Source organism: Geodermatophilus sp. SYSU D01045 (assembly GCF_054050295.1).
The window spans coordinates 1-56,797 of record NZ_JBJGZB010000007.1 but is presented as its reverse complement, the minus strand read 5'-3'; the positions used below and the strand labels follow the sequence as shown (position 1 = coordinate 56,797).

General features: G+C 75.6%; 55 protein-coding genes and 1 pseudogene (1 of these 56 cut by a window edge). 28 read left to right on the top strand and 28 right to left on the bottom strand.

The genetic code is table 11. From position 1 onward, the window contains the following. A protein-coding gene (locus tag ACI798_RS07685) for an alpha/beta fold hydrolase (protein WP_457047616.1) crosses the window boundary here: on the bottom strand, window positions 1-421 show its 5' portion. The gene continues 503 nt to the left of window position 1, outside the view; only the first 421 of its 924 coding nucleotides appear in the window; it begins with the start codon at window positions 419-421; its stop codon lies beyond the left edge, outside the window. A gap of 17 nt (window positions 422-438) precedes the next feature. Continuing rightward, window positions 439-1,206, bottom strand: coding sequence for a ZIP family metal transporter (locus ACI798_RS07680; protein ID WP_456942028.1), 768 nt, complete (start codon window positions 1,204-1,206; stop codon window positions 439-441). A gap of 140 nt (window positions 1,207-1,346) precedes the next feature. Between ACI798_RS07680 and ACI798_RS07675 the strand changes: the two genes are divergently transcribed. Continuing rightward, complete coding sequence (locus ACI798_RS07675; protein WP_457047615.1) at window positions 1,347-2,159, top strand: alpha/beta fold hydrolase; 813 nt, start codon at window positions 1,347-1,349, stop codon at window positions 2,157-2,159. A gap of 68 nt (window positions 2,160-2,227) precedes the next feature. Here the strand turns inward: ACI798_RS07675 and ACI798_RS07670 are convergent, their stop codons facing one another. Next, window positions 2,228-3,415 (bottom strand): AAA family ATPase, encoded by a 1,188-nt coding sequence (locus ACI798_RS07670; protein WP_456942030.1) that lies wholly within the window; start codon window positions 3,413-3,415, stop codon window positions 2,228-2,230. A gap of 110 nt (window positions 3,416-3,525) precedes the next feature. On the opposite strand from ACI798_RS07670, the gene ACI798_RS07665 reads away from it, so the two are divergent. Next, window positions 3,526-3,921 (top strand): nuclear transport factor 2 family protein, encoded by a 396-nt coding sequence (locus ACI798_RS07665; RefSeq protein ID WP_456942031.1) that lies wholly within the window; start codon window positions 3,526-3,528, stop codon window positions 3,919-3,921. A gap of 7 nt (window positions 3,922-3,928) precedes the next feature. On the opposite strand, the gene ACI798_RS07660 is transcribed toward ACI798_RS07665, so the two are convergent. Continuing rightward, a complete protein-coding gene (locus tag ACI798_RS07660) occupies window positions 3,929-4,882 on the bottom strand; it encodes a chemotaxis protein CheB (protein ID WP_456942032.1) in 954 nt (317 codons plus the stop codon). 148 nt (window positions 4,883-5,030) lie between these two features. Between ACI798_RS07660 and ACI798_RS07655 the strand changes: the two genes are divergently transcribed. From ACI798_RS07655 to ppk2, 4 genes are all read left to right on the top strand, one after another. After that, complete coding sequence (locus tag ACI798_RS07655) at window positions 5,031-5,396, top strand: phage holin family protein (protein WP_456942033.1); 366 nt, start codon at window positions 5,031-5,033, stop codon at window positions 5,394-5,396. Between the two features lie 135 nt (window positions 5,397-5,531). Further along, window positions 5,532-10,421: an NAD-glutamate dehydrogenase gene (locus ACI798_RS07650; RefSeq protein WP_457047614.1), complete on the top strand. Its 4,890-nt coding sequence runs from the start codon at window positions 5,532-5,534 to the stop codon at window positions 10,419-10,421. 163 nt (window positions 10,422-10,584) lie between these two features. Next, complete coding sequence (locus tag ACI798_RS07645) at window positions 10,585-11,283, top strand: hypothetical protein (RefSeq protein WP_456942035.1); 699 nt, start codon at window positions 10,585-10,587, stop codon at window positions 11,281-11,283. 21 nt (window positions 11,284-11,304) lie between these two features. Beyond that, a complete protein-coding gene (ppk2, locus tag ACI798_RS07640; RefSeq protein ID WP_457047613.1) occupies window positions 11,305-12,372 on the top strand; it encodes a polyphosphate kinase 2 in 1,068 nt (355 codons plus the stop codon). Window positions 12,373-12,432: 60 nt separating this feature from the next. On the opposite strand, the gene ACI798_RS07635 is transcribed toward ppk2, so the two are convergent. Then, entirely contained in the window at window positions 12,433-13,860 is a 1,428-nt protein-coding gene (locus ACI798_RS07635; RefSeq protein WP_457047612.1) for an amidase, read from the bottom strand. A gap of 64 nt (window positions 13,861-13,924) precedes the next feature. Here ACI798_RS07635 and ACI798_RS07630 point away from each other — a divergent pair, with 64 nt between their 5' ends. Next, the gene (locus ACI798_RS07630) at window positions 13,925-15,634 is read left to right on the top strand and encodes a DEAD/DEAH box helicase (RefSeq protein WP_456942038.1); all 1,710 of its coding nucleotides are present in this window, start codon (window positions 13,925-13,927) and stop codon (window positions 15,632-15,634) included. Between the two features lie 6 nt (window positions 15,635-15,640). On the opposite strand, the gene ACI798_RS07625 is transcribed toward ACI798_RS07630, so the two are convergent. From ACI798_RS07625 to yaaA, 3 genes are all read right to left on the bottom strand, one after another. Further along, window positions 15,641-16,090 carry an iron chaperone gene (locus tag ACI798_RS07625; protein ID WP_456942039.1) on the bottom strand — a complete coding sequence of 150 codons (450 nt, stop codon included), beginning with the start codon at window positions 16,088-16,090 and terminating at the stop codon, window positions 15,641-15,643. Window positions 16,091-16,191: 101 nt separating this feature from the next. After that, window positions 16,192-18,804 (bottom strand): SpoIIE family protein phosphatase, encoded by a 2,613-nt coding sequence (locus ACI798_RS07620; RefSeq protein WP_457047611.1) that lies wholly within the window; start codon window positions 18,802-18,804, stop codon window positions 16,192-16,194. A 155-nt stretch (window positions 18,805-18,959) separates the two neighbouring features. Next, window positions 18,960-19,709, bottom strand: coding sequence for a peroxide stress protein YaaA (gene yaaA, locus ACI798_RS07615; RefSeq protein WP_457047610.1), 750 nt, complete (start codon window positions 19,707-19,709; stop codon window positions 18,960-18,962). Window positions 19,710-19,928: 219 nt separating this feature from the next. Between yaaA and fdhA the strand changes: the two genes are divergently transcribed. Beyond that, window positions 19,929-21,146 carry a formaldehyde dehydrogenase, glutathione-independent gene (gene fdhA, locus ACI798_RS07610; RefSeq protein ID WP_456942042.1) on the top strand — a complete coding sequence of 406 codons (1,218 nt, stop codon included), beginning with the start codon at window positions 19,929-19,931 and terminating at the stop codon, window positions 21,144-21,146. Window positions 21,147-21,234: 88 nt separating this feature from the next. On the opposite strand, the gene ACI798_RS07605 is transcribed toward fdhA, so the two are convergent. The 3 genes from ACI798_RS07605 to ACI798_RS07595 form a co-directional block, all read right to left on the bottom strand. Then, a complete protein-coding gene (locus ACI798_RS07605; protein WP_457047609.1) occupies window positions 21,235-22,332 on the bottom strand; it encodes a spore photoproduct lyase family protein in 1,098 nt (365 codons plus the stop codon). 87 nt (window positions 22,333-22,419) lie between these two features. Further along, window positions 22,420-22,800, bottom strand: a complete 381-nt coding sequence (locus tag ACI798_RS07600; RefSeq protein WP_456942044.1) for a nuclear transport factor 2 family protein — start codon at window positions 22,798-22,800, stop codon at window positions 22,420-22,422. A 54-nt stretch (window positions 22,801-22,854) separates the two neighbouring features. Continuing rightward, window positions 22,855-23,208 carry an ArsR/SmtB family transcription factor gene (locus ACI798_RS07595; RefSeq protein WP_456937117.1) on the bottom strand — a complete coding sequence of 118 codons (354 nt, stop codon included), beginning with the start codon at window positions 23,206-23,208 and terminating at the stop codon, window positions 22,855-22,857. Window positions 23,209-23,310: 102 nt separating this feature from the next. Here ACI798_RS07595 and arsM point away from each other — a divergent pair, with 102 nt between their 5' ends. Genes arsM through ACI798_RS07580 form a run of 3 tightly spaced genes read left to right on the top strand, consistent with a single transcriptional unit; the run spans window position 23,311 to window position 25,588 of the window. After that, window positions 23,311-24,054, top strand: a complete 744-nt coding sequence (arsM, locus tag ACI798_RS07590) for an arsenite methyltransferase (RefSeq protein ID WP_456942045.1) — start codon at window positions 23,311-23,313, stop codon at window positions 24,052-24,054. Beyond that, window positions 24,051-25,184 (top strand): ACR3 family arsenite efflux transporter, encoded by a 1,134-nt coding sequence (arsB, locus tag ACI798_RS07585; RefSeq protein ID WP_457047608.1) that lies wholly within the window; start codon window positions 24,051-24,053, stop codon window positions 25,182-25,184. The genes arsM and arsB overlap by 4 nt, the downstream gene beginning before the upstream one ends. Continuing rightward, the gene (locus tag ACI798_RS07580) at window positions 25,181-25,588 is read left to right on the top strand and encodes an arsenate reductase ArsC (protein ID WP_456942047.1); all 408 of its coding nucleotides are present in this window, start codon (window positions 25,181-25,183) and stop codon (window positions 25,586-25,588) included. Before arsB ends, ACI798_RS07580 begins: the two co-directional genes overlap by 4 nt. A 25-nt stretch (window positions 25,589-25,613) precedes the next feature. Here the strand turns inward: ACI798_RS07580 and ACI798_RS07575 are convergent, their stop codons facing one another. Beyond that, complete coding sequence (locus ACI798_RS07575; RefSeq protein WP_457047607.1) at window positions 25,614-27,083, bottom strand: aldehyde dehydrogenase family protein; 1,470 nt, start codon at window positions 27,081-27,083, stop codon at window positions 25,614-25,616. 193 nt (window positions 27,084-27,276) lie between these two features. Here ACI798_RS07575 and ACI798_RS07570 point away from each other — a divergent pair, with 193 nt between their 5' ends. From ACI798_RS07570 to ACI798_RS07555, 4 genes are all read left to right on the top strand, one after another. Continuing rightward, entirely contained in the window at window positions 27,277-28,167 is an 891-nt protein-coding gene (locus ACI798_RS07570) for a TauD/TfdA dioxygenase family protein (protein ID WP_457047606.1), read from the top strand. Between the two features lie 127 nt (window positions 28,168-28,294). Further along, window positions 28,295-29,257, top strand: coding sequence for a glycine betaine ABC transporter substrate-binding protein (locus tag ACI798_RS07565; protein WP_457047605.1), 963 nt, complete (start codon window positions 28,295-28,297; stop codon window positions 29,255-29,257). 1 nt (window position 29,258) lies between these two features. Further along, window positions 29,259-30,467: a quaternary amine ABC transporter ATP-binding protein gene (locus ACI798_RS07560; RefSeq protein WP_456942051.1), complete on the top strand. Its 1,209-nt coding sequence runs from the start codon at window positions 29,259-29,261 to the stop codon at window positions 30,465-30,467. After that, window positions 30,464-31,399 (top strand): ABC transporter permease, encoded by a 936-nt coding sequence (locus tag ACI798_RS07555; protein WP_456942052.1) that lies wholly within the window; start codon window positions 30,464-30,466, stop codon window positions 31,397-31,399. The genes ACI798_RS07560 and ACI798_RS07555 overlap by 4 nt, the downstream gene beginning before the upstream one ends. A 21-nt stretch (window positions 31,400-31,420) precedes the next feature. Here ACI798_RS07555 and ACI798_RS07550 read toward each other — a convergent pair whose 3' ends face one another. After that, window positions 31,421-32,224: an exodeoxyribonuclease III gene (locus tag ACI798_RS07550; protein ID WP_457047604.1), complete on the bottom strand. Its 804-nt coding sequence runs from the start codon at window positions 32,222-32,224 to the stop codon at window positions 31,421-31,423. Window positions 32,225-32,439: 215 nt separating this feature from the next. Here ACI798_RS07550 and ACI798_RS07545 point away from each other — a divergent pair, with 215 nt between their 5' ends. Beyond that, window positions 32,440-34,026, top strand: coding sequence for an LCP family protein (locus tag ACI798_RS07545; protein ID WP_457047603.1), 1,587 nt, complete (start codon window positions 32,440-32,442; stop codon window positions 34,024-34,026). A gap of 68 nt (window positions 34,027-34,094) precedes the next feature. Here the strand turns inward: ACI798_RS07545 and ACI798_RS07540 are convergent, their stop codons facing one another. Together ACI798_RS07540 and ACI798_RS07535 are read right to left on the bottom strand one after the other, a co-directional pair. Next, a complete protein-coding gene (locus ACI798_RS07540; protein WP_456942055.1) occupies window positions 34,095-34,484 on the bottom strand; it encodes a VOC family protein in 390 nt (129 codons plus the stop codon). Continuing rightward, window positions 34,469-34,765: an ArsR/SmtB family transcription factor gene (locus ACI798_RS07535; protein ID WP_457047602.1), complete on the bottom strand. Its 297-nt coding sequence runs from the start codon at window positions 34,763-34,765 to the stop codon at window positions 34,469-34,471. The genes ACI798_RS07540 and ACI798_RS07535 overlap by 16 nt, the downstream gene beginning before the upstream one ends. Window positions 34,766-34,865: 100 nt before the next feature. On the opposite strand from ACI798_RS07535, the gene ACI798_RS07530 reads away from it, so the two are divergent. Further along, window positions 34,866-35,087: a hypothetical protein gene (locus ACI798_RS07530; protein WP_456942057.1), complete on the top strand. Its 222-nt coding sequence runs from the start codon at window positions 34,866-34,868 to the stop codon at window positions 35,085-35,087. 69 nt (window positions 35,088-35,156) lie between these two features. Beyond that, window positions 35,157-35,357: a hypothetical protein gene (locus ACI798_RS07525; RefSeq protein WP_456942058.1), complete on the top strand. Its 201-nt coding sequence runs from the start codon at window positions 35,157-35,159 to the stop codon at window positions 35,355-35,357. 70 nt (window positions 35,358-35,427) lie between these two features. On the opposite strand, the gene ACI798_RS07520 is transcribed toward ACI798_RS07525, so the two are convergent. The 6 genes from ACI798_RS07520 to ACI798_RS07495 form a co-directional block, all read right to left on the bottom strand. After that, on the bottom strand, window positions 35,428-36,639 hold the full coding sequence (locus ACI798_RS07520) for an acyl-CoA dehydrogenase family protein (RefSeq protein ID WP_456942059.1): 1,212 nt from the start codon (window positions 36,637-36,639) through the stop codon (window positions 35,428-35,430). Window positions 36,640-36,762: 123 nt separating this feature from the next. Beyond that, entirely contained in the window at window positions 36,763-37,200 is a 438-nt protein-coding gene (locus ACI798_RS07515; RefSeq protein WP_457047601.1) for a DUF4383 domain-containing protein, read from the bottom strand. A 154-nt stretch (window positions 37,201-37,354) separates the two neighbouring features. Next, window positions 37,355-39,001 (bottom strand): carbamoyltransferase family protein, encoded by a 1,647-nt coding sequence (locus ACI798_RS07510; RefSeq protein WP_456942061.1) that lies wholly within the window; start codon window positions 38,999-39,001, stop codon window positions 37,355-37,357. A 120-nt stretch (window positions 39,002-39,121) separates the two neighbouring features. Further along, window positions 39,122-40,513, bottom strand: coding sequence for an amidase (locus ACI798_RS07505; RefSeq protein WP_457047600.1), 1,392 nt, complete (start codon window positions 40,511-40,513; stop codon window positions 39,122-39,124). Between the two features lie 4 nt (window positions 40,514-40,517). Further along, entirely contained in the window at window positions 40,518-40,718 is a 201-nt protein-coding gene (locus ACI798_RS07500) for a hypothetical protein (protein WP_456942062.1), read from the bottom strand. Between the two features lie 58 nt (window positions 40,719-40,776). Continuing rightward, window positions 40,777-42,489, bottom strand: coding sequence for a RecQ family ATP-dependent DNA helicase (locus tag ACI798_RS07495; RefSeq protein WP_456942063.1), 1,713 nt, complete (start codon window positions 42,487-42,489; stop codon window positions 40,777-40,779). 145 nt (window positions 42,490-42,634) lie between these two features. Between ACI798_RS07495 and ACI798_RS07490 the strand changes: the two genes are divergently transcribed. The 5 genes and pseudogenes from ACI798_RS07490 (at window position 42,635) to ACI798_RS07470 (ending at window position 45,705) form a co-directional block, all read left to right on the top strand. Continuing rightward, entirely contained in the window at window positions 42,635-43,030 is a 396-nt protein-coding gene (locus tag ACI798_RS07490; RefSeq protein ID WP_073422664.1) for a TOBE domain-containing protein, read from the top strand. Between the two features lie 43 nt (window positions 43,031-43,073). Continuing rightward, window positions 43,074-43,862: a molybdate ABC transporter substrate-binding protein gene (modA, locus tag ACI798_RS07485; RefSeq protein ID WP_457047599.1), complete on the top strand. Its 789-nt coding sequence runs from the start codon at window positions 43,074-43,076 to the stop codon at window positions 43,860-43,862. Next, a complete protein-coding gene (locus ACI798_RS07480; RefSeq protein ID WP_456942065.1) occupies window positions 43,859-44,656 on the top strand; it encodes an ABC transporter permease in 798 nt (265 codons plus the stop codon). The genes modA and ACI798_RS07480 overlap by 4 nt, the downstream gene beginning before the upstream one ends. A 29-nt stretch (window positions 44,657-44,685) precedes the next feature. Beyond that, window positions 44,686-45,129: pseudogene (locus ACI798_RS07475) on the top strand (ATP-binding cassette domain-containing protein); the annotation flags it as partial. A gap of 120 nt (window positions 45,130-45,249) precedes the next feature. After that, window positions 45,250-45,705 (top strand): TOBE domain-containing protein, encoded by a 456-nt coding sequence (locus tag ACI798_RS07470; RefSeq protein ID WP_456942079.1) that lies wholly within the window; start codon window positions 45,250-45,252, stop codon window positions 45,703-45,705. A 29-nt stretch (window positions 45,706-45,734) separates the two neighbouring features. Here ACI798_RS07470 and ACI798_RS07465 read toward each other — a convergent pair whose 3' ends face one another. Then, on the bottom strand, window positions 45,735-46,352 hold the full coding sequence (locus ACI798_RS07465) for a maleylpyruvate isomerase family mycothiol-dependent enzyme (RefSeq protein WP_457047598.1): 618 nt from the start codon (window positions 46,350-46,352) through the stop codon (window positions 45,735-45,737). Window positions 46,353-46,456: 104 nt separating this feature from the next. On the opposite strand from ACI798_RS07465, the gene ACI798_RS07460 reads away from it, so the two are divergent. From ACI798_RS07460 to ACI798_RS07450, 3 genes are all read left to right on the top strand, one after another. Continuing rightward, window positions 46,457-47,038: a nucleotidyltransferase family protein gene (locus ACI798_RS07460; RefSeq protein ID WP_457047597.1), complete on the top strand. Its 582-nt coding sequence runs from the start codon at window positions 46,457-46,459 to the stop codon at window positions 47,036-47,038. Further along, window positions 47,035-47,460, top strand: coding sequence for a molybdenum cofactor biosynthesis protein MoaE (locus ACI798_RS07455; RefSeq protein WP_457047596.1), 426 nt, complete (start codon window positions 47,035-47,037; stop codon window positions 47,458-47,460). The genes ACI798_RS07460 and ACI798_RS07455 overlap by 4 nt, the downstream gene beginning before the upstream one ends. 143 nt (window positions 47,461-47,603) lie before the next feature. Next, window positions 47,604-49,193, top strand: coding sequence for a SpoIIE family protein phosphatase (locus ACI798_RS07450; protein ID WP_457047595.1), 1,590 nt, complete (start codon window positions 47,604-47,606; stop codon window positions 49,191-49,193). On the opposite strand, the gene ACI798_RS07445 is transcribed toward ACI798_RS07450, so the two are convergent. The 6 genes from ACI798_RS07445 to ACI798_RS07420 all read right to left on the bottom strand — a co-directional run bounded on the left by ACI798_RS07445 (window position 49,190) and on the right by ACI798_RS07420 (window position 54,249). Next, on the bottom strand, window positions 49,190-49,411 hold the full coding sequence (locus tag ACI798_RS07445; RefSeq protein ID WP_456942070.1) for a hypothetical protein: 222 nt from the start codon (window positions 49,409-49,411) through the stop codon (window positions 49,190-49,192). The genes ACI798_RS07450 and ACI798_RS07445 overlap by 4 nt on opposite strands. Then, window positions 49,408-50,472, bottom strand: coding sequence for a hemolysin family protein (locus ACI798_RS07440; RefSeq protein ID WP_457047594.1), 1,065 nt, complete (start codon window positions 50,470-50,472; stop codon window positions 49,408-49,410). The genes ACI798_RS07445 and ACI798_RS07440 overlap by 4 nt, the downstream gene beginning before the upstream one ends. Then, window positions 50,465-51,853, bottom strand: a complete 1,389-nt coding sequence (locus ACI798_RS07435) for a hemolysin family protein (protein WP_456942072.1) — start codon at window positions 51,851-51,853, stop codon at window positions 50,465-50,467. The genes ACI798_RS07440 and ACI798_RS07435 overlap by 8 nt, the downstream gene beginning before the upstream one ends. Before the next feature lie 69 nt (window positions 51,854-51,922). After that, window positions 51,923-52,171, bottom strand: coding sequence for a MoaD/ThiS family protein (locus ACI798_RS07430; protein ID WP_456942073.1), 249 nt, complete (start codon window positions 52,169-52,171; stop codon window positions 51,923-51,925). 5 nt (window positions 52,172-52,176) lie between these two features. Continuing rightward, window positions 52,177-53,241 (bottom strand): GTP 3',8-cyclase MoaA, encoded by a 1,065-nt coding sequence (gene moaA / locus ACI798_RS07425; RefSeq protein ID WP_456942074.1) that lies wholly within the window; start codon window positions 53,239-53,241, stop codon window positions 52,177-52,179. 147 nt (window positions 53,242-53,388) lie between these two features. After that, the gene (locus tag ACI798_RS07420) at window positions 53,389-54,249 is read right to left on the bottom strand and encodes a hypothetical protein (protein ID WP_457047593.1); all 861 of its coding nucleotides are present in this window, start codon (window positions 54,247-54,249) and stop codon (window positions 53,389-53,391) included. Window positions 54,250-54,442: 193 nt separating this feature from the next. Here ACI798_RS07420 and ACI798_RS07415 point away from each other — a divergent pair, with 193 nt between their 5' ends. Both ACI798_RS07415 and ACI798_RS07410 read left to right on the top strand, forming a co-directional pair. Continuing rightward, on the top strand, window positions 54,443-55,705 hold the full coding sequence (locus ACI798_RS07415; protein ID WP_456942077.1) for an MFS transporter: 1,263 nt from the start codon (window positions 54,443-54,445) through the stop codon (window positions 55,703-55,705). Window positions 55,706-55,778: 73 nt separating this feature from the next. Beyond that, a complete protein-coding gene (locus tag ACI798_RS07410) occupies window positions 55,779-56,618 on the top strand; it encodes an aldo/keto reductase (RefSeq protein ID WP_457047592.1) in 840 nt (279 codons plus the stop codon). The last annotated feature ends 179 nt before the right edge of the window (window positions 56,619-56,797 follow it).

Below are 56,797 nucleotides of genomic sequence, written 5' to 3'. Positions count from 1 at the left end.
GGGCCGGCCCGCCGTCGACCAGGACCAGGCCGTGCACCTCGTCGCGGGCCGGGCCCGCCGCGGCCAGCGCGGCGACGAACGCGCCCATCGAGTGGCCGACGAGCACGGTGGCGTCGGCCCCGGCGTCGTCGTCGGCGCCGAACCGGTCGAGCAGGGTGGCGACGTCCCGGGCGTGCCGCTCGAGGCCGTAGGGGCCGGGCAGCCCGGCCGAGCCGGCCCGCCCGCGCAGGTCGGGGGCGACGACCTCGAACTCGCCGGCCAGCGCGGCCGCCACCCGGGCCCAGGCCATCGCGTTGGCGGTGATGCCGTGGACCAGCACGGCGATGGGGGAGCCCGGGGCGTCGGCGGCCCAGTGCAGGGCCGACAGCTCGCCGCCGTCGACGGGGACGCTGATCTGGACGGGGTCGCGTGCCTCTGCCACGGGCCCACCCTGCCCGCTCACGCGCCGAGCCGCTCGATCGCGAAGGCGACCAGGAACCCGGTGGTGGTGATCAGGCCGGTCCACGTGCGGGTCCGCTCGAAGGCCTCCGGGATCATCGTGTCGGCGATCATCGTGAGGATGGCGCCGGCCGCGACGGCGGTGATGACGGCGATCGCCTCGGGCGGGGCGCCGCCCAGGGCCGCGTAGCCGACCAGCGCGGCCAGGCCGCTGGCCACCGCGATGCCGCCCCAGACCCCGAAGACGTAGCCGGCCGGCCGCCCGCTGGCCTTCATGCCGGCGGCGCTGGACAGGCCCTCGGGGACGTTGGAGATGAAGACCGCGGCCAGCACCGGCGCGCTCACCGCGCCGCCGCCGAGCAGGCCGAGCCCGAGGACCACCGACTCCGGGACGCCGTCGAGCAGCGCGCCGACCGCGATCGCCGCTCCGCTGCCGCCCTGCTCGTCCTCCGACGGCTGCTGCTCGGTGCCCGCCCCGCCCGACCGCTTGCGGTGCCGGGCGCCGCGCCGGGCCAGTGCGGCGTTCGCGGCGAGGTAGGCCACCGCGCCGCCGAGGAAGCCGACCGCGGTGGGGCCCAGCCCGCCGGTGTCGGCGGCCTCCTCCATGAGGTCGAAGGCGACGGCGGAGATGAGCACGCCGGAGCCGAAGGCCATGACCGAGGCGATCACCGTCTGCGGCACGCGCACGAACCAGGCGACCAGCGCCCCGAGGACGAGGGCGGCGCCGCCCAGCAGACCCCACAGACCGGCTTCGACGACGTCGGGCACGGGCTGCTCCCTGCCCGCGGTTGCCGCCCGCAACCGTCCCGGTGCGGCGGACACGGCGATTTCCGCTGCACCGGACCGGCCCGCGGGGAGGGCCCCGCCCCTACCGTGGCGGTGCGGGGGGACGGCTCCGGGGAGGCCCCGTGTCCGGGACGACGCAGACCCTCCGCCCGCGCACCGTGACGCTCCCGGGCGGGCTGCGGCTGGAGACCGTGGAGCAGGGGGACCCCGGCGGGCCGGTCGTCGTCCTCGTCCACGGCTGGCCCGACTCCTGGGTCTCCTGGAGCCGCGTCCTCCCGCACCTGGACCCGCGGCTGCGCGTCCTCGCCTACAGCCAGCGCGGGTTCGGCGGGTCCGACCACCCCCGGGCCGGCTACACGATGGACCGGCTCGCCGAGGACCTGGTGGCGCTGTGCGGCGTGCTGGGGATCGGGCGCGCGCACCTGGTGGGCCACTCCCACGGCAGCTTCGTGGTGCGGCGGGTGGCCGAGGAGCACCCCGGGCTGGTCGACCGGATGGTGCTCGTCGACTCGGCCGACCGGGTGGGCGACCGGCTGGCGGCGGAGGTGCGGACGGCGATCGCCGACCTGCCCGACGACGTCCCCGAGGGCTTCGTGCGGGAGTTCGCCGCGAGCGCGGTGTACCGGCCGGTGGAGCCGGCGTTCTTCGACGCGCTGGTCGCGGAGAGCCGCCGGGCGCCGGGGTACGTCTACCGGGACGCCTGGGAGGAGATGGTCGCCGTCGACGACCGCGACCGGCTCGGGGCGGTCCTCGCGCCGACGCTGCTGGTGTGGGGCGACCGCGACGCGCTGTTCGACCGCGGGCAGCAGGACCGGCTCCTGGCCGCGCTCCCCGACGCCCGGCTGCTGGTCCACGAGGGCACCGGCCACTGCCCGAACTGGGAGTGCCCGCAGGCCCTCGCCGCCGACCTGGACGGCTTCCTGCGGCCCGCTTGACGCAGGCGGCCCCCTCGCAGGGTCCCGGGCCGGGCGGAGCGAGGCGTGGGGGGCGAGGGGGTCCTCCCTCAGTCGGGCTGGCGCAGCAGGTAGCGGCCGAAGTGGGGGACGGTGAAGGCGATCTGCCCGCGCTCGGCGGAGTAGACCAGCCCCTTCTTGATCAGCGAGTCGCGCGCCGGGGACAGCGACGCCGGCTTGCGGCCCAGGGTCGCGGCCACCTCCGACGTCGCCACCGGGGTGCCGGCGGGACCGCCGAGCCCGGCCATCGCGTGCATGTACTCGCGCTCGGCCGGGGTGGCGCGGTCGTAGCGGGAGCCGAAGAACCCGACGGCCAGCTCGGCCTCGGCGACCGGTGCGGCCATCGCGACGTCGTCGGCGGTGATGGGGGAGGCGGCCGCGACGTCCCAGGTGACCTTGCCGTAGGCCTGCACGAAGTACGGGTAGCCGTCGGCGGCCGCGTAGAGGGCGTCGAGGGCGGCCGGCTCGAAGGTGACCTCCTCGCGCTCGGCGGGCGCCAGCAGCGCGCGGTCGGCGGCGGACCGGTCCAGCCGGTCGATGCGCAGGTAGCGGAACAGCCGCTCGGAGTAGCTCTTCGACGCCGACAGCACCGCCGGCAGGTGGGGGAGCCCGGCGCCGACGACGATCAGCGGCGCGCCCTGCTGCGACAGCTCGTGGCAGGCGGCGCAGATGGCCGAGACGTCGGGGGCCTGCACGTCCTGCATCTCGTCGATGAACAGCGCCACGCCCTTGCCGACGTCGGCGGCGAGCCCCGCGGCGTCGCTGAGCAGCTCGACCAGGTCGATCTCCATGTCGCCGGAGTCGGCCCGGCCGGTGGTGGCGGGCACGTCGATGCCCGGCTGCCAGCGGTCGCGCAGCTTGGCGTCGGACGGGGCCAGCCGCTGGGCGAAGGCCTTGAGCGTCCCGAGGACGGCGTCCATCGACTCCTGGTCGGGGTGGCGCAGCTCGCGCAGCGCCATGTGCAGCGCCGAGGAGACCGGCCGGCGCAGCGACTGGTCCGGCCGCGCCTCGATCTTGCCGGTGCCCCAGCCGCGGCCGATCGCCGCCGAGCGGAGCTGGTTGAGCAGCACCGTCTTGCCCACGCCGCGCAGCCCGGTGAGCACCAGCGACCGCTCGGGCCGGCCGCGGGCGATCCGTTCCAGGACGACGTCGAAGGCCGACAGCTCGTCGTCGCGGCCGGCCAGCTCGGGCGGGCGCTGCCCGGCGCCGGGGGCGTAGGGGTTCCGGACGGGGTCCACGTCGAGCACCGTATGGCCTCGTCTAGCCCTCGCCGTAGAGATCGGTAGAACGGTGTAGCGCGTGTCGCGGAGGGTCGACGGCGGACGGCGGCGACGCCAGGGTGGCGCGCATGGACGACCGACTGGACGACCGCGTGCACGACGAGGTGCAGACCGAGCTCCTCACCCTCGAGCGGCGGGGCTGGGACGCCCTGTGCGACGCGACCGGCGGGGACTTCTACGGCGAGGTGATGGCCGACGACGGCCTGATGGTGCTCGCGGACGGGACGGTGATGGACCGCGCCGCCGTCGTCGCCGCGCTGGGTGCCTCCCCGCCGTGGCTGCGCTACGAGCTCGACGACGTCCGGCTGGTGCACGCCGGGGCGGGCGCGGCGGCGCTGGTCTACACCGGCCGGGCCTGGCGGCACGATCAGGAGCCGCCGTTCACGGGGACGATGAGCAGCCTGTACGTCCGCGACGGCGACCGCTGGCGGCTCGCGCTCTACACGCAGACGCCCGCGTCCTGACCGCCGGTCAGCCGCCGTCGGCCTCGCCGCGGACCTGGGCGGCCCGCGCCTCGGCCCGCTCGGCCGCGCGCAGGTGCTCGTCCCGGTCACCGGTCCCGTCGAGCTCGGCCAGCCGGCGGTGCACCGACGCGATCTCCAGCAGCTTCGACGCCGCGTTGTAGACCGCGCCCTCGACGGCCTGGCGCTGCGCCTCGAGCAGGCTCTGCGCCGACCACGCGTGGCCGACGTGGCAGGTCCAGTTCACCGACCCGTCGGCGGTGCTCTCGAACATGCCGCCCTGGCACTCGGGGCAGCCGAGGGCAGCGGGGACCCCCAGGGCGGTGACGGCTGTCGGTCCGCCGGCCATCTGCGGACTCCTCTCGTCGGACGGGGCGCCGGCGGCGGGCGCGAGGGGAAGGGGGGTGCCGACCAGCTCGGCGACCAGCGGCCCCAGCTCGGCGGCGGGGGCCGCGCGGGCGCGGCGCACGACGGCCAGCGTCGCCCGGGGCATGGCGGACACGCGGGCCTCGGCGGGGTCCTGCACCAGCACCCGGCCGTCCTGCGCGGCGACCGCGGCCGCACCGAGTGCGCCGTCGTCGAGCGCGCCGGACAGGACGACGGCGACCACGCCCGCGCCGCGGGAGACGGCGGCGCTGCGGAAGAGCACGTCGACCGCCGGCCGCTGCCGGTTGACCCGCGGTCCCCGCGTGAGGTGCACCCGGCCGTCGCGCACGACCAGGTGCCGGTCGGGGGGTGCGACGACGACCTGCCCCGGCACCAGGGCCCCGCCCTCGGTGGGGTGCCGCGCAGGCAGCGGACCGGCCCGGGACAGCAGCTCCGGCAGCCGGCTGTCCCCGGTGGGGGACAGGTGCAGGACGACGGCCACGGCGGCCGGCAGGCCGGCAGGCAGCGCCGCCAGCAGCCGCCGCAGGGGCTCCATGCCTCCCGCGGACGCGCCCACGACCACCAGCCGGTCCACCACGGCACACCACCTCACCGACATGGGTGCCCGCGCGGGCGCGTCCGCACGCACGTCGAGGCCGGTCTACGACTCTCTAGCGTCGACGCCAGAGACCGGTAGAAGGGTGCAGAGCCAGGGGACTGCCAGGTCCGGCCACTAGCGTGGGTGCGTGATCAGGTTCGCGCTCAAGGTCGTCGTCATGGCCCTGGCCTTCTACGGCCTCACGCGGCTGCTGCCGGGCATCCAGATCGACGGCAACGAGAACGGTGCGCTCGGCGTCAGTGGCACCTTCCTCTGGGTGGCGCTGCTGTTCGCCGTCGTCAACGCGGTGGTCGGGCCGCTCCTGCGGCTGCTGTCCCTCCCGGCGATCCTGCTGACCCTCGGGCTGTTCCTGCTGGTCGTGAACGCCGCGCTGCTCGGCCTCACCGCCGCGCTGTCGGACCGGCTGTCGATCGACGGGTTCGGCACCGCGATCCTCGGCGGGCTGGTCCTCGCCGTCGTCAGCTGGGCCGCCGACCAGCTGCTCGACCGCTGACGGAGGACCCCGCTGCCCCCCACCGCTCGCGACCTCGCGGCGGGCCCCTGCAGCGGGGCCGTTCCAGCACGTCGCCCCGCACGGCGGCCGCGTCGCGCTGACGAGGGGGCCCTGAGCGGGTTAGCGTCGCCGGACATGAGCACCACCGGCGTGGACACCGTCGTCCCCGACCGCCCGGAGGACGAGGTCCCGGCGGGACTGGTCGCCCTCGAGGCCGCCAACGAGGAGAAGCGGGCGCTGCTCGCCGAGGCCGCGCGCGCCGCCGCCGACGCCGACGACGGGCCCGGCCTGCCCGCCGGGTGCGGCCCCGGCGACCTCCCGGCCCTGCTGCAGCGCTACTACTGGAGCGAGCCGGCCGCCGAGGTCCTCGGGCACGAACCGGCGGACCTCGCCGGGCTGGCGCTGCGCCACCTCCGGCTGGCCGGTGTCCGGGCGCAGGGCGCGGCCACCGTCGTCGTCGAGCGGCTGGCCGACGGGCGCGGGCTGCTGCTCGTCGTCACCGACGACATGCCGTTCCTCGTCGACTCGGTGACCGCCGAGGTGGTCCGGCAGGGCGTGGGGCTGCAGCACGTCGTGCACCCCGTGGTCGTCGTCCGGCGTGACGTCTCCGGCGTGCTGAAGGCCTTCTGCGACAGCCCGGGCACGGCCGTGGCCCGCTGCGGCCCCGACGCGCTGGCCGAGTCGTGGATGGCCGCCGTCCTGGACGGCCCGCTCGACGACGAGGCCGCCGGTGACCTGGTCGCCGGGCTGCGCACCGTGCTCGCCGACGTCCGCGCCGTCGACGAGGACGCCCCGCGCACCGCCGCCCGCGCGCTGGAGCTGGCCACCCGGCTGGAGGAGCGCGGCGGCGCCGACACCGCCGACCCGGCCGACGACCCCGCCGAGGCCGCGGCCCTGCTGCGCTGGCTGGCCGACGGCAACTTCGTCTTCCTCGGCGCCCGCGAGGTCGAGGTCGGGTCCGCCGTGCGCGCCCTGCCCGGCACCGGCCTGGGCGTCCTGCGCAGCGACACCGCGACGGCGCTGCCGGAGGCGGCCGGCCCGCTGGGTCCCGCGCTGCTCACCGTCACCAAGGCCGACATCCGCTCGACGGTGCACCGGCGCGCCTGGCTGGACCTGGTCGCGGTGACCGAGCCCGCCGACGGCCACCGCCCCGCCCGCCAGCACCGGCTGGTCGGGCTGTTCCCCTCCGCGGCCGCCGCGGCGAACGTGCGCGACGTGCCGCTGGTCCGCCGCCGCGTCGCCGAGGTGGTCGAGGGCTCCGGCGTGCCGGCCGACAGCCACACCGGCAAGACGCTGGTCGACGTCCTGGACACCCTCCCGCGCGACGAGCTGTTCCAGGCACCGGCCGCCGAGCTGCTGCCGGTGGCGCTGGCCGTGCTCTACCTCCAGGAGCGCCGGCAGACCCGGCTGTTCCTGCGCCGTGACCCCTACGGCCGGTTCTGGTCGGCGCTGGTCTACCTGCCGCGCGACCGCTACACGACCGAGGTGCGGCTGGCGATGCAGCAGCTGCTGCTGTCCCGCCTGGGCGGCCGGGACATCGAGTTCACCGCCCGGTCCACCGAGTCGGTGCTGGCCCGGCTGCACTTCGTCGTCCGGCTGCCGGTGGGCCGGGGCGGGACGCCGGCGCTGCCCGACGTCGACGCCGAGGCGCTGCAGCAGGAGCTCGCGGCGGTCGCCCGCAGCTGGACCGACGACCTGTCCGGCGCGCTCGCCGAGCGGTACGGCGCCGACGCCGAGCAGGTGCTGGCCCGCGTGGCCGACGCCTTCCCGGCCGCCTACCAGGAGGACTTCCCGGCGACGGCGGCCGTCGAGGACCTCGCCCGGCTGGACGCGCTGCCGCCCGGCGAGCTCGGCCTGCGGCTGCGCCGCCCCCGCGGGGCCGACGCCACCGAGCCGCGGCTGACCGTCTACCGGGTGGGGGAGCGGCTGCTGCTGTCCGACGTGCTGCCGGTGCTGCAGCACATGGGCGTCGACGTCGTCGACGAGCGGCCCTACGAGATCGACCGGATCGGCGCCCCGCCGGCCTGGATCTACGACTTCGGGCTCACCGCCCCCGGCGGGGAGCTGCCCTTCCCCGGCTCGCTGCCCGAGCGGTTCACCGAGGCGGTCGCCGCGGTGTGGCGCGGCGACGCCGAGGACGACGGCCTCGGCGCGCTGGTGCTGCTGGCCGGGCTCAACTGGCGGCAGGTGACGGTCGTGCGTGCCTACGTGCAGTGGCTGCGCCAGGCCGGGCTGCCCTTCGGCCAGCGCTACGTGGAGACGACGCTGGCCGCCCACCCGGACGTCGTCGCGCGGCTGGTGGCGCTGTTCGAGACGCGGTTCTCGCCCGGTCGCGAGGCCGGCCGGGCCACCCGGCAGGAGGCGCTGGCCGCGTCGCTGCGCGAGGCGATCGGCCGGGTCGACACCCTCGACGCCGACCGCGTGCTCACCAGCCTGCTGGCCGCCGTCCTCGCCACCCAGCGCACCACCTACTACGCGGGCGGGCCGCTGGCGATCAAGCTCGACTGCCGCACGGTCCCCGACCTGCCCGAGCCGCGCCCGGCCCGCGAGGTGTTCGTCAGCTCCCCGCGGGTGATGGGCGTGCACCTGCGCTTCGGCGCGGTGGCCCGCGGCGGGCTGCGCTGGTCCGACCGCCGCGAGGACCTGCGCACCGAGGTCCTCGGCCTGGTCAAGGCCCAGATGGTGAAGAACACCGTCATCGTGCCCACCGGCGCCAAGGGCGGCTTCGTCGTCCGCAACCCGCCGCCGGAGGGCGCCTCCCGCGAGGAGGTCCTGGCCGAGGGCCAGGCCTGCTACCGGCTGTTCATCGGCGCGCTGCTGTCGCTCACCGACGACCTGGTGGGCGGGAAGGTCGTGCCGCCGGAGCGGGTGGTCCGCCACGACGGCGACGACGCCTACCTCGTCGTCGCCGCGGACAAGGGGACGGCGACCTTCTCCGACATCGCCAACGCCGTCGCGCTCGAGCGCGGGTTCTGGCTCGGCGACGCCTTCGCCTCCGGCGGCTCGGTCGGCTACGACCACAAGGCCATGGGCATCACCGCCCGCGGCGCCTGGGAGTCGGTGACCCGCCACTTCCGCGAGCTCGGCGTGGACGTGCAGAGCCAGGAGTTCACCGTCGTCGGCGTCGGCGACATGAGCGGCGACGTCTTCGGCAACGGGATGCTGCTGTCCGAGCACATCCGGCTGGTGGCCGCCTTCGACCACCGGCACGTGTTCGTCGACCCCACCCCCGACGCCGCGACGTCGTACGCCGAACGCCGGCGGCTGTTCGACCTGCCGCGCTCGTCGTGGGCCGACTACGACCCCGCGCTGATCAGCGCGGGCGGCGGCGTGTGGCCGCGGACGGCGAAGGCGGTCCCGGTCAGCGAGCCGATGCGGGCCGCGCTCGGCCTCGACGCCGACGTCGACACGCTCTCGCCGGTCGAGCTGATCCGCGCGGTGCTGCTCGCGCCGGTCGACCTGCTGTTCAACGGCGGCATCGGCACCTACGTCAAGGCCGCGACCGAGAGCCACCTCGACGTCGGCGACAAGGCCAACGACGCCGTCCGCGTCGACGGCCACCAGCTGCGCGTGCGCGTGGTGGGGGAGGGCGGCAACCTCGGCCTCACCCAGCGCGGGCGGGTGGAGTACGCGCTGGCCGGCGGCCGGGTGAACACCGACGCCATCGACAACTCCGCGGGCGTGGACACCTCCGACCACGAGGTGAACATCAAGATCGCGCTCAACGAGGTGGTGGAGGCCGGCGTGCTCGACGCCGACGGCCGCGCCGCGCTGCTGGCCGACATGACCGAGGAGGTCGCCGCGGCCGTCCTCACCGACAACCACGCGCAGAACGCCGCGCTCGCCGTCGAGGTGAACTCCGCGCGCAGCCTGCTCGACGCGCACGAGCGGTTCATCCGGGCGCTGGAGCGCTCGGGACGGCTGGTGCGCGCGGTCGAGGCGCTGCCCGACGACCGGGCGCTCGCCCAGCGGCGCCGCGACGGGCACGCGCTGACGAGCCCCGAGCTGTCGGTGCTGCTGGCCTACGCCAAGCTCGAGGCGGGCGACGCCGTCCTCGCCTCCGACCTGCCCGACGACCCCGCGCTGGCCCGCCTGCTGCGCGACTACTTCCCGGCCCCGCTGCGGGAGCGGTTCCCCGACGCGGTCGAGGCCCACCCGCTGAGCCGCGAGATCGTCGCCACCGCGCTGACCAACCGGGCGGTCAACACGGCCGGGGTGACCGGGCTGTTCCGGCTGGCCGAGGAGAGCGGGCTCGACCTCGCCGCCGTCGTCCGGGCGCACGCGGTGGCCCGCGCGGTGTTCGACGTCGACCGGCTGTGGGACGCGGTCCGGCCGCTGGACAACCGCGTGCCCGCGCCGGTGCAGGTGGAGCTGCGCACCGAGGCGACCCGGCTGGCCGAGCGGGCGGCACGCTGGCTGCTGCGGCTGCCCGAGATCGGCGCCTCCCCCGCGGCGGGGATCGCCGCCGTCACCGAGCGGTTCGCCGCCCCCGTGGCGGCGGTGCGGGCCGGCCTCCCGGGGTGGCTGCTGGGCCACGAGGCGGCCGCGTACGCCGAGCGGGCGCGGCGGCTGCAGGCCGCGGGCGTCCCGGCCGAGCTCGCCGGGGAGCTGGCGGCCGCGCCGCTGCTGCCGGCGGCGCTCGACGTGGCCGTCGTCGCCGAGCGCACCGGCGCGCCGATCGAGCTGGCCGGCCGGGTCACGGAGGAGCTGGCCGAGCGGCTGTCCCTGGTGCCGCTGCGGGAGCTCGTGACGGCGCTGCCCCGGGACCGGCGGTGGCCCTCGATGGCCCGCGCCGCGCTGCGCGACGACCTGGCCGCCGAGCAGGCCGAGCTCGCCGTCGAGGTCCTGGCCGGGCGGGGGAGCGGCGACGACGCCACCGCCCTGGTCGCGGGCTGGGTGGAGGGCTGGGACCCCGCCCAGCGGCGGGCCGCGGCGCAGCTGGCCGACATCGCCGCCGGCGACCGGCACGAGCTGCCGGAGCTGCTGGTCGCCGTCCGGACCCTGCGGGGTCTGCGCCGCCGCTGAGCGCACCACCCCCGGGGCCCGGGGCCGGCGGCTGCCGGTCCCGGGCCCCGCTGCGGAGGGGTTCCCCGGACCGTCGCGGGACCTCCGCACCGGCGTCACCCGGCGGACACCCGGTGCCCGGACCCTGGCGCGCGGACACCCGTCCCGCGACCTGGAGGACCCCGTGGACCACGGCACCCCGTCCCCCGCCCGCACCGCGATGACCCCGGTGCTCGCCCGCACCGCCGTCCGCGCCGCCACCGCGACCTGGGGCGGCCGGCGCCGACAGCAGCGGCTGCGGGTGTGCACCGCCGCCGACCTGCTCATGGCGCAGGGCCTCCGCGTGCGGGTGGTCAACCCGGCCGTTGCGTGGCCGCGCGGCCCCCGCCTCGTCGTCGCCAACGCCGCCGGCTGGACCGACGTCCTCGCCCTGGCCACCGTCGTCCCCGGCACCCCGGTGGTCGACGCCGCGCTGGCCGGCACCCCGCTGCTGCGCGGGCTCGCCCGCCGCGGCGGGCTCCTGGTCGACGACGGCAGCGGCGCCGTCCGCGCCGAGGTCACGGCCCTGCTGCGCGCCGGGGGCACGGTCAACGCGCACCCCGGCGGCCCGGCGGAGGGGGAGGACCCCGGCCGGTTCCGCGCCCGCGCGCTCGCGCCCGCCGTCGACGCGCAGGCCGCCGTCTGCCCGGTCGCCGTCCGCGAGGTGGACGGCGGCGTCGTCGAGGTCCACCTGCTGCCCGCGCTCGCGCCCGGCCGCGACGCGCGGGCGCTGGCCGCGCTCGCCGAGTACGCCGTCGCGCACGTGCTCGAGTCCGGGGCGCCCGCCCCGTCGCGCCCCGGGCGTGCCCGGTCCAGGGTGGGGTACGGCCGGTCACGGACGTGACCGACCCGGGAGGGGGACCCCGTGCAGCCCGACACCGCCGTCGACCGCGAGCCCGCGCAGGACCAGGCCGTGCAGGACCAGGCCGTGCAGGACCAGGCCGTGCAGGACCGGGGAGGTGACCCTCCCGGCACCACCGAGGCGCCGAAGGAGGCCGAGGTCCTCGACCTGAGCCGCTGGCGGCTCAACGCCCTGCCCGACGAGGACAGCGACGAGGACTGGGACGACGACCGCGAGCTGTTCGGCCCCGACGGGCTGCGGGTCGAGACCTGGCGCGAGGGCTATCCCTACACCGAACGCATGGAGCGCCGGGAGTACGAGATCGAGAAGCGCCGCCTGCAGATCGAGCTGCTGCACATGCAGAGCTGGGTCAAGGAGACCGGACAGAAGCTGGTCATCGTCTTCGAGGGGCGGGACGCCGCGGGCAAGGGCGGCACGATCAAGCGGTTCACCGAGCACCTCAACCCCCGCGGGGCGCGGGTGGTGGCGCTGGACAAGCCGTCCGAGCGCGAGCAGACGCAGTGGTACTTCCAGCGCTACGTGCAGCACCTGCCCGCGGCCGGCGAGATCGTGATGTTCGACCGGTCCTGGTACAACCGCTCCGGCGTCGAGCGGGTGATGGGCTACTGCACCGACGAGCAGTACCGGCAGTTCCTGCAGGACGCGCCGGAGTTCGAGCGGATGCTCGTCGACAGCGGCGTCCTGCTGTTCAAGCTCTGGTTCTCGGTGTCCCGCGGGGAACAGCGCAGCCGCTTCGTCGTGCGGCAGATCGACCCGGTGCGGCAGTGGAAGCTCTCGCCCACCGACCTCGCGAGCCTCGGCAAGTGGGACGCCTACACCGAGGCCAAGGAGGCGATGTTCCTCCACACCGACACGCAGCACGCGCCGTGGACGGTCATCAAGAGCAACGACAAGAAGCGCGCCCGGCTCGAGGCGATGCGGCACGTGCTGTGCCGGCTGGACTACGACGACAAGGACTGCGACGTCGTCGGCGACCCGGACCCGCTCATCGTCGGCTCGGCCGCCGACGTGCTGGAGGAGTCCTCCGACACCCCGGTCGCCCCGCCGCCGCCCCGCGCCGGCCGGCGCTGAGGCCGTCGCTGCCCTCGTCTGCGGCTCTCTAGCGCCCGAGCTAGAGAGCTGCAGACGGCGTCAGAGCGCGGGCAGGCGGGGCGTCCCGAGCACCTGCTCGAGCGCGGCGGCCACCTCCAGCAGGCGCAGGTCGGCCCGCGGCGCGGCGACCACCTGCAGGCCCACCGGCAGGCCGTCGCCGGTGTGCCCGCCGGGCAGCGACAGCGCCGGGCACCCGGTGGCCGACACCAGCGTGCAGGAGCGCATCCAGCCCAGGTAGTCCGGCTGCGGCACGCCCGCGACCTCGGTCGGGTACTCCTGCTCCACCGGGAACGGCAGCACCTGGGTGGTCGGCGCCAGCAGCACGTCGAAGCGGTCGAAGAAGCCGACCACCTCCTCGTGCAGCCGGGTGTGCGCGAACTCGGCCCGGGCGACGTCGGCGCCGCTGAGCGCCGCCCCGCGCGCGGCGTTGCGCCGGATGGCCTCCTTCACCTGCTCCGGCGAGCGGCGCACCACCTCGCCGAAGGTGGCCTCGAACAACCAGGCCCGCAGGGTGCCGAACACCTCGTCGGCCTCGCGCAGGTCGGGGCAGGCCTCCTCGACGACGGCGCCCTGCGCCTCGAGCAGCCGCGGCGCCCCCGCCAGCGCGGCCGTGACCTCCGGCTCGACCGGCACCAGCCCGCCGAGGTCCGCCGTCCAGGCCACCCGCAGGCCGCGCAGCTCCGCCGGGCGCGGCGCGGCGAAGGAGGCGCCGTCCCCGGACAGCGCGATCGGCACCCGTGGGTCCGGCCCGGCGATCGCCGACAGGGTCAGCGCGACGTCGCCGACGGTGCGGCCCATCGGCCCCTGCACCGACAGCGTCGCCCAACCCAGCCCGGCGGGCCAGGTCGGCACCCGCCCGGGCGTGGGCCGCAGCCCGACGACGCCGCAGAACGCCGCCGGGTTGCGCAGCGAGCCGCCCATGTCGCTGCCCTCGGCCACCGGCACCAGCCCCGCGGCGAGCGCGGCCGCCGCGCCGCCGCTGGAGCCGCCGGCCGACAGCCCGTGCCGCCACGGGTTGTGCGTGGCGCCGAAGAGCGGGTTGAACGTGTGCGAGCCGGCCGCAAACTCCGGCACGTTGGTCTTGCCCACCCGGACCGCACCCGCCCGGCGCAGCCGCTCGACGACGAGCTCGTCGCGCGCCGGGACGGTGTCCGCGTGCAGCGGCGAGCCCCAGGTGGTCCGCATGCCGCCGGTGAAGTGGGTGTCCTTGTGCGCCACCGGCAGGCCGTGCAGCGGGCCGACCTCCTCCCCGGCGGCCAGCGCGGCGTCGGCGGCGTCGGCCGCGGCCCGGGCGCCCTCGGCGTCCAGGGTGACGATCGCGTTGACCTGCGGGTCGACCCGCTCGATGCGCGCCAGGTGCGCCTCCAGCAGCTCGCGCGCCGAGACCTCGCGCGCGCGCACGAGCGCGGCCAGCTCGGTCGCCGGGCGCAGGCAGAGGTCGTCGTCGGCGGCGGGTGCGGGGGTCACCGGGGGAGGGTGCCATGCCGGGGTGCCGTGCCGGGGCCGGGTCGCCGTGCCGGACACTGGGCGGGTGGACGGCGAGGACACCCAGCAGCAGGCCGACGAGACGGTTGCCCCCGACGGCGGGACCTTCGCCGACCTCGGGCTGCGACCGGAGCTCCTGGCGGCGCTGTCGCGGCTCGGTTACGAGGAGCCCACCCCGATCCAGCGCGAGGCGGTGCCCCCGATGGTCGCCGGCCGCGACCTGCTCGGCCAGGCCGCCACCGGCACCGGCAAGACCGCCGCCTACGCGCTGCCGGTGCTGCAGCGGCTCCCCGACGACCGCCCCGGCGGCGATCCGCTGGCCCTGGTCCTCGTGCCCACCCGCGAGCTGGCCATCCAGGTGTCGGAGGCGCTGCACCGCTACGGCCGCGACCTCGGCGCCCGGGTGGTGCCGGTCTACGGCGGCCAGCCGATCCCGCGCCAGCTGCGGGCCCTGGAGGCCGGGGTGGACGTCGTCGTCGCCACCCCCGGGCGGGCGCTGGACCTGCTGCAGCGGGGCAGCCTGCACCTGGGCGGCGTCGCCACGGTGGTGCTCGACGAGGCCGACGAGATGCTCGACATGGGCTTCGCCGAGGACCTCGAGGCGCTGCTGGACGAGGTGCCCGAGGAGCGGCAGACGGTGCTGTTCAGCGCCACGATGCCGCGCCGGCTCGACAGCATGGCCCGCCGCCACCTGCGCGACCCGCTGCGCATCCAGGTCGCCCGGGAGGTGCCGGTGGAGGGCGAGGCGCCGCGGGTCCGCCAGACGGCGTTCGTCGTCGCCCGGGCGGCCAAGCCGGCGGCGCTGGGCCGGGTCCTCGACGTCGAGAGCCCGACGGCGGCCATCGTCTTCTGCCGCACCCGCGACGAGGTCGACGACCTCACCGAGACGCTCAACGGCCGCGGCTACCGTGCCGAGGCGCTGCACGGCGGCATGAGCCAGGAGCAGCGGGACCGGGTGATGGGCCGGCTGCGGTCGGGCACCGCGGAGCTGCTGGTCGCCACCGACGTCGCCGCCCGCGGCCTGGACGTCGAGCAGCTCACCCACGTCGTCAACTACGACGTCCCGGCCGCGGCGGAGACCTACGTGCACCGCATCGGCCGGGTCGGCCGGGCCGGGCGCGAGGGCGTGGCGATCACGCTGGTCGAGCCGCGGGCGCACCGGATGCTCAAGACGATCGAGCGGGTCACCGGCGCGCCGATCCACGTGGAACGCGTGCCCACCGTCGCCGACCTGCGGGCCCGCCGGCTGGAGCTGACCCGCGCCGCGCTGCGGGAGAGCCTGCTCGGCGACGACCTCGAGCGGTTCCGCGGCGTCGTCGAGACGCTCGCCGACGAGTTCGACGTCGTGGAGGTGGCCCTGGCGGCGGTCAAGCTCGCCCACGAGGCCACCACCGGTCCGGACGACGACGAGGAGATCCCCGAGGTCGCCCTGCGCCCGGAGCGCCCGCGGCGGGACGGCGACCGGGGCGACCGGGGCCAGGGCCGCCCGCCGCGCCCGCGCTCGGGCGGCGGGGACACCGAGCGGGTGTTCATCGGCGCCGGCCGCAGCGCCGGCGTCCGCCCGGGTGACCTGGTCGGCGCGATCGCGGGGGAGACCGGGCTGCGCGGCCGCGACGTCGGCGCGATCGAGATCGCCGAGCGGTTCAGCCTGGTCGAGGTGCCCGCCGGCGCCGCCGAGGAGGTCATCACCGCGCTGCGGGCCAGCACCGTCAAGGGCCGGAAGGTGACCGTCCGCCGGGACCGGCAGCGGGACTGACGCCGCTCAGGCGGTGGCGGTGCGCACCAGGGCGGTGACCCGCTCCTCCACCGCGGGGCTCCAGCCGGTCAGCGCGAACGACACCGGCCAGAGGTCGCCGTCGTCGAGCGTCGCGGGGTCGTTGAAGCCGAGCGTCGCGTAGCGGGAGCCGAACTTGCCGGCGTCCTGGAAGAAGACGACCACCTTGCCGTCCGCGTCGGCGTAGGCGGGCATGCCGTACCAGGTCTTCGGCGCCAGCTGTGGGGCGGTCGTGGTGACCACCACGTGCACCCGCTCGGCGAGCGCCCGGTCCCCGGGCGCCATGGCCGCGATCCGGTCCAGCACCGCCTGCAGGCCGTCGGCCCGCTTCGCGCCCTTCCTCCCCTCGGCGCGGAGCTCGGCGGCGCGCTCCTTCATCGCGGCGCGCTCCTCGGCGGTGAAGCCGGTGGACTCCTGCTCGACGTCCTTCGTGGGCATCTCCAGCTCCCTTGGTGCCCTGCGGGGTCGGTGTGCCACGGACGCTAGGGAGGGGCGGGTCCCGGGGGCTTCTCGATTCCTGACCGGATCCGGCGGGGTGGTCAGCGGTAGGAGGGGCTCGCCGGGTCCTCGGGGACGACGTCGGGCACCCGGTTGGGGCCGGCGTCGGGCGGGCGCGGCCGGTCCTGCGGGTGCAGCCGGACCGCGACGAGCGCGACGTCGTCCTCCGGGCGGCCGTCCACCAGCCGGTACAGCACCTCGTCGAGCAGCCCGTCCAGCCGCTGGTCGGCGAGCTCGCGCAGCGCCTCGCGCAGGCGGGCCATGCCGGCGTCGAGGTCGGCGTCGCGGCGCTCGATGAGCCCGTCGGTGAACAGCAGCACGGTGGCGCCGCGGTCGAGGGTGACCACCGACTCCTCGCGGCGGGCGTCGGGGTCGACGCCGAGCAGCAGGTCGCCGCGCCAGGTGGCCAGCTCGGCCACGCTGCCGTCGGGGTTGATGACCAGCGGCGGCAGGTGCCCGGCGTTGGCCCAGCGCATCCGGGTGACGCCGCGCTCCCGCTCGTCGTCGGTCTGCTCGAAGCGGGCGACGGTGGCGGTGGCGAGGACCCGGGTCTGCAGCACGGCCATCGAGGCGTCCAGGCCGCGCAGCACCTCCCCGGGGCCGGCGTCGCTGTAGGTGGCGATGCCGCGCAGCAGGGCCCGCAGCTGCCCCATCGCGGCCGCGGCCTCGGTGTCGTGGCCGACGACGTCGCCGATGACCAGCATGGTCGCCCCGCCCGGCTGCAGGAACGCGTCGTACCAGTCCCCGCCGACCCGTGCGGCCTCGGCGGCCGGCAGGTAGCGGACGGCGATCTGGGCGTGGTCGGGCTCGGGCGGCTCGGTGAGCAGGCTGCGCTGCAGCCCCTCCGCGAGGGCCCGCTGCTGGCCGTAGAGGCGGGCGTTGTCCAGCGCCAGGCCGGCCCGGTCGGCGACGTCCTGGGCGGTGGCCAGGTCCTCCTCGCGCGGCGTCCAGCCGGACCGCCAGAACAGCGTCATCACGCCGAGCGTGCGGTCGCGGCCGCGCAGCGGGATCGAGATCGCCGACTCCGGGGCGAGCGCCCTCAGCAGGTCGCGGGCCTCGCCCTCGGCCAGCAGGTCGAGCACCGCCTCGCCGCGCTCCATCACCGGCTCGCCGGTGAGCAGGGCGCGCATGAGCGGCGCGGTGGCCGGCATCGCGTCGAGCCGGACCGCGGCGTAGCGCTCCACCAGGGCGCGGGCCGAGGGGACGGCGTGCCAGTGCCCGACGTCCCGCGGGCGGCCGTCGGGGTCGACGACGGTGACGATGCACCAGTCGGCGAGCGCCGGCACCACCAGCCGCGGCAGGTGCCCGGTCGCCGTCTGGGGGTCCAGGGCGCCGGCGAGCTCGGCGCTGACCTGGGCAAGCAGGGCCAGCCGCTGGGCGGCGCGCTCGGCGCGGTCCTGCACGCGGCGGCGCTCGGTGACCTCGAGGAAGTAGACCGACAGGCCCTCCGGGCTGGGCCAGGCGCGCAGCTCGTACCAGCCGTTGAGCGGCGCGGGGTAGTGCGCGTCGAACTGGACCGGCGTCCCGGTGCGGACGGCGGCGCGGTAGTTCTCCTCGAACGCGCTGGCGACCGCGGCCGGGAACGCCGTCCACAGCTCCTGGCCGAGCAGCTCGTCGCGGCTGCGGCCCAGCAGCCGCTCGGCCTCGGCGTTGACGTGCGTGAACCGCCACTCGCGGTCGAGGGAGTAGAAGCCGGCCGGCATGGCCTCGAGCACCCGGGTGACGCGCACGCCGGCGGCCCGCTCGGCGGTGGTGTCGTAGGCGGCGCCGAGCACCCGGGTCGCCGCGCCGCGCTCGTCGGTCAGCGTGCGGCCGCGCGCCTGCACCCAGCGGGTCTCCCCGCCCGGCCACACCACGCGGTACTCGGCCTCGTAGTCGCCGCGGCTGTCGATGCTGGCCTGCAGCGCGTCGGTGACCCGCGGCAGGTCGTCGGGGTGGACCCGCGCGTTGAAGTCCTCGATGGTGCCGCCGAAGTCCTCGGGCGTGTACCCGAACATCTCGATCAGCTGCGTGTCCCAGGTCAGCTCGCCGGTGTGCAGGTCCCAGTCGAACGTGCCGATCCCGGCGGCGTCGATGGCCAGGCCCCAGCGCAGCCGGTCGCTCTCGTACTCGGTGCGCAGTGCGGCGAGCTCGAGCTCGGTGACGGCGGCCGCGGCGAGCTGGCGCAGGGTGGAGACGTCGCTGTCCGACCACGGCCGCGGGGCCGGGGCCACGACGCACAGGACGCCGACCGTGTGGCCGGCGGAGTCGATCAGCGGGACGCCGAGGTAGGCGCCCACGGCGCCGGAGGCCACCTGCGGCAGCTCGGCCGCGCGGGGCTCGGCGTGGGCGTCGGGGACGACGAGGGGCGCCCGCTCGGCGGCGGCGACGGCGCAGGCGGTCGTCTCGAGCGGGTTCTCGCTGCCGACCGTGCCCGGTGGCAGCCCGGCGCCGCTGACGACCACCTGGACGTCGTCGATGAGGGACAGCTGGGCGACCGGGGCGCCGAGCAACCGGGCGGCGAGCTCCGCGAGGCGGTCGAGGACGACGCTGGCGTCACGCAACCGCAGCCGGTGGGCGGCCTCGGCGCGGGGACGGTCGGCCTTGAGCAGTTCGGCGGCGTCGCGCAGACCCGGGACCCGGGGCTCGGGCAGGAGCCCAGACGTGTCGTGCACCGAACCCCTTCACGCGGCCCACGGCCGACTTCCTCTACACGGCGGCCCGGCCGGTGTTGGGTCCGGACGCCGCGTACATCGTAAGCGACGTCCATTGCGGTCAACAGGGATCACGGAGAAAAACGCCAAGGTCACACGAGGTGACGGCGCGCCCCTCAGGCGGCCGCTGGGAGGACCAGGGTGAGCGCGTCGGCCCCGTCGTGTTCCACGTGCAACCCGGCCCGCCGCAGCAGCGTGCGCACCCGGGCGGCGTCGTCCGGCTCGGCCGTCGTCGTGGCCAGCAGGCGGGCCACCCGTCCCTTGTGCGCCTTGTTGGCGTGGCTGACCACGGTGCGGCTGCCGTCGCCCCGCTCGCTCAGGACGTCGACGGTGACCGCGCCCGGGACCGGGGCCAGTGCCTGGTACGCCCCGCTGCGCAGGTCGACGACGAGCTCCCCGGAGGCCGCGAGTGCCGGGCCGAGGACCGGGCGCCACAGCGTCCGCAGGGTGGGCAGCCCGGGGAGCGCGGAGCCGGCGGAGAGCCGGTAGGCCGGGATGGCGTCGGTCGCGCGGACCAGGCCGAACAGGGCCGAGCCGACGGCGAGCCGGCGGTCGGCCCGGGCCCGCTGGGCGCGCGTCAGGGTGCGGACGGCGAGGGTGTCGTAGAGGACGCCCGTGTAGCGCTCGACCGCCGGCGCGGTGGGGCTGGTGCACAGGGTGGCGTTGCGGGCGAGCTCGGCGTCCTGGCCGGCGGACAGACCCAGCGCCGCGCGGGCGGCGGGCGGGTCGGCGGCGAGCCGGACCAGCGCCTCGACCAGCCGGGCGCGCAGCGGGGTGAGCTCCGGCGTCGAGAGTGCGGCGAGGTCGAGCGGGGCGCCGTCACCGCCCGGGGACTTGGTCTCCGAGGGCGGGAGCAGTACGAGCACGACCGGCGACGGTACGTCGCAACGTGCCGTGCCGCGGCAAGGGGTCGGTGTCGTCGCCGAGACCTTTCCGTGACCCAGGCCACACTCGGACCCCGCCGGACCCCGAGACCAGGAGTCCCGTCCTGGCGCGGGGGCGGCACCAGGGCCGCGCCGACCGGCGCGGCGACCGAGACGGTGTCCGGCACAGCGCCGTGCCGGCTGCCGAGAGGAGGCACGTCCGTGGCGAACAAGGCGGTCATGTACATGGGTCCGGGCAAGGTCGAGGTCGCGGACCTGGACTACCCGGGGCTGGAACTGAAGGAGGGCCCGGGCGTCAACCCGGCCAACGTCGGCCGCAAGACGCCCCACGGCGTCATCCTGCGGACCGTCGCCACCAACATCTGCGGCAGTGACCAGCACATGGTCCGCGGCCGGACGACGGCGCCCGAGCGGCTGGTCCTCGGTCACGAGATCACCGGCGAGATCGTGGAGAAGGGGCCCGACGTCGAGTTCCTCGAGATCGGCGACATCGTCAGCGTGCCCTTCAACATCGCCTGCGGCCGCTGTCGCAACTGCAAGGAGGGCAAGACCGGGATCTGCCTGAACGTCAACCCCGACCGCCCCGGCTCGGCCTACGGCTACGTGGACATGGGCGGCTGGACCGGCGGGCAGGCCGAGTTCGTGATGGTCCCGTACGCGGACTGGAACTGCCTGAGGTTCCCCGACCGGGACCAGGCACTGGCGAAGATCCGCGACCTGACGATGCTGTCGGACATCTTCCCGACCGGCTACCACGGCTGCGTCACCGCCGGCGTGGGCACCGGCTCGACGGTCTACATCGCGGGCGCCGGCCCGGTGGGGCTCGCCGCGGCCGCGTCCGCGCAGCTGCTCGGCGCCGCCGTCGTCATCGTCGGCGACCTCAACGCCGACCGGCTGGCCCAGGCCCGCAGCTTCGGCTGCGAGACCGTCGACGTCTCCCAGGGCGACCCGAAGGACCAGATCGAGCAGATCCTCGGCACCCCCGAGGTCGACTGCGGCGTCGACGCCGTCGGCTTCGAGGCGCGCGGGCACGGTGCGGACGCCTCGCACGAAGCGCCGGCCACGGTCCTCAACTCGCTGATGGACATCACCCGGGCCGGCGGCGCGCTGGGCATCCCGGGCCTGTACGTGACCGGCGACCCGGGCGCGGTCGACGACGCGGCCAAGGAGGGGTCGCTGTCGATCCGGCTGGGCCTGGGCTGGGCGAAGTCGCACGCGTTCACCACCGGCCAGTGCCCGGTCATGCGCTACCACCGCCAGCTGATGATGGCGATCCTGCACGACAGGGTGCAGATCGCGAAGGCGGTCAACGCGACGGTCATCCCGCTCGAGGAGGCCCCGCGCGGCTACCAGGAGTTCGACCAGGGCGCGGCGAAGAAGTACGTGCTCGACCCGAACGGCCTCATCCCGGCCGCCTGACCCCGGTCGCCCGATCCCGACGATCATGGCGCCGTGACCGCCGCCGGCCCGTCCGGCACGGTCCCGGCGCCATGATCGCGGCCGGGACTCAGGTCCAGTAGAGGAAGCGGGCCTGCGGCAGCCGGTCGGCGACGGCGGCCTCGAACCAGGGGCGCAGCTCGGCCATCGTCTCCCTCGGGTAGACGTGCTTGACCGAGCCGAACCTGCCCCGCTTGGTGGTGCGCCGGGACTCGTCCATCTCGAGCTTCGTCCGCGGGTACCAGTCGAGCAGCGTCTCCTTGCTGCCCGGCGTGAACCGGTGGGTGATGCACTCGACGGTGAGGTCGGCGTCCGCCGGCAGCGCCGCCGCGACGGCGTCGAGCAGGGCGCCGTACTCCTCGCGCCAGCCGTCCACCGGCATGATCGGCGCGATGGTCAGGCCGACCGGGTAGCCGGCGCGGGCGACGGCGGCCAGGGCGGCGACGCGCGCCTCGACCTGGGCCGTGGCGCCCTCGAACCGCCGGGCCACCGGGGCGGCGTTGAGACTGAACCGCAGCCGGGTGCGGCCGCCGTGCGGCAGGCCCAGCAGGCCGGCGACGTCGTCGAACTTGGTGGTCGCACGCAGCTGCACGGGGCCCGGCCACGCGTGGGTGCCGAAGTGCTCGACCATGCGGACCAGGCCGCCGGTGAGGTGCTCGATCGCCAGCGGGTCGGTGTAGCAGGACGCCTCGAACGTCGTCCCCTCCCCGCCGCGTTCGAGCGTGCCGGAGGTGACGCCGCCGCGGCCGACGTAGGCGTCGAGGCCCGCGAGCACCTCGTCGAGGTCGGCCCACACGCGGGTGATGGGCGGGCCGGACAGCGAGCCGGCGAGGTAGCAGTACTGGCAGTGCGCCGGGCAGCCCTCGGCCAGGTCGAGCCGGAAGTCCGCCGACGGCGGGATCGGCTGCAGTCGGCGCTTGGACGGCGGCGGCACGACCAGCGCCATCGTGTCCTTGGCGGCCATGAACGCGGCGCGGTCGTCGTCGCCGCGCAGGGAGGGCAGCCGGTCGCCGGGCAGCAGGTCGATCGCGTCGACGCCGGCGCCCTCGAGGCGGCGCAGCACGCGCTGCCCGTGCGGGCGCTCGGCGGCCGAGCGCGTGACGAGGACGCGCTTCGGCGTCCACAGGCGGGTGGGGGAGGGGGCCTCGAGCGGGGCGGGCGCGGTCATCGACGGGTACAACACCGCGGTGCCCCCGCCGATGCCCCTGCGGGGGACGTCTTCGCAGGTCAGCCCGTGAGTCGGGACACTCCGGGGTCAGGGCGCCGCCCGCCAGCGCGCCCGCCACTCAGGCGCCTCCCAGGCCTCGCCGATGTAGATCGTCTCGCGGGCCACCCGGTCGCCCCGGAACTCGTAGACGGCTGGTCCGTACATCCACGGACCGCCGTCGTAGCGGGCGCGCACCTCCACCACCCAGAAGTCGTCCCGCCCCCGCACGCGGACGACCTCCAGGTCGACCCGTGCCGGGTAGTCCCGACGCCACTCCCGGAAGTTCGCCACGCCCTCGAACCGCTCGCCGGACTGCGGGAACTCGAGAACGGCGTCCTCGTGGTAGATCTCGCTGGCGCGGTCCTCGTCGCCTGCAGAGCTGTGACGGACGTAGTGCTCCAGTGCGGCCCGGACGGACTGCTCGTCCATGACCTGATGCTCCCCGCCGGATCCCCGGACGTCGATGAGTGCCGGGTCGCGGACTCAGGACGCGGTGGTCGTGAGGACCGCGGCGAGGGAGTCCAGGGCCCCGGGCACGAGGGCGTAGTAGGCCCACACGCCGCGCTTCTCGCGGGTGAGCAGGCCCGCGTCGACGAGGACCCGGAGGTGGTGCGACACCGTCGGCTGGGACAGGCCGAGGGGCTCGACGAGGTCGCACACGCAGGCCTCGCCGCCGTCGTGGGCGGCCACCAGCGACAGCAGCCGGAGCCGCGCCGGGTCGGCGATCGCCTTGAGCGTCCCGGCCAGCGTGGCGGCGTCGGCGGCGCTCAGGGGTGCGCGGACCAGCGGCGCGCAGCACGCGTCCGTCCCCGGGGCCAGCGGCAGCGACGTCGTCACGGCGCCAGTGTCGCACCGGACATCCACGGACGTCGATATCGACAACCGTCGATGCCTGTGGCACCGTCCTGTCATCGACGTCCATCGATGTGTGGAGGAGCCATGACCGGGACCGAGGCGGACCTGCGGGAGCAGGTCCGGGCGCGCTACGCCGCGGCCGCGCAGGAGGTCGGCGGCGGCTGCTGCGGCCCGGCGGCCGGGGACGACGGGCGCTTCGGCGCCGGCCTGTACGACGCCGCGGCCACCGAGGGGCTCCCCGACGAGGCCGTGCTGGCGTCGCTCGGCTGCGGCAACCCGGTGGCAGTCGCCGACCTGCACGAGGGGGAGCGGGTGCTCGACCTCGGCTCCGGCGGGGGCATCGACGTGCTGCTCTCGGCCCGCCGCGTCGGCCCCACGGGTTTCGCGTACGGCGTCGACATGACCGACGAGATGCTCGACCTCGCCCGCGCCAACGCGGCGGAGGCCGGCGCGACGAACGTGGAGTTCCGCAAGGGCACCATCGAGGACCTCCCGCTCGCGGACGCGAGCGTCGACGTCGTCATCTCCAACTGCGTCGTGAACCTGTCGACCGACAAGCCCGCGGTGCTCGCCGAGACCTTCCGCGTGCTCGCCCCCGGCGGGCGCATCGGCATCTCCGACGTCGTCGCCGAGGACTCCGTGACCCCGGCCGAGCGCGCCGAGCGCGGCTCCTACGTCGGCTGCATCGCCGGCGCGCTGTCCCGGTCCGAGTACCTCGAGGGTCTCGCCGCGGCCGGCTTCGCCGACGCCTCGGTCACCTTCACGCACGAGGTCGCGCCCGGCCTGCACGGCGCGATCGTGCGGGCCGTCAAGCCCGCGGCCGCGTGAGCGACGCCGTCGCCGAGCGCCCCCGCGCGGGCACCGGCCCGGAGGCGCCCGTCCTCGCCCGCCTGACGACCCTGGACCGCTTCCTGCCGGTGTGGATCGCCGCCGCGATGGCGCTCGGCCTCACGCTGGGCCGCTGGGTGCCGGGGCTCGGCGACGCCCTGTCGGCGGTCGAGGTGGGCGGCGTCAGCCTGCCCATCGCGGTCGGCCTGCTGCTGATGATGTACCCGGTCCTGGCCAAGGTCCGGTACTCCGAGCTGGACCGCGTCACCGGCGACCGCCGGCTGCTGGCCGCCAGCCTGGTGCTCAACTGGCTGGTCGGCCCGGCGCTGATGTTCGTCCTCGCCTGGGCGCTGCTGCCCGACCTGCCCGAGTACCGCACCGGCCTGGTGATCGTGGGCCTGGCCCGGTGCATCGCGATGGTGCTGGTCTGGAACGACCTGTCCTGCGGTGACCGCGAGGCCGCCGCCGTCCTGGTCGCGGTCAACTCGGTGTTCCAGGTCCTGGCCTTCGCCGCGCTGGGCTGGTTCTACCTGCAGGTGCTGCCGGGGTGGCTCGGCCTGCCGACGACGTCGGCGGAGTCCAGCGTCGGGGCGATCGCCGTGTCGGTGCTCGTGTTCCTCGGCGTCCCGCTCGCCGCCGGCTTCCTCACCCGCACGCTGGGGGAGCGGGCGCGTGGCCGGGACTGGTACGAGGAGCGGTTCCTGCCGCGGATCGGACCGGTCGCGCTGTACGGGCTGCTGGTCACGATCGTCGTGCTCTTCGCGCTGCAGGGCGACGCCGTCACCTCGCGGCCCTGGGACGTCGCCCGGATCGCGCTGCCGCTGCTCGCCTACTTCCTCCTCGTGTTCGGCGGGGGTTTCCTGCTCGGCATGCGGCTGCGCCTCGGCTACGCCAGGACGGCGACCCTGGCCTTCACCGCGGCCGGCAACAACTTCGAGCTGGCCATCGCCGTGGCGATCGGCACCTTCGGCGTCACCTCCGGCCAGGCGCTGGCCGGCGTGGTCGGCCCGCTCATCGAGGTCCCCGTCCTCGTGGCCCTGGTGTACGTCGCCCTGTGGGCCGGCCGGCGGTTCTTCCCCGGTGACCCCGTCGCACCACCCCGTCCCCTCCTCCCAGGAGCAGTCCGATGACCTCCCGCCCCAGCGTCCTGTTCGTCTGCGTGCACAACGCCGGCCGCTCGCAGATGGCCGCCGGCTGGCTGCGCCACCTCGCCGGGGACGCCGTCGAGGTCCGCTCGGCCGGCTCCCTGCCCGGCGACCGGGTCAACCCCTCCGCCGTGGAGGCGATGACCGAGGTCGGGATCGACATCACCGACCAGCGGCCCAAGGTCCTCACGACCGAGGCGGTCGAGGCCTCCGACGTCGTCATCACCATGGGCTGCGGCGACGCCTGCCCGGTCTTCCCCGGCAAGCGCTACCTCGACTGGGAGCTCGAGGACCCGGCCGGCAAGGGCGTGGAGGCCGTGCGGCCCATCCGCGACGAGATCGAGCGGCGGGTCCGCGCGCTGGTCGCCGAGCTGGTGCCCGCCCGCTGACCCGCCCGGTGCGACGGGGCGGAGCTCAGTCGAGCCAGCCGCTGCGGCCCGGCGACCGCCGCCGCCACACGTGCTTGAGCTCCCGGTACTCGGCCAGCCCGGTGGGTCCGAGCTCCCGCCCGACGCCGGACTGCCCGCGCCCGCCCCACTCCGCCCCGGGGACGTAGGGGTGGTAGTCGTTGATCCACACCGTGCCGCAGCGCAGGGCGGCGGCGACCCGCTCGGCGCGCTCGTCGTCGCCGGTCCACACCGCCCCGGCCAGGCCGTAGGCGGTGTCGTTCGCCAGCGCGACCGCCTCCTGCTCGTCGGTGAAGGTCTCCACGGTGAGGACCGGCCCGAAGACCTCCTCGCGGACGACGGCCATGTCCCGCCGGCACCCGGTCAGCACCGTCGGCCGGTAGAAGAAGCCGTCCCGCAGCGCCGGGTCGTCGGGACGGCGTCCGCCGGCAGCCAGGACCGCGCCCTCGGCCAGGGCCCCGGCGACCATCTCCTCGGTCCGCGCCCGCTGCGCCGCTGAGACCAGCGGCCCGGACTGGGTGTGCTCGTCCCGCCCGTCGCCCAGCCGGACCGCCTCCGCGCCGGCGACCAGGCCGGCCACGACGGCCTCGTGCACGTCGGCGTGCACGATCAGCCGCGAGCCGGCCGAGCAGACCTGCCCCGCGTGCAGGAAGGCCGCGTACAGGGCGTTGTCGACCACCACGTCCACGTCGACGTCGGGGAAGACGACGTTCGGGTTCTTGCCGCCGAGCTCGCAGTGCACCCGCTTGACGGTGTCCGCGGCGGCGCGCAGGACGGCGCGGCCGGTGGCGGTGCCGCCGGTGAAGCTGACCAGGTCGACGTCGGGGTGCGCGACCAGCACCGCCCCGACCTCCCCGTCGCCCAGCACCAGGTTGGCCACCCCCGAGGGCAGGCCGGCCTCGGCCAGCAGCGACAGCAGGTGCGCGGTGGTCAGCGGGGTGAGCTCGCTGGGCTTGACCACCGCCGTGCAGCCGGCCGCCAGTGCCGGTGCGAGCTTCCAGCTGATCTCGAGCAGCGGGTAGTTCCAGGGCGTGACGAGCGCGCACACGCCGGCGGGCTCGGCGACGACCCGGCTGTCGACCCCGGGGCCGGCGTCCACGGGCCGGGTGACGTCGACGACCGCGAGGTCGGCGTAGTACCGCAGCACCGCGACCACGTCGTCGACGTCGGCCCGGCTCTCGCGCAGCGTCTTGCCGGTGTCGCGGGTCTCCAGCAGCGCGACGTGCTCGCGGTCGCGGACCAGCAGGTCCGCGGTGCGCTGCAGCAGCGCCGCGCGCTCGGCCGCGGGCAGGCCGGACCACTTCCCGGACTCGAACGCCGCCCGCGCCGCCGCGACCGCGCGGTCGACGTCACCCGGCGTCGCGGCGTCGTGCGCGAGCACGAGCGACCCGTCGAACGGGTCGAGGACCCGCAGGACGCGGCCGGGGCGAGCGTCCTGCCACGTCCCGTCGATGAACAGCGAGCCGGGCACGGACACGGCGGGACCCCTCGTCGTCAGGAGGCGGGAACACCCGCTACGGTAATCCCCATGCAGTCGGTCGGGATTGTGCGGATTGCGCTCGTCGAGCGCCGGCACGTCGACCTGCTGCGGTGCGCGAGCGCGCTCTGTCGGGCCTGAGACCCGTCCCCGGCCCCGTCCGCTCGTCCGCACCCACCCCTGGAGACCTCGCATGACCCTGCTCGCCGCTGCCCCGACCACGCCCGCCGTCGACGGCGGCGTCCTCGACCTCGAGCGCCTGGAGCCGACCATCGGCGCCCGGGTCCACGGCGTCGACCTCGCCCGCGCCACCGACGAGCAGGTCCGGGCGATCCGGGCCGCGCTCGCCGAGCACAAGGTGCTGTTCTTCGCCGGCCAGCACGACCTGCACCCCGACGGCCAGATCGCCCTCGGCCGCCGCCTGGGCGAGGTCACCGAGTCGCACCCGGTCGTCCCGGGTGTCGACGAGGAGCACCCCGAGATCTACGCGCTCGACAGCGCCACCGGTGGCTTCGCCGACGTCTGGCACACCGACGTCACCTTCGTGCGCCGGCCGCCGCTGGGATCGGTCCTGCGGGCCGTCGTCCTCCCGCCGACCGGCGGTGACACCCAGTGGGCCGACCTGGAGCTGGCCTACCGCTCGCTCAGCGAGCCGCTGCAGCACCTGGCCGACCAGCTCGTCGCGGTGCACGACGGCACCCGCGAGTTCGGCTACTACATCGCCCAGCGCGAGGAGCGCACGACGTGGGAGGGCGAGGAGTACCGGGCGCTGGTCCCCGTCTCGCACCCGGTCGTGCGGGTGCACCCCGAGACCGGCCGCAAGGGGCTGTTCGTCAACCCCGGCTTCGTCTCGCACATCGAGGGCGTGTCCGACGCCGAGAGCCGGTACCTGCTCGACCTGTTCTACGCGCACATCACCAAGCCGGAGCACGTCGTGCGGCACCGCTGGTCGGTCGGTGACGTCGTCATGTGGGACAACCGGTCGACGGTGCACTACGCCAACCGCGACTACGGCGACCAGCGCCGTGTCATGCACCGCATCACCCTCCGGGGCGACGCCCCGGTCGGGCCCGCGGCCGTCTGACCCGGGCCGCCGCCCTCTCCCGACCGATCGCGGTACGAGGCGCAGGCTCCTCCAGGGGGCCTGCGCCTCGTACTGTGCCCACACCTGCTGCGGCCCGTCCGGGCCCCGTCCCCAGGAAGAGGACCCCATGCAGCGCACTCCCCTCCGCTCCCGCACCTCCGCCGTGGCGCTCGCCGCCTTCCTGACCGCAGCCCTCGCCGGGTGCACGAGCGAGGAGGCGGGCTCCGGCGGCAGCGGCGGCGGTGGCGACGGCGTCACCGTCCAGACCGCCCAGTTCAGCTGGACGGCCGCTGGCCTGACCAACGCCATCCTGGGCGAGATCGCCGCGGACAACCCCGACCTCGGCGTCGCCTCGCTGGCGACCACCCAGCTCGACCCCGCCGCCGCCTGGGCCGGCGCCGCGCGCGGTGACATCGACCTGCTCACCGAGGTGGCGCTGCCCAACCAGCAGGAGCTGGCCGACTCGGCCGCCGACCGGGTCGAGATCGTCTCGGAGACCTACGGCGACGCCGCGCAGGGCTGGTTCGTGCCGGCCTACGCCGTCGAGCCGGGCGGGCCACTGGAGGGGCTGACCAGCGTCACCCAGCTCAACGACTACGCCGAGCAGCTCGGCAACAAGTTCTACGACGCCGACCCCGGCTACATCACCACCGAGCAGAACGCCAAGCGGCTCGCGGGTTACGGCATCGAGCTGGAGCACGTCGTCTCCAGCGAGGCCGCCGAGCTCGCGCAGCTGGAGAACAGCTACAGCCGCGAGGAGCCGATCGTGCTGTACCTGTACCACCCGCACGCGGTGTTCGCGCAGTACGACATGGTGCAGCTCGAGGAGCCCACGCCCTACACCGAGGGCTGCCTCACCGAGGGCGACGGCGCCTGCGCGATGCCCTCCTACAGCGCCAACATCGCCGCCAGCAACGAGCTGCGGGACCAGGCCCCGGGCTTCGTCGAGCTGCTGACGAACTTCCGCATCTCCGTCGAGGAGATGGAGGAGATGCAGAAGCAGGTCGACGTCGACGGCGAGGACGTGGCCACGGTGGCGCGCGGGTGGGTCGACTCCCACGGCGACCAGATCGACGAGTGGATCGGCTGACGTGACCGCGCCGGTGCTGCGCGTCTCGGGCCTGACCAAGGTCTTCGGGGCGCGGGAGCAGGAGGCCCTGCGGCTGGCCGGGGAGGGGCTCGGGCGGGACGAGATCCAGCGGCGCACCGGGGCGACGCTCGCCGTCCACGACGTCAGCTTCGCCGTCGAGCGCGGTGAGCTGTTCGTCGTCATGGGGCTGTCGGGGTCGGGCAAGTCGACGCTGGTCCGCCTGCTCAACCGGCTCATCGAGCCCAGCGCCGGCACCGTCGAGGTCGAGGGGCGAGACCTGCGCGCGCTCGACGACGCGCAGCTGCGCGCGGTGCGCAACGACAAGATGAGCATGGTGTTCCAGCACTTCGCGCTCATGCCGCACCGCACGGTCCGCGAGAACGCCGCCTACGCGCTCAAGGTCCGCGGCGCGAGCGCGGCCGAGCAGCGCGAGCGGGCGGACTGGGCGCTGGGGACGGTGGGGCTGCTCGAGCGGGCCGACGCCCGGCCCGACGAGCTGTCCGGCGGCATGCGCCAGCGCGTGGGCCTGGCCCGCGCGCTGGCCGCCGACTCGGAGGTGCTGCTCATGGACGAGCCGTTCTCCGCGCTGGACCCGCTGATCCGCCGCGACATGCAGGACCTGCTCGAGCGGCTGCAGTCGGAGCTGGCGAAGACCATCGTCTTCATCACCCACGACCTCAACGAGGCCATGCGGCTGGGCGACCGGATCCTCATGCTCAAGGACGGGCGGACGGTCCAGCTCGGCACCGGCCCGGAGATCATCTCGGCGCCCGCCGACGACTACGTCGCCGACTTCACCTCCGACGTCGACCGGACCCGGGTGCTCACCGCCGGCGACCTGCTGCGCGAGCCGCGGCTGACCGCCCGGATCGGCGACGCACCCGGCGACGTGCTCCGGGCCCTGGGCGCGGCCGAGGCCAACGGCGTCTACGTCCTCGACGACGGCGGGCGGATCGCCGGCGTCGCCCGGGACGACCTGCTCGCCCGCGCGGTGCACGAGGGCCGGTCCGCCCTCGGCCCGCGCGAGCTGGTCGCCGACCACGCGACCATCGCGGCCGACCGCCCGGTCGTCGAGTTCGTGCACCTGGTCGGGCGGCACCCCGTGCCGCTCGGCGTCGTCGACGACGGCGGGCGGCTGCTCGGCGTCGTCCCGCGGGCCGCGGTGCTCGACGCGCTGTCGGCCGTCCCGGTCCGGGGGAGGCGCCCGTGATCCCGCACATCCCGCTCGGCCAGTGGGTCGCCGACCTCATCGACTGGCTGCTCGCGACCGTCCCCTGGCTGTTCGACGCCATCTCGAACGTCATGCAGGTCCTCGTGGACCGGCTCACCGACGTGCTGGTCTCCCCGCCGCCGGTGGTGTGGATCGTGGTCTTCACCGTGCTCGCCCTGCTGCTGCGCGGCCCGTGGCTGGCGCTCTACACCGTGCTGGCGTTCCTGCTGGTGGTCTCGCTGGAGCTGTGGGTCGAGACCATGCAGACCCTCGCGCTGGTGCTCGTGGCCGCGGTCATCGCCGCGGCGATCGGGATCCCCCTCGGGATCCTGGCGGCCCGCTCCCGGGCCGTCAGCATGACGGTCCGGCCGGTCCTGGACTTCATGCAGACGCTGCCGGTGTTCGTCTACCTCATCCCCGCCGTCTTCTTCTTCGGCGTGGGCGTCGTGCCGGGGGTCGTGGCGACCATCCTGTTCGCCATCCCGCCCGGCGTGCGGCTGACCGAGCTGGGCATCCGGCAGGTCGACCGCGAGGTGGTCGAGGCGGCGCAGGCCTTCGGCGCCCGCCCGGGGCAGGTGCTGCGCGAGGTCCAGCTGCCGCTGGCGCTGCCGTCGATCATGGCCGGCGTCAACCAGGTGATCATGCTGGCGCTGTCCATGGTGGTCACCGCCGGCCTGCTCGGTGCGGCCGGCCTCGGCGCGGTGGTGGTGCGGGCGGTCACCCAGCTCGACGTCGCCAGCGGCTTCGAGGGCGGCCTGGCCGTGGTCCTGCTGGCCATCTTCCTCGACCGGCTGACCGCGTCCTTCGGGCAGCAGACCGCCCTGTCCCGGATGCTGCGCCGACGCCGGCGGCCCGCCGAGCGGGCCGCGTCGGCCCGGGCGGCCGAGCCCGAGGTCGCGTCGTCGCCCGCCGGTGCGCGCGTCACCACCTGACGGCGGCCGCCCGCCGGGCCCTCAGTCCGCCAGCTCGACCACCACGGGGGCGTGGTCGCTGGCGCCCTTGCCCTTGCGCTCCTCGCGGTCGATGAGCGCCGCGCTCACCCGGCCGGCCAGCTGCGCCGACCCGAGCACGAAGTCGATCCGCATGCCCTCGCGGCGCGGGAAGCGCAGCTGCGTGTAGTCCCAGTACGTGTAGACGCCGGGGCCGGGGGCCAGCGGCCGGACGACGTCGGCGTACCCGGCGTCGACGACGGCGCGGAACGCCTCCCGCTCGGGCACCGAGACGTGCGTGGAGTGCGCGAAGACGCCCATGTCCCACACGTCGTCGTCCTGGGGGGCGATGTTCCAGTCGCCGACCAGCGCGACCTGCGCGGCCGGGTCGGCGGTCAGCCAGCCGCCGGCCGCGGTGCGCAGCGCGGCCAGCCACTCGAGCTTGTAGTCGTAGTGCGGGTCGCCGAGCTGCCGGCCGTTGGGCACGTACAGGCTCCACACCCGCACCCCGCCGCAGGTGGCGCCCAGCGCCCGGGCCTCGGCGGCGGGCTCGGCGCCCTCCTTGGCCGCCCACGTCGGCATGCCGGGGAAGCCCACCTCGACGTCGGCCAGCCCGACCCGGGAGACGACGGCGACGCCGTTCCACTGCGAGTGCCCGACGTGCGCCACCTGGTAGCCGAGCTCGGTGAACCGCTCCTCGGGGAACTGGTCGTCGCGGCACTTGGTCTCCTGCAGCGCCAGGACGTCGACGTCGCGGCGCTGCAGCCACGCCGTCACCCGGTCGACCCGGGTCCGGATGGAGTTGACGTTCCAGGTGGCGAGGCGCACGGTCCCCGAGCCTAGGTGGCACCGGTGGTCACCGCCGGAGCCCGTCCGGACACCCCCCGTGACCAGGGGAGACGCACCTCACGCCCGTTCGGGTGCCCGGGCGCGGTGCTGGGTACGGAGACGGCCGTGACCGCCAGCCGTGAGTGGGATCATGACCGGATGACCAGGACCCGTGGGAGCGAGACGAACCGGCCCGGGGCGTCCCGGGTGCGTCCGTGAACGAGGACGTCACCCGGCCGATCGGCGACGCACCGTCCCTCCCGCCGGTGCCGCCGGGGCAGAGAGCGGCCCGCCGCGGGCGCAGCCGCCGGCAGCGGCCCGAGTCGCGGTCCCTCGGGGCGGTGCTCGGCCTGACCGCCGCCAACGCCGTCGTCCCCGGGACCGCGTTCCTGGTCTCCGGGCGGCGCCGCCTCGGCGCGGTCGTCCTGGTCCTGTTCCTGCTGGTCGTCGGCGCCGGCGTCTGGCTGGCCACCGCCGGCCGGCGCACCGCGGTGCGGCTGGCCGTCGACTCCACCTCGCTGAACTGGGTCGTCGCCGCGCTGGCCGTGCTCGCGCTCGCCTGGGCCGTCGTCGTCGTCACCGGCTACCGGTCGCTGCTGCCGCGGCGCAGCTCCGGCCCGCGGCACGTCGTCGGCGCCGTCCTGGTGGCCCTCCTCGTCGCGGGGATCGCCTACCCGGCCTACCGCGTCGGCACGGTCGCCGTCGCACAGCGGGGCCTGCTCGACGGCCTCTTCGCCGACGACCGCGAGTCGGCCACCGTCGAGGACACCCCGGACCCGTTCGGCAGCAAGGACCGGGTGAACGTCCTGCTCCTGGGCGGGGACGGTGGCGAGGGCCGCGAGGGCGTGCGCACCGACACCGTCATCGTGGCCAGTGTCGAGACCGAGACCGGTGAGACGACGCTGTTCAGCCTGCCCCGGAACCTGGAGGACCTGCCCTTCCCGGCCGACAGCCCGCTGGCGGAGGTCTACCCCGACGGCTTCGAGTCCGGCAGCGAGAGCGAGAGCCTGCTCAACTCCGTCTACCGCAACGGGCCGGCCGACCACCCGGACGTCCTCGGCCCCACCGACGACCCCGGCGCGGACTTCCTCAAGCTCGGCGTCGGCGAGGCGCTCGGCCTCGACATCGACTACTTCGTGCTGGTCAACCTCGACGGGTTCAGCCGGCTGGTCGACGCCCTGGGCGGCATCACGGTCAACGTCAACTACTACGTGCCGATCAACGGCATCACCGGTGAGGAACTGCCCGACGACTACATCGCGCCGGGAGCCAACCAGCACCTCGACGGCTACCTCGCCCTGCAGTTCGCCCGCGGCCGGTACGGGCTCACCGACTACGACCGCATGGACCGGCAGCGCTGCACCATCAAGGCGATCGTCGACGAGGCCGACCCGATCACCCTGCTGGAGCAGTACCAGGAGCTGGCCGCGACGACGCAGGACATCGTCAGCACCGACATCCCACGGTCGGCGCTCGACGACTTCGTCGACCTGGCGTTCCTGGTCAAGGACGCCGAGATCCGCAGCGTCGTCTTCGACCCCAGCCTGATCGACCCCGCGTACCCGGACTACGACCGGATGCGCCAGATCGTGCGCGACTCGCTCGCCCCCGCCCCGGCGACGGCCCCGCCGCCGGCGCCGGGTGACTCGGCGGCTGGGTCCGACGGCGACACCGGCGGCGACCAGACCCCGGCGCCGCCCCCGGCCGCGCCGGCCACCGACGTCGGGGACGCCTGCGCCTACGACCCGGCCCAGGCCCAGGCCGCCCTCGACGCAGGCGAGCCGCCGTCCCGCAACGGCTGAGGAAGGACCCCGTCCCCCCACCCTTCGCACGCTCAGGGCGGGACCCGGGACGGGGCCGTTCCAGCACGTCACCCGGTGGGGCTGGCGATCTGGACGAGGTTGCCGCAGGTGTCGTCGAGGACGGCGGTGGTCACCGGGCCCATCTCCAGGGGCTCCTGGGTGAACCGCACGCCCAGGGCCTTGAGCCGCGCCGTCTCGGCGTGCACGTCGGCGACGGTGAAGGAGTTGTAGGGGATCCCGTCGGCCACCAGCGCCTCCTTCCACGGCCGCGCCGCCGGGTGGGCGTCGGGCTCGAGGACCAGCTCGACGCCGTCGGGCGCCTCGGGGGAGACGACGGTCAGCCAGCGGTGCTCGCCGAGCGGCACCTCGGTCTTCTTCACGAAGCCGAGCACCTCGGTGTAGAAGCGCAGCGCCTTCTCCTGGTCGTCGACCAGCACGCTGGTCAGGGTGATCCGCACGGGCCTTCCTCCGTGTCCAGCCGCCACCTCTCGACGATGGCGTGCAGCGGCGCGGTGTCCAGGTGGTGGAACTTGTAGCGACCCTCCCGCCGGGTCCGGACCAGCCCCGCCTGCTCGAGGACGTCGAGGTGCTGGGAGACGGCCTGGCGCGACGAGCCCACCCCGTGCCGCTGGATCAGCCGGGCGCACAGCTCGAACAGCGTCTGGCCGTCCCGGTCCTGCAGCTCGTCGAGCAGTGCACGCCGGGTCGGATCGGCGAGGGCCCTGAACACGTCGCCCACGGCCGGACGATACGCAAGCGCGCGCTTGCCTGTCCAGCCCGCGCCGTCTGGTTGGCTCGGGCGGGGAGCCGGTCCGGGGACCGGCGGGAACGGAGGCGACATGGGCGGCGGACCGGCACGGCCCGGGGACGGCGGGACGACGGCGCGGCGCGAGCGGCTGGTGGCGCTGCTCGTCCTCGGCATCGGGGTGGTGCTGCTGGTGTCCTCGCCGACGTGGTTCGCCAGCGACCGGGGCGGCGTCGGCGTCGCCCAGCTGTTCGTGGGCGTCGTCCTGCTCGCCGTCGGCGGCTTCCTCCTGCGGCGGTCGCGCACGGTCCGCTGACGTTGCGGCGCCGGGGTGACCGGCACCACACTCCGGGGGACCCAGCGGGCCCCAGGACGGAGGACGCACGTGAAACTGGAGAAGCGGCACCTGCTCGAGATCCTGCGCACCGAGGGCGACCACCGCACCGCGGACGCGGTGGAGAGCCGGTTGCCCGACGAGATCGACACCGACCGGGACGCCGACGCGCTGTCCGGGGTCGGCCTGGACCGCACCCAGTTGCTCGCCAAGCTGGCCGCCGGGGGCTTCGGGACGACGCTGTCCCCGTGACCTGACCCCGGACGTGCGACGGGCCGGCACCTCGTCGAGGTGCCGGCCCGTCGTCGAGCGGGAGTCGGTGTCAGCCGACCCAGGGGCGCTCGCGGGCGAGCTCCTCCTTGGCCACCGACCGCAGGTGCACCGCGTCCGGGCCGTCGGCGATGCGCAGCGTGCGGGCCGAGGCGTAGAAGCGCGCGAGCACGGTGTCGTTGCTGACGCCGGCGCCGCCGTGCACCTGGATCGCCCGGTCGATCACGTCGCAGGCGACGTTCGGCGCGATCACCTTGATGGCGGCGATCTCGGTGCGGGCGCCCTTGGCGCCGTACTTGTCGATCAGGTCGGCGGTGCGCAGCACCAGCAGCCGGGCCTGGTCGATCTCCATGCGCGAGCGGGCGATCGTCTCGCGGACGGTGCCCTGCTCGGCCAGCGGCCGGCCGAAGGCGACCCGCTTCTGCGCGCGGTCGACCATGAGCGCCAGCGCCCGCTCGGCCATGCCCAGCGCGCGCATGCAGTGGTGGATGCGGCCGGGGCCGAGCCGCGCCTGGGCGATCATGAAGCCGTCGCCCTCGCCGGCGAGGATGTTGCTCACCGGGACCCGGACGTCGGTCAGCCGCATCTCCGAGTGGCCGTGCTGGTCCTGGTACCCGAACACCGGCAGGTGCCGGATGATCTCCAGGCCTGGGGTGTCGCGCGGCACCAGGACCATCGACTGCTGCCGGTGCGGGGCGCCGTCGGGGTCGGTCTTGCCCATGAGGATGAAGATCTGGCAGCGCTCGTCGGCGGCGCCGCTGGTCCACCACTTGCGGCCGTTGATCACGTACTCGTCGCCGTCGCGGACGATCGACGTCTGGATGTTGCGGGCGTCGGAGGAGGCGACGTCGGGCTCGGTCATCGCGAACGCCGAGCGGATCTCGCCCTCGAGCAGCGGCTCGAGCCAGCGCTGCTTCTGTTCGGGCGTCCCGAACATCATCAGCGTCTCCATGTTGCCGGTGTCCGGGGCGCCGCAGTTGGTGACCTCGGGGGCGATCGTGGGCGACCAGCCCATGATCTCGGCCACCGACGCGTACTCGAGGTTGGTCAGCCCCCCGAGCTCGTGGTGGAAGAGGTTCCAGAGACCGCGGGCGCGGGCCTCCTTCTTGAGGTCCTCGAGGACCGGCGGGTGCTCGTGGTTGTCGTGGCCACGCTCGGCGCGCCACGCCTCGTATACGGGCTCGGCGGGGAAGACCTGCTCACGCATGAAGTCCCACATCCGGCCGCAGACGTCCTCGGCTCGGGCGGAGAGGGCGAAGTCCATGCCCGGAAGGTAGACCGCCGCGTGACCGGCGTCGCACGGGGGTCGCGCGCCGTCCGGGTCCGGGGACGGCGGGAGCCGGGCACCCGCGGCGTGGCGGGCACCCGGCCCCGGGTGACGCCTTCCTCAGGCGCGCGAGGCGCGGACAGCCGCGTTGACCGGGCCGAGCGCGAGCACCAGGCCCACGATGGCGGTCGCGATGTGCAGCGCGTTGTCCGCGGCGTTGATGTTGAGGACGTCCCAGTCCTTGCCCGACGCGATCAGGCCGTAGACGAAGGCCGCGCCGTAGCCGACCGCGAGCAGCCAGCCGTAGGTGCGGGCGCCGGCCAGCGTCCGGGACAGCGCGATGCCGGCGATGCCGATGAGGACGTGCACCACGTTGTGCAGCGGGTTGATCATGAAGAACAGGAGCATCTCGTCCTGTCCGTGGCTGGCGAAGCCGTCGAAGCCGGTGACGAAGAAGCCGACGACGCCGACGAGCAGGTAGACCACGCCGAAGGCGAGGGCGAGCATCTGGGGCCAGGCCATCGCCGGCCGTGCGCCGGTGTTCCCCGTGGTGGCCATGGGTTTCCTCCGTGTCCGAGTGGGTCGCCGTCTGCCGGCGGTGCACCGGGTCTTCGGACGCCGTGGGCGTTCCGGTTCGCCGGTCACCCGGTGGAGGGAGCGGAGGAACGCGCAGGGCCCCGCGCCGTCGGCGCGGGGCCCTGCGGGGGAGAGGTCAGGGGCGGGGCGTGCGCCGCGGCCGGCGGACGACGAACGGGCCGATGGCCAGCAGGTCGACCGGGGCCGAGCCGAAGCACTCCAGGGCGTCGCGGGGATCGTCGACCATCGGCCGCCCGGCGGTGTTGAGGCTGGTGTTGACCACCACCGGCAGCCCGGTGCGCCGCTCGAACGCCGAGATCATCCGGTGCACCAACGGCTCGGTCTCCGGGTCGATCGTCTGGATGCGCGCCGTGCCGTCGACGTGGGTGACCGTGGGGATGCGGTCCTTCCACTCCGGGGCGACGTCGTGCACGAAGAGCATGTACGGCGAGGGGATCGGCCCGCGGCTGAAGATCTCCGGTGCCCGCTCCAGCAGGACCATCGGCGCCACGGGGCGGAACTGCTCGCGGCCCTTGACGTCGTTCATCCGCTCGAGGTTGGCCTCGAAGCCGGGGTGGGCGAGCAGGGAGCGGTGGCCCAGCGCCCGCGGGCCGTACTCGCTGCGGCCCTGGAACCAGGCGACGATGCCGTTGTCGGCGAGCACCTCGGCGACGGCCTCGGCGACGTCGTCGGGCCGCTCGTAGTCGACGGCGGCGGTCTGCAGCCGGCGCTCGATCTCGTCGTCGCTCCAGCCGCGGCCCAGCGCCGCGCCGGGCATCGGCTCGGTCCGCTCGCCGAGCTCGGCGGCGACGTGCAGGGCGGCGCCGAGCGCGGTGCCCGCGTCGCCGGCGGCCGGCTGCACCCACACCTGCTCGAACGGGCTCTCGGCGAGGATGCGGGTGTTGGCCACGCAGTTGAGCGCCGTGCCGCCGGCCATCGTGAGCGTCTTCTCGCCGGTCTGCTCGTGCACCCAGCGAGCGAGGTCGACCAGCACCTCCTCCAGCCGCGTCTGCACGCTGGCGGCGAGGTCGGCGTGGTCCTCGGTCCACTGCTCGTCCCTGCCCAGGCGCGGCGCGAACTCGGAGAAGTCGATCCGCTCGGTCACGAAGCCGCCGTCGCCGGTGGCGCGGACGAGCTCGGACAGCTCGCCGAGGAAGCGCGGCTTGCCGTAGGAGGCCATCGCCATGACCTTGAACTCGTCGGAGCTGCGCAGGAAGCCCAGGTGGTCGGTGAGCTCCTCGTACATCAGGCCCAGGGAGTGCGGCAGCGCCTGCCCGGCGAGGATCTCCAGCTGCCCGTCGACGTAGCGGCCGGCGAGGTGGCTGTGCGCCTCGCCGCGGCCGTCGAGCACCAGGACGGCGTTGTCGCGCTGCGGAGCGGCCTTGCCGGCGGAGGCCGCGTGCGCGACGTGGTGCTTGACGAAGCGGACCTTGGCGGGGTCCAGGCCGGGGAGGGCGTGCGCGAGGAAGTCCGGCGCCATCTCGGCGTACCTCTTGCGCATGGTGTCGCCGTCGTCGAACAGGCCCGAGTCCTCCGGCGTGCCCATGAGCGCCGGGTCGAAGGAGTAGGCGACGGCGTCGAGCTCCTCGGGGCGGATCCCCGCGTGCTCCAGGCACCACGCGGCGGACAGCTCGGGCAGCTCCCAGGCGCTCCACGGCAGGGGGCGCTTGCCGTGCTTGCGCCGGCTGAAGCGTTCCTCCTCGGCCGCGGCCACGACCTCCCCGTCGACGACGAGCGCGGCGGCGGGGTCGTGGTAGATGGCGTTGATGCCGAGGACCTTCACGTGCGCTCTCCTCCCGCACCGGGCGACGCACCCGCTGCACTGGCCTTGATCATCGACTCGTCCCTGCAGTCCCGCAGGGCGAGCCCCCGATGCGGTGACAGCCCCTGGGTTCCCGCCCGGCTAGAGGGGTGGGCGGCGGCTGCCCCAGTCCGTCGCCGACTCGTAGGTCTGGCCCACGCGCAGCACGCCCGCCTCGTCGAAGGGCCGGCCGATGACCTGCAGCCCGATCGGGAGCCCGGACGAGGTGAACCCGCACGGCACCGACAGTGCCGGCAGGCCGGTGATGTTGCCCGGGGCCGAGTGGCCGACCCAGGCGTCGATCACCGCCTTCTCCCTCCCGCCGGGGAAGGTGAACGTCTGCTGCCCCACCTCGGCCGCGGCGGCGGGCAGGGTCGGGCACACGAGCGCGTCGATGCCCTCGAAGGCGCGGCGGAACGCCTGCTGCACCAGCGTGCGGACGCGCAGCGCCTTGATGTACTGCGTGGCGAGCACCGTCTCGCCGGCCTCGAGGAAGACCCGGACGTCGTCGGTGTAGAGGCCCCCGGACTCCCGCAGCATCTCCTGGTGGTAGGCGCTCGCCTCGGGCACGAGGACCCCGAACTCGACGGCCATCATCTGGTCGGCGTAGGGGATCTCCACCTCCCGCAGCCGGGCACCCTGGGCCTCGAGGACGCCGATGGCCTCCCGGACGGCCGCCTCCACCTCCGGGTCGACGTCGTCGAAGAAGTAGTTGGCCGGGACGCCGAGCATCAGGCCCCCGACCCCGGCGTCCAGGTCCGCCGTGTAGTCGGGGACCGGCTCCCGGGCGGAGCCCGGATCGCGGGCGTCGAAGCCGGCGATCGCCTGCAGCGTCAGGGCCGCGTCGCGCACCGTGCGGGTGAGCGGTCCGGCGTGATCGAGCGACCAGCACAGGGACGTGATGCCGTGGCGGGGCACCCGGCCGTAGGTCGGCTTGAGGCCGACGGTGCCGCACACCGACGCCGGGATGCGGATCGAGCCGCCGGTGTCGGTCCCCATCCCCACCAGGCACTCCCCGGCGGCCACGGCGGCGCCGGACCCGCCGCTGGAGCCACCCGGCACGCGACCGGTGTCCCAGGGGTTGCGGGTCGTCGGCGTCAGCACGCCGTAGGCGAACTCGTGGGTGTGCGTCTTCCCCACCACGACCGCGCCGGCATCGCGGAGCCGGGCCACGCAGGCCGAGTCCTCCGTCGCGACGTGCTCGGACCGGACCGCGGAACTGGAGGTGGTCGGCAGGCCTGCGACGTCGTAGAGGTCCTTGATCCCCACCGGGATGCCGTGCAAGCGCCCGCGGTGGTCGCCGCCGGCGATCTCCCGCTCTGCCTGCCGTGCCGCCTCCAGCGCCTGCTCGGCGGTGACGACGACGAACGCGTTCAGCCGGTCCTCGACCGCCTCGATGCGGTCGAGCACGGACTGCACGAGCTCGACCGGGGACAGCGTGCGCTGCTCGATCCGGCGGGCGGCCTCGGCGATGCTGAGCTCGGATGGCTGCACGTCCTCACGCCCAGCGCGCGTCGAAGGCGGCTGCCGGGGGCGTCTCACCCACGGGGATCCCGTCGAGGCTGTCGTAGAGCCCCAGCACCATGGTCACGGCCGGACCCGCCGCGGCCCGCCGCTCGGTGCTGAGGTCCAGGCGGGCGTGCGCGAGCAGCTGGTCGAACGCCTCGTCGCCGAGCGGCGACCGGTCTGTCGAGGCCACGGGCCACCTCTTCCGGGTCAGGTGTGACGAGGGGCACAGCATGCCCGAGGCTGGGCGCTCAGGCGCCGCGGACCTGCAGGAGGTCGTTCTCCTCGACGGCCTTCAGCGCCAGCGTCTTGTAGCCGACCTCCTCGAACAGGACGACGACGCGGTCGTCCTCCACCCGCATGACCACGCCGGGGCCCCACTCGGTGTGCGTCACGGGGGTCTCCGGGGCGAACGGGGTGTCGGCGTCGCCGCCGGCCGGCTGCTCGCGGGAGGTGCCGGCCGAGCAGGTGTCGCAGTTGCCGCAGGGCTCCTCGAGCTGCTCGCCGAAGTAGCCGAGCAGGTACTGGCGGCGGCACTCGGTGGTCTCGGCGTAGCCGCGCATCATCTCGACGCGGCTCTGGTCGACCCGCTCGTGGTGCTCGGCGAGCTCGCGCGCGGCGGCGGCCGCCTCGCCGGGGGGCGGCGCGCCCTCGGCCGGGTGCGCGGCGCCCTCCTCGTCGAGGAGGACGGCCGAGACCTGCTCGAGCAGGTTGAGGTCGCGGGCCAGCGGCGTGGCGCCGCGGCCGGTCTCCTCCCGCAGCTGCTTCACGTCGACGCCGTCCTCGACGCCGGCGGCGGGCGCGGCGGCGACCAGCCCGGCGACCTGCTGCAGCTCCTCCTCGGCCGGGGCCCCGGCGGCGAAGAAGCGGCGCAGACCGAGGTCCTCCTGCCGGTAGACCAGCACCGCGAGCGCGGGCTCGCCGTCGCGGCCGGCCCGGCCGATCTCCTGGTAGTAGCTGTCGATCGAGTCGGCGGGCTCGGCGTGGACGACGAAGCGGGTGCCGGGCTTGTCGATCCCCATCCCGAACGCGGTGGTGGCGACGACGACGTCGAGCTCGTCCTCCATCCACGCGCGCTGGGTGTCCTCGCGCTCGCTCTTCCTCAGGCCCGCGTGGTACGGCCGCGCCCGCAGCCCGCGCTCGGTGAGCGCGTCGGCGACCTCGAGGGTGCCCTTGCGGGTGGCGCTGTAGACGATGCCGGGGCCGCGGCCGGCCTCGACCTCGGCGACGGTGCGGTCGACGACGGCGGTGCGCTTGGCGGTGGCGTCGGCGTGGTGGTCGACCTCGAGCCGGATCTCCGGCCGGTCGAAGCCCGCGACGACCACCTCGGGGTCGCGCATCGCCAGCCGCTCGACGATCTCGGCGCGCACCGGCGGGGCCGCGGTGGCGGTCAGGGCGAGCACCGTCGGGTGCTCCAGTTGCTCGACCACCTGCCCCAGGCGCAGGTAGTCGGGGCGGAAGTCGTGGCCCCACGCGGAGACGCAGTGCGCCTCGTCGACGACGAACAGCGCGACGCCGGCCCGGTGGACCGCGTCCACCACCTCCGGCTTGGTCAGCTGCTCGGGGGCGAGGAAGAGGAAGCGGACCGTCCCGTCCTCCAGCCCCTCGAGCGCGGCGCGCTGCTCGCCGGCGGACAGGCTGGAGTTGAGCTGCGCGGCGCGGCCGACGTCGTCGCCGAGCTCCTCCAGCCGCTCCACCTGGTCGCGCTGCAGGGCGATCAGCGGCGAGACGATGACGACCGGGCCGTCGAGCAGCTGCCCGGCGACCTGGTAGACCGCGCTCTTGCCGGCGCCGGACGGGAGCACCGCCAGCGTGTCCCGGCCGGACAGCACGGCCTGCATGGCCCGCTCCTGGCCGGGACGGAACTCCTCGAAGCCGAGGACGTCGCGGGAGACCTCGCGCAGCCGGCGGGTGCGGACCGAGGCAGAGCCGCCGGCGGGGTTGTCGCTGGGGGTGCGTGACACCGGCTGCCGCTGCCCGGGCGCCGCGATCGGCAAACGGAGGCCGGGGTGTCGGCGTCCCCGCGTCGGCGCGGCGTGAGCACGGACCGCGGCGGCCGGGTCCGTGGGCGGCGGTGCGTGCACGCGCCGCGCACGTAGGGTCCCCGGGGTGAGCGCGAGCTACCGGATCGCCGAGGCCGCGGCGCTGCTCGGGGTCAGCGACGACACGGTGCGCCGGTGGATCGACAGCGGCCGGCTGCCCGCCTCCCGCGAGGGCGGCGGACCGGCGCACGTCGACGGCGCCGACCTCGCCCGCCTGGCCACCGAGCTGCACGAGGCACCCGAACCCGGCACCACCCGCGGCTCCTCGGCGCGCAACCGGCTGGCCGGCATCGTCACCCGCGTCCTGCGCGACACGGTCATGGCCCAGGTGGAGATCCAGGCCGGGCCGTTCCGGCTGGTGTCGCTCATGTCCCGGGAGGCGGCCGACGAGCTCGGCCTCGAGGTCGGCGTCCGCGCCGTCGCCACGGTCAAGGCGACGCAGGTGAGCGTCGACGTCCCGTAACCGGGTCCGCACCTGCGGCTGTAGGGCCGCTAGTGTCCCGCGCATGCGGGGACGACGGCTCGGTGCGGTGCTGGTCGCGGTGGCCCTGGGGGCGTCCGCGTGCGGGAGCGGGGACGACGGCGCGGCCGCCACGACGACCGGGGGCGGCGGCGGGCCCACCGGCACGCTCACCGTCTTCGCCGCCGCCTCGCTGACCGACGTCTTCACCGACCTCGGGCAGCGGCTGGAGGAGGAGAACGGCGGGCTGACCGTGCAGTTCAACTTCGCCGGCAGCTCGGCGCTGGCCACCCAGCTGACCCAGGGCGCCCCGGCCGACGTCTTCGCCTCGGCCAACGGCACCCAGATGTCCGTGGTCACCGACGCCGGCCTCGCCGACGGCGACCCCACCGTGTTCACCGCGAACGTCCTGCAGATCGCCGTCCCCGCGGGCAACCCGGCCGGCGTCACCGGGCTGGCCGACTTCGCGCGCGAGGACCTCACGATCGCCGTCTGCGCGCCGGAGGTGCCCTGCGGCGCGGCCGCGGAGGACGTCTTCGCCGCCGCGGGCGTGACGCCCCGCCCGGACACGCAGGAGGAGGACGTCCGCGCCGCGCTGACCAAGGTGGAGCTCGGCGAGGTCGACGCCGCGCTGGTCTACGCCACCGACGTCGTCGCCGCCGGGGACGCCGTCGACGGCCTGCCCTTCCCCGAGGCGGAGGACGCGGTCAACGACTACCCGCTGTGCACGCTGGCCGGTGCCCCGAACGCGGAGGCGGCGCGGGCCTTCGTCGACCTGGTCCTCTCCGAGGAGGGGCAGCGCGCGCTCGGGGACGCGGGCTTCCGGACCCCGTGAGGCGCGCCCGCACGCCGGCGCCCCTGCTCGTCCCCGCCGCCCTCGCCGTCGCCTTCCTCGTCCTGCCCCTGGTCGCCCTGGTCGTCCGCGCGCCGTGGCCGCAGGTGCCCGCGCTGCTCGCCGAGCCGGGCGTGGGGCAGGCGCTGCGGCTGTCCCTGGTGTCCGCGACGCTGGCCACGCTGGTCTCCGTCGTCCTCGGCGTGCCGCTGGCCTGGGTGCTGGCCCGCTCCCGAGCCCGCGGCCGCGCGGTGCTGCGCGCCCTGGTGACCGTGCCGCTGGTGCTCCCGCCGGTGGTCGGCGGCGTCGCGCTGTTCCTCGTGCTGGGCCGCCAGGGCCTGGTCGGGCGCTGGCTCGACGACGCGTTCGGGATCACCGTCCCGTTCACCACCACCGCGGTGGTCGTCGCCGAGACGTTCGTGGCGATGCCGTTCCTCGTGGTCAGCGTCGAGGGGGCGCTGCGGGCCGCCGACGCCCGGTTCGAGGACGCCGCCGCCACCCTCGGTGCCGACCGCTGGACCACCTTCCGCCGCGTCACCCTGCCGCTGGTGGCGCCGGGCGTCGCCGCCGGCGCGGTGCTGTGCTGGGCGCGGGCGCTGGGCGAGTTCGGCGCCACGATCACCTTCGCCGGCAACTTCCCGGGGACCACGCAGACGATGCCGCTCGCGGTCTACCTCGCCCTGCAGCGCGACCCGGACGCGGCGATCGTGCTGTCGCTGGTGCTGCTGGCCGTCTCGGTGGCCACCCTGCTGCTCCTGCGCGACCGCTGGCTGGGGCGCACGGGGGTGACCGCGTGACCCTGGAGGCGTCCGTCCGCGTCCGCCGCGGCCCGGTGACCGTCGACGTCGCCCTCGACGTGCCCGACGGCGAGGTGCTCGCCGTCCTCGGGCCCAACGGCGCGGGCAAGTCCACGCTCCTGCGGGTGCTGGCCGGCCTGCTGCCGCCCGACGGCGGGCGGGTCGCCGTCGACGGGACCGTGTGGGACGACGTCGACGCCGGCGTGCAGCTGCCCGCGCACCGGCGCCCGCTCGGGATGGTCTTCCAGGACCACCTGCTCTTCCCGCACCTGTCGGTGCTGGACAACGTGGCCTTCGGGCCGCGCACCCGCGGGGCGTCGAAGGCCGACGCGCGCCGCGCCGCGGCCGCGTGGACCGAGCGCGTGGGCCTGGGCGGCCTCGGCGACCGGCGGCCCGCGCAGCTGTCCGGCGGGCAGGCGCAGCGGGCGGCCCTGGCCCGCGCGCTGGTCGGCGACCCGGCGCTGCTGCTGCTCGACGAGCCGCTGTCGGCGCTGGACGCCCGCACCCGGCTCGCCGTCCGCGCGGAGCTGCGCCGGCACCTGGCCGACTACGGGGGCAGCACCGTGCTGGTCACCCACGACCCGGTGGACGCCATGGCGCTGGCCGACCGGGTCGTGGTGGTCGAGGACGGCCGGGTGGTGCAGGCCGGGACGCCGTCCGACGTCAGCCGGCACCCCCGCACCGACTACGTCGCGCGGCTGGTCGGGCTGTCGCTGCTGCCGGGCACGGGGGAGGGGACGGCGGTGCGCCTGGACGGCGGGGGCGTGGTGGCGGTGGCCGAGGAGACCGCGGGGCCGGTGTTCGTCGCCGTCCGCCCGGAGTCGGTGGCGCTGTACCCCACCCGGCCCGAGGGCAGCCCGCGCAACGTCTGGCCGGCGCGGGTGGCCGGGGCGACGCCGCACGGCGCCACGGTGCGCTGCGAGCTCGACGGCGAGGTGCCGCTGGTCGCCGACGTCACCGCGACCGCCTTCGCCGAGCTCGGCCTGGCGCCGGGGTCGCCGGTGTGGGCGGTGGTCAAGGCCTCCGAGGTCGCCGTCTACGCGCGCTGAGACCGGACCCGCCGAGCCCGGCCGCCGGGTCAGCGGCGGCGCAGCGCGCGGCCGTCGGGGAGCCTGCGGCCGCTCAGCAGCGCGAGCAGCGGGCCGGTGTCCGCGCGGACGACCGCGCCGTCCCCCCGGCCCCAGGCGCCGTCGGTCGTCTCGAGGCGGACGCCGGTGAGGTCGATCCCGAAGGTCGCGCCGTCCGCCGCGGTGAGGGAGTCGAGGACGGCGACGACGGCGTCGGCCGGCGCGACCGGCGGCCGGTCGAGCGCGACGGTCACGTCCAGGGAGTGGATGACGGCGTGGCTGAGCGCGCCGGCCGCGCCGCCGCCCGGTGGCTGCCACCGGTGCAGCACCGGCGAGCGCAGGGCGTCCAGGAGCTCGGGGGCCGGGAGGGAGGCGTCGCGGGCCGCCACGGTGTCGGAGAGCCGGCCGAAGTCACCGCCCGCTGCCGCCATCTCGGCTCCGAACCGCTCGGCCGACAGCCGCGCCGGCATGGTCACGTGCGCCACCACGTGCCGGACCCGCCACCCCGCGCACAGCGACGGGGCGTCCCAGGTCCCGGGAGGGGCGGAGGCCAGCAGGTCGGCCAGGCCGTCGTGGGTCTGCGCCGTCCAGCCCTGCAGCTCCTGCGCGTCCCCGTCGTCCCCGCTCATCCCGGCTCCTCCCGCCACCCGGCCGCGACGCCGCGACCCCTCACCCGCGGGACGATGCCACGCCCCGGGGACGGAACCGGCCACCCGCGGGGGAGGCTGGGGCCATGACGACGGTCGCCGGCCTGGTCCTCGCCGCGGGCGGGGGACGGCGCTACGGCATGCCCAAGGCGCTGGTCGAGTACGGCGGCAGCCTCCTGGTCGAGCGGGCGGTGCGGACGGCGCGCGCGGTGTGCGACCCGGTGCTCGTCGTCCTCGGCGCCCGCGCGGTCGACGTGTGGCGGACCGCCGACCTGAGCGGCGCGACGGTGCTGGCCAACCGCGACTGGGAGACCGGCATGGCCTCGAGCCTGCGCACCGGCCTGGACGGGCTGCGCGGCTGGCCGGGACGGGTCGACGCCGCGCTGGTCACGCTGGTCGACATGCCCGGGATGACGCCGGAGGCGCTGGCGCAGGTCGCCGCCCACGCCGCCCCGGACGCGCTGGCCGTCGCCACCTACGACGGCGTCCGCGGGCACCCGGTGCTGCTCGGGCGCGACCACTGGGCCGGGGTGGCCGCGACGGCGACGGGCGACGAGGGCGCCCGCCGCTACCTGGCCGCACACCCGGTCACCGAGGTCGACTGCACGGGTCTCGCCGACCCGGTCGACCTCGACGTGCCGCCGGGCGGGGTAGCTTCGGCGCCGTGATCGCCAGGCACCGGATCGCCAGGGTCGTCGACGAGCCGCTGTCGGTCGCCCAGCACGAGCAGGCCGTGGCCGACGCGGGTGCCGGCGCCGTCGTCTCCTTCTCCGGCGTCGTCCGGGACACCGACGGCGGCCGGTCGGTGACCGAGCTGGAGTACGTCGGCCACCCCACCGCCGAGCAGGTGATCACCGAGCTCGCCGAGGAGTTCGCCGCCCGCCCGGGCATCCGCGCGGTCGCCGTCTCCCACCGGGTCGGCCTGCTGGGCATCGGCGACGTCGCGCTGGCCTGCGCGGTCAGCTCGGCGCACCGCGGGGAGGCCTTCACCGCCTGCGCCGAGCTCGTCGACGAGGTGAAGAAGCGGCTGCCCATCTGGAAGCGCCAGGTCTTCACCGACGGCGACGAGGAGTGGGTCGCCTGCCCCTAGGGCAGATCCCGTCTCGGTACCGGACCGGCCCGGCTCCTTGACCGGCCCGGACGCGCGTGGCACAACGATGCACGACTCCAAGGGTGGGGTGGTGCCCCCACCGGTGTGCCCGCGCACAGCGGCCGGACGACAGCGAGGTTCCCGTGCCCGCGCCGGAGCGCGACCCCGTCCTCGAGGCGATGCCCCTGGGCTACATCGCCGTCGACGCCGACTGGCGGGTCACCTACGTCAACGTGCCCGGCGAGGCCGTCGTCGGCCGCACGTGGGAGCAGCTCGTCGGCAGCTGCTACTGGGCGTCCTTCCCCGCCAACCGGGACGACGAGTTCGGCCGGGTCTACCGCGAGGTGATGGCCACCGGCACCCCGCAGAGCGTCGAGGCCTACCACCCCGAGCCGCTCAACTGCTGGTTCGAGGTGCGTGCCGTCCCGCTGCCGGCCGGCCTGGCCCTGTACTTCTCCGAGGTCACCGCCCGCCGGACCGCGCAGGACCGGCTCGCGCTGCTGGCCCGGGTCGGCTCCGAGCTGACCGGCACGCTCGAGCTCGCCGAGGCGGTCCGCCGCATCCCGCGGCTGGTCGTGCCCGAGCTGGGCGAGGCCTGCCTGCTCACCGTCCTGGACGACGAGGGCCGCCCCCGCGACCTCGGCTCCTGGCACGGCGACCCCGGTCGCCGCGAGCTGCTGGCCCGCTACGCCGCCGTCCGGCTGCCCGGGATGCCGGCCGCCGCGCCGGTGGTCCGCGCGCTGGCGGGGGAGACGGTGACCGCCGACGGCGCCGCGGTGCTCGCCGCGATCGGGGACGAGGAGGCCGCCGGCCTCTACCGGGAGCTGGGCGCACCCGCGGTGCTCGCCGTCCCGCTGCCCGGCCGGGACCGGGTGATCGGCGCGCTCACCTTCCTCGCCGCCGAGAGCCGCAGCGCCGCCCGGGTGGACCCGCTCACCGCCCGCGAGGTCGCCGGCCGGGTGGGCCTGGCGCTGGACAACGTCCGCCTGTTCGCCCGCCAGCACCAGCTCGCCGAGGCGCTGCAGCGCAGCCTGCTCACCGACCCGCGCGGCTCCGGGCTCGGGGCGGTCGAGGTCCGGTACACCCCGGCGGCGGAGGCGGCGCGGGTCGGCGGCGACTGGTACGACGCCTTCCCCCAGCCCGGCGGGGCGACGACCCTGGTCATCGGCGACGTCGTCGGGCACGACACCGCCGCCGCGGCGGCGATGGGCCAGCTGCGCTCGCTGCTGCGCGGCATCGCCGCCTACAGCGACGCCGGCCCGGCCGAGGTGCTGCGCGGCCTGGACGAGGCGATGGCGATCCTCGGCGTGGACACCTACGCCACCGCCGCCGTCGCCCGCTTCGAGCGCGTGCCGGGGGAGGGCGCGGCGGGGCGGACGCGGATGTGCTGGTCGAGCGCCGGCCACCTGCCGCCGCTGGTCCTCGACCCGTCGGGCCGGCCGGTCGCGCTGCCCCCGCCCCCCGGCGACCTGCTGCTCGGCGTCGACCCGGCCAGCGTCCGCGTCGAGAGCACCGTGGTCCTCGAGCCCGGCTCCACGGTGCTGCTGTTCACCGACGGGCTGGTCGAGCGGCGCGGCCTCGACCTCGACGCCGGGCTGGCCGGGCTGGCCGACGCCGTCGCCGAGCTCGGCGGGCGCCCGCTCGACGAGCTGTGCGACGAGGTGATCGAGCGGCTCGTGCACGGCCGGCCCGAGGACGACGTCGCCCTCGTGGCCCTGCGGCTGGGGAGCTAGCGGACCGGCGCCTGCCCGTCCTCGTCGGTCGGGCGGGCGTGCCCGTGGCCGTGCGCGGCCTCCTCGGCGCGCTCCTCCTCCAGCTCGGCCTCGCCCTCCAGCCGGTGCGCCTCGCCGGCCGCCTGCGCGGCGGCGTCGCCGTGCGACTCGCCGTAGACCTCCTCGGCCCGGCCGAGCAACTCCTCGGCCTTCGCCTTCGCCTTCTCGATGAAGCTCATCGCGCTCCCGTCCTCTCGGCGTTCCGGTGTGCGGAGTCCCGGTGTGCAGCATCCCGGATCTCGCCCACCAGTTCCTCCAGGATGTCCTCGAGCGCCACGACGCCGACGACGCCGCCGCCCTCGGTGACCGCGGCGAACTGGGCGCGGCCGGCCTGCATGACGCCCAGCGTGCGGCGCAGGTCGTCCTCGGCGGCCACCCGGGGCAGCGGCCGGGTGATGTCCCGGACCCGCGGCTCCGGGGCGCCGTCGGCCCGCAGCACGTCCTTGACGTGCACGTAGCCGAGCAGCCGGTCGCCGTCGGCGACCGGGAAGCGGGAGAAGCCGGTGGTGGCCGCGGCGCGCTCCACGGCGGCGATGTCGTCGTCCGGCGCGACGACGGTGAGCGCGGCCCGCGGGATGAGCACCGAGCGGGTGTCGCGCTCCTCCAGCTGCAGCGCGCCGGTGAGCAGCTCGTGGCCGCGCTCGTCGAGCAGGCCGCCGGCGCGGGACTCGTCGATGAAGCCGGCCACCTCGTCGCGGGTGAACGCGCTGGTCACCTCGTCCCGGGGCTGCACGCGCAGCAGCCGCAGCACCCCGTTGGCCAGCGCGTTGAGGCCGACGATCACCGGCTTGAGCACCGTGACCACACCGGACAGCAGCGGGGCGAGGACCAGCGCGGCCCGGTCCGGGCCGGCCAGCGCCAGGTTCTTCGGCACCATCTCGCCGATCACCACGTGCAGCGCGACGACGACGGTCAGCGCGATGACGAACGAGATCGGGTGCACCAGCGCCTCGGGCACCGACACCGCCGCGAACACCGGCTCGAGCAGGTGCGCCACCGCGGGCTCGCCGATGGCGCCCAGGCCGAGCGAGCAGACGGTGATGCCCAGCTGCGCGCCGGCCATCATCAGCGACACGCGCTCCATCGCGGCCAGCGTGGTCCGGGCGCGGCGGGAGCCCGCCTCGGCCAGCGGCTCGATCGAGGAGCGGCGCGCGGAGATCAGCGCGAACTCCGCGCCCACGAAGAACGCGTTGGCGAGCAGCAGCGCGACGGCGACCAGCACGCCGAGCCAGTCACCCACGGTCGTCCTCCTCCTCGTCGCCGGTCGTGGCCGGTAGGCCGCCGACGACGGCCCGCTCGACGCGGGTGCCGTCGACCCGCTCGACCTGCACCCACACGCCGGCCGGCAGCCCCTCGGCCTCGGCGGCCAGCTCCGGCGGCAGGGCGGGCCGCGCCTCGATCCGGTCGCCCACCTCGGGGATCCGGCCGAGCACGTGCAGCACCAGGCCGCCGAGGGTCTCCCAGTGCCGGTCGGAGGGCACGGCCAGACCGGTGGCCGCGGCGACCTCGTCGGGCCGCAGCAGCCCGGACACCGACCAGGTGCCGTCGCCGCGGTCGACGACGTCGTCGCCGGTCTCGTCGTCGTACTCGTCGGTGAGGTCGCCGACGATCTCCTCCACGAGGTCCTCGATGGTCACCACGCCGTCGGTGCCGCCGTACTCGTCGACGACGACGGCCATCTGCAGCCCGCCGCGGCGCAGGTCGCCGAGCAGGTCGTCCAGCCGCCGGGAGGTGGGGACGAACAGCGGCGGCAGCATGACCGCCGAGACCGGGGTGTCGGCCCGCCGGTCGCGGGCGACGGCGAGCGCGTGTTTCACGTGGACCATCCCGACGACGTCGTCGGCACCGCCGTCGTCGACCACCGGGAAGCGGGAGTGCCCCGAGTCGCGGGCGGTGGTGAGCACCTCGGCCACGGGGGCGTCGGCGGGGACGGTGGTCATGCGGGTGCGCGGGGTGGCCGCGTCGCTGGCGCGCAGCTCGCCGAAGGCCAGCCCGCGCTCGAGCATCACCGCGGTCTCGGCGGGCAGGGTGCCCTGCCGGCCCGAGCGGCGGACCAGCGAGGTCAGCTCCTCCGGCGAGCGGGCCGAGGCCAGCTCCTCCTGCGGCTCCACGCCGAACAGCCGGCGCAGCATCGCGTTGGCCCAGCCGTTGAGGAACCGGATGACCAGCGACGTCGCCTTCGTGAAGCCGCGCTGGAAGCCGGCGACGGCGCGGGCGGTGCGCAGCGGCTCGCTGATCGCCACGTTCTTGGGCACCAGCTCGCCGAACACCATGGTCAGCACGGTGGCCAGGACCAGGGCGAGGGTGATCGACACCGACCGGGCCGCGGCACCGGACAGGCCGACGGACTCCAGCGGCCCCCGCAGCAGCGTGGCGATCGAGGGCTCGGCGACGAAGCCGATGGCCAGGTTGGTGACGGTGATGCCGAGCTGGGCGCCGGACAGCTGGGTCGACAGCGTCCGCAGCGCGGCGAGCACGCCGGCCGACCCGCGGACGCCGGCCTCGGTCTCCCGCTCGACGGTGGCCCGGTCGACGGTCACCAGCGCGAACTCGAAGGCCACGAAGGCGGCGCAGGCGAGGACCAGCAGGACGCCGACGAGGACCAGCAGCCACTCGATCACGGGAGGACCTCGGTGGCGGGAGGAGGCAGGGGACGGCTCGTATGGTGAGGCTTGCTCACGAGGGGGCGGTCATCCTCCGGCGAAGGGGGGCAGCACGTCCACGACCGCCCCGGGCGACAGCTCCAACGCGCGGTCGCGGGTCTGCGTTCCGTCGACGAGGAACGAGCAGGCGGTGAGCACCCGCTCGAGGCGCTCGCCGTGGGTCTCCACGATCCGGCCGACCAGCTCCTGCAGCGTGGCGGCCTGGCAGGTCTCGGTGTCGACGCCGGCGGCGGCGCGGGCGCCGGCGAAGTAGCGGACGGTGACGGTCCCGGGCACGGCGCTCAGCCGCCGATGGCCGACATCGGCCGGGACGGCTGCAGGAAGCTCGGGTCGTCGATGCCGTGGCCGGGGAGCTTGGCCAGGGTGGCGATCCGCCAGCGGTCGGCGAGCTCGGCGTCGGTGGCGCCCTCGCGCATCGCCGTCCGCAGGTCGGACTCCTCGCGGGCGAACAGGCAGTTGCGGACCTGGCCGTCGGCGGTGAGCCGGGTGCGGTCGCAGGTGCCGCAGAACGAGCGGGTGACCGAGGCGATGACGCCGACGGTGGCCGGGCCGCCGTCGACCAGCCACCGCTCGGCGGGCGCCGAGCCGCGCTCCTCGGTGTCGGGCGTGAGGTCGTGCGCGGCGGAGAGCCGCTCCAGGATGTCCTCCGCGGTGACCATCTCGCCGCGGGTCCAGGCGTGGTGCGCGTCGAGCGGCATCTGCTCGATGAACCGCAGCTGGTAGCCGCGCTCGAGGCAGAAGTCGAGCAGCGGGACGGCGTCGGCCTCGTTGATGCCGCGCAGGAGGACGGCGTTGACCTTGACCGGGGTGAGCCCGGCGTCCTGCGCGGCCTGCAGACCCGCCAGGACGTCGTCGAGCCGGTCGCGGTGGGTGAGGGTCTTGAACCGCTCGCGGTCGAGGGTGTCGAGGCTGACGTTGATCCGGTCCAGCCCGGCCGCGGCGAGCGCGGGGGCGACGCGGGCCAGCCCGATGGCGTTGGTGGTGAGGCTGACCTCCGGGCGCGGGCGCAGTGCCGTCGTCGCCTCGACGATGCCGGGCAGGCCCGGACGCAGCAGCGGCTCGCCGCCGGTGAAGCGGACCTCGCGGATGCCCAGCTGCTCGACGCCGATGCGGACCAGCCGGACGACCTCGTCGTCGGTGAGCTGCTCGACCTTGGGCAGCCACTGCAGGCCCTCGGGCGGCATGCAGTAGGAGCAGCGCAGGTTGCAGCGGTCGGTGAGCGAGACCCGCAGGTCGGTGGCGACCCGGCCGTGCCGGTCGACCAGCCCGCCACTCCCCGCAACGGCACTGCCCGGGACGCCGTCGGCCGGACGGGTCCAGGGGTCGGGGAGCGGGGTCGCACTCACGTTGGCGAATGTAGTGCGGAACGCCGACCAGGTCCCCCGTCCCGCGGGAGAGCTTCCGGATCGCGCCGCATCCGCGGACGCGACCCGGGGGTACGGGCCGCGCCCGCGGATGCGGGGGTTGCGCCGGCGCTGCAACGCCGACGGCGGTCAGCCGATCGGGGTGGGGTCGGTCGGGTCCGGCGGCACGGGGACCGAGCCCTGGATGCGGTTGCGGGCCTGGCAGTCGGAGGTGCAGCTGGTGGCGCCGGCCGACAGCTCGACCGCGTCCTCACCGAGCACGCCTCCCATCCGGCCGCCCGAGGCGACCGACCAGCGCGACGTCGTCGCGGTCTGCTCCAGCCGCGTGGCCACCTGCGGGCTGTCCTTGCCGAGCAGCATCTGGTGGGTCGCGTCGCCGGCGACGCCGTCGCCGAAGTTGACCTTCCCCGTGTACTCGTTGACGAAGTAGTAGAGGCCGGCGCCGAGGGTGTGCACGTACTCGACGGCGGTGCCGAACTCCTGCTCCATCTGGAAGATGCCGCCCTGCGGGGCGTCCTTCGCCTGCACCTTGAGCTTGCCGGCCGCGGTGGCGAACTCGGCGACCAGGACGTCGTCGCGCAGCCGCAGCTCCGTGATCCGCACGCCCCGCAGCTGGGCGGCGGTGAGCACCGGGACCTTGGAGGCGAAGACGACGGTCGGCGCGGTGACCATGCGCTGCGGGTCGGGGGCGCCGGTGAGCGTGTAGTCGTACACACCGAGCGTCGCGGGGTCGATCGTGAAGGTGACGTGCCGGCCGCGGACGGCGACCGGGCCGGTCGGGGTCACGTCCCGCAGGCGGGTCTCGCGGCCCGCCGCCGGGTTCGACGTGCGGCCGTTGACGGTGACGGCGAAGTCGCCGGTGACCGCCCCCTCGACGGAGCCGCCGTCGTCGCCCCCGGAGGCCGCGGCGGTGCCGGGCACGAGCAGGGCGGCGAGCGCGAGGAACGGGACGAGCAGGAGGCGGAGACGCAGCGGTCGGGTCGTGGCCACGGGGATCCTCTGGTCGGTGTGACAGGCGCCGCACAGAGTGCATGAACGTTCATGTACCCCCGTCGGCGACACGCAGGACCGCGGGCGAAACGGGACGACGACGTCGGCGGCCGTTGTTACCGTCGCGACGCCACCCGAGAGTCCGGCGGGCAGTCCCGCACTCGCCTGTGGCCAGGAAGCGCGAGAAGAGCCCGTGTCACCCCGCACCCTGTTCGGTCCGTACGGCCGCCTGTTCGCCGTCCCCGGCGCCGTCTGGTTCTCCCTCGCCGGGTGGGTCGCCCGGCTCCCGCTGCCGATGCTCGGCCTCGGCGCGGTGCTGCTGGTCGAGGGCGAGTCCGGCAGCTACGGCCTGGCGGGCGCCGTGTCCGGCACCCTCGCCCTCGCGGCCGCGGCCGGCGGGCCGCAGTGGGCCCGCGCCATGGACCGCCGCGGCCAGGGGCGGGTCCTGCAGGTGGCGATGGCCGCCTACCTCGTCACCGGGCTCGCGTTCGTCGGCGTCGTCGTCGCCGACGGGCCGCGCTGGGCGTGGTTCGCCCTCGCCGGCCTGACCGGGGCGAGCCTGCCCAACATCGGCGCGCTGGTCCGCGCCCGGTGGGCGGCCGCGCTGGAGGACGCCGAGCGGCGGCAGACCGCGTTCGCCTTCGAGTCCGTCGTCGACGAGGTCGTCTTCGTCGTCGGCCCGCCGCTGGTGACCGTGCTCGGCACGATGGTGGCCCCCGCCGCCGGCTTCACCACCGGCATCGTGCTCGGCACCGTCGGCGGGCTGTGGCTGGCCCGGCAGCGGGCCACCGAGCCCGTCGCGGTGCCCACCTCCGCCGGCGGCGGGCACCGCCGGCCGGCCGCACTCAACGCGGCGGTGCTGCTGGTCTGCGCGACCTACCTGGGCGTGGGCACCGTGTTCGGCGCGATGGACGTCGTCGTCGTGGGCTTCGCCGAGGAGCAGGGCGCGCCCGCGCTGGCGGGGCTCGCGCTCGCGCTCTACGCAGGCGGCAGCCTGGTCGCCGGGCTCGCCTACGGGGTGGCGCGGCTGCGCGGCACGCTGGCCACCCGGTTCCTCGCGACGGCGGTCTTCTTCGGGCTGGCCGCGCAGGGGCTGTGGGCGGTGACCTCGCTGCCGCTGCTCGTCGGCGCCGGGTTCCTCGCCGGGCTCGCCGTCGCGCCGGTGCTGGTGTCCGGGACGTCGCTGGCCGAGTCGCGGGTGCCGCGGTCGGCGCTCACCGAGGCGCTGGCCTGGACCAACACCGGGCTGACGCTGGGCGTCACCGCCGGGTCGGCGCTGGCGGGCGCGGCGGTGGACGCGTGGGGCGCCCGGGCGGCGTTCGCCGTCCCCGCGCTGGCCGCGGCCGGCGCGGCCGGGCTCGCGCTGCTCGGCGCGCCGCTGCTGCGCCGCCCGGCGGTCGTGGCGGACGCGACGGAGGGGCGGGCGTCACGGGTTGGGGACGCGGTCGGCGGGTAGGCGCGCTCCACGGGGGCCGGGTGCGCCGTGGAGTGGCGCGCCGCCCACCGTCCGCGACCGAGAGGGAGAGCCCGTGGCCACCGTGCCCACCATCCGCCTGAACAACGGCGTCGAGATCCCGCAGCTGGGCTTCGGCGTGTTCCAGATCCCGCCGGACCAGACCGTCGAGGCGACCCGCACCGCGCTCGAGGTCGGCTACCGGCACATCGACACCGCCGAGATGTACGGCAACGAGAAGGAGGTCGGTCAGGCGATCCGGGAGTCGGGGATCGACCCGTCCGAGGTCTTCGTCACCAGCAAGCTCAACAACGGCTACCACCGCCGCGACGACGCGCTGAGGGCCTTCGACCAGACGATGGCCGACCTGGGCCTGGAGCAGCTCGACCTGTTCCTGATCCACTGGCCGCTGCCGACGATCGACGTCGACTACGTCGAGACGTGGAAGGCGATGGAGGAGATCTACGCCGGCGGCCGGTGCCGCGCGATCGGCGTCTCCAACTTCAGCCCGCACCACCTGCGCCGGCTGTTCGGCGAGACCGAGGTGCGCCCGGCGGTCAACCAGATCGAGGTGCACCCCTACCTCGCCAACGACGAGGTGCGCGCCTTCGACGCCGAGCACGAGATCGTCACCGAGGCCTGGTCGCCGATCGCGCAGGGCAAGGTCCTCGACGACCCGGCGATCGTCGCGATCGCGGAGAAGCTGGACCGGACGCCGGCCCAGGTCGTGCTCCGGTGGCACGTGCAGCGCGGCGACGTCGTCTTCCCGAAGTCGGTGACCCGCGCGCGGGTCGAGGAGAACTTCGCGCTGTTCGACTTCGAGCTCGACGAGGGCCAGATGGCCACCATCACCGGCCTCGACCGCGGCGAGCGCACCGGCCCGGACCCGGACACGTTCGACTACGTGCCCGGCTGACGCCCTCCGCCCGGGACGCGCCGAGTTCACGTGATCTCGCGCGTCCCGGGCGGTCGCAGCGGGGGGGGGGGGGGGGGGGGGGGGGGGGGGGGGGGGGGGGGGGGGGGGGGGGGGCGGCGGGGGGGGGGGGCGGGGGGGGGGCGGGGCGGGGGGGGGGGGGGGGGGGGGCGGGGGGCCCG

Bases quoted from the DNA above. Each gene is read 5' to 3' on its own strand.
- ACI798_RS07665 (WP_456942031.1), top strand. From the start codon at position 3,526: ATGGACGACCGACTGGACGACCGCGTGCACGACGAGGTGCAGACCGAG.
- ACI798_RS07650 (WP_457047614.1), top strand. From the start codon at position 5,532: ATGAGCACCACCGGCGTGGACACCGTCGTCCCCGACCGCCCGGAGGAC.
- ACI798_RS07625 (WP_456942039.1), bottom strand. From the start codon at position 16,090: ATGCCCACGAAGGACGTCGAGCAGGAGTCCACCGGCTTCACCGCCGAG.
- ACI798_RS07605 (WP_457047609.1), bottom strand. From the start codon at position 22,332: ATGACCGCGCCCGCCCCGCTCGAGGCCCCCTCCCCCACCCGCCTGTGG.
- ACI798_RS07600 (WP_456942044.1), bottom strand. From the start codon at position 22,800: ATGGACGAGCAGTCCGTCCGGGCCGCACTGGAGCACTACGTCCGTCAC.
- arsM (WP_456942045.1), top strand. From the start codon at position 23,311: ATGACCGGGACCGAGGCGGACCTGCGGGAGCAGGTCCGGGCGCGCTAC.
- ACI798_RS07580 (WP_456942047.1), top strand. From the start codon at position 25,181: ATGACCTCCCGCCCCAGCGTCCTGTTCGTCTGCGTGCACAACGCCGGC.
- ACI798_RS07570 (WP_457047606.1), top strand. From the start codon at position 27,277: ATGACCCTGCTCGCCGCTGCCCCGACCACGCCCGCCGTCGACGGCGGC.
- ACI798_RS07565 (WP_457047605.1), top strand. From the start codon at position 28,295: ATGCAGCGCACTCCCCTCCGCTCCCGCACCTCCGCCGTGGCGCTCGCC.
- ACI798_RS07530 (WP_456942057.1), top strand. From the start codon at position 34,866: ATGGGCGGCGGACCGGCACGGCCCGGGGACGGCGGGACGACGGCGCGG.
- ACI798_RS07520 (WP_456942059.1), bottom strand. From the start codon at position 36,639: ATGGACTTCGCCCTCTCCGCCCGAGCCGAGGACGTCTGCGGCCGGATG.
- ACI798_RS07515 (WP_457047601.1), bottom strand. From the start codon at position 37,200: ATGGCCACCACGGGGAACACCGGCGCACGGCCGGCGATGGCCTGGCCC.
- modA (WP_457047599.1), top strand. From the start codon at position 43,074: ATGCGGGGACGACGGCTCGGTGCGGTGCTGGTCGCGGTGGCCCTGGGG.
- ACI798_RS07470 (WP_456942079.1), top strand. From the start codon at position 45,250: ATGGCGCTGGCCGACCGGGTCGTGGTGGTCGAGGACGGCCGGGTGGTG.
- ACI798_RS07465 (WP_457047598.1), bottom strand. From the start codon at position 46,352: ATGAGCGGGGACGACGGGGACGCGCAGGAGCTGCAGGGCTGGACGGCG.
- ACI798_RS07460 (WP_457047597.1), top strand. From the start codon at position 46,457: ATGACGACGGTCGCCGGCCTGGTCCTCGCCGCGGGCGGGGGACGGCGC.
- ACI798_RS07445 (WP_456942070.1), bottom strand. From the start codon at position 49,411: ATGAGCTTCATCGAGAAGGCGAAGGCGAAGGCCGAGGAGTTGCTCGGC.